53 protein-coding genes (1 of these 53 running past the window's edge) are annotated in these 57,671 nt (G+C 46.4%); 36 read left to right on the top strand and 17 right to left on the bottom strand.

Annotated features, from left to right (window positions below):
• Window positions 1-16 precede the first annotated feature (16 nt).
• Both ACXHJ1_RS03955 and ACXHJ1_RS03950 read left to right on the top strand, forming a co-directional pair.
• A complete protein-coding gene (locus tag ACXHJ1_RS03955; RefSeq protein WP_457905647.1) occupies window positions 17-1,309 on the top strand; it encodes a homocysteine synthase in 1,293 nt (430 codons plus the stop codon).
• A 194-nt stretch (window positions 1,310-1,503) separates the two neighbouring features.
• Entirely contained in the window at window positions 1,504-3,168 is a 1,665-nt protein-coding gene (locus ACXHJ1_RS03950) for a CoA-disulfide reductase (RefSeq protein ID WP_457905646.1), read from the top strand.
• On the opposite strand, the gene ACXHJ1_RS03945 is transcribed toward ACXHJ1_RS03950, so the two are convergent.
• The gene (locus tag ACXHJ1_RS03945; RefSeq protein WP_016819474.1) at window positions 3,153-3,521 is read right to left on the bottom strand and encodes a VOC family protein; all 369 of its coding nucleotides are present in this window, start codon (window positions 3,519-3,521) and stop codon (window positions 3,153-3,155) included. The genes ACXHJ1_RS03950 and ACXHJ1_RS03945 overlap by 16 nt on opposite strands.
• 141 nt (window positions 3,522-3,662) lie before the next feature.
• Between ACXHJ1_RS03945 and ACXHJ1_RS03940 the strand changes: the two genes are divergently transcribed.
• The 8 genes from ACXHJ1_RS03940 to ACXHJ1_RS03905 all read left to right on the top strand — a co-directional run bounded on the left by ACXHJ1_RS03940 (window position 3,663) and on the right by ACXHJ1_RS03905 (window position 11,067).
• On the top strand, window positions 3,663-3,995 hold the full coding sequence (locus ACXHJ1_RS03940) for a hypothetical protein (protein WP_016819475.1): 333 nt from the start codon (window positions 3,663-3,665) through the stop codon (window positions 3,993-3,995).
• A 339-nt stretch (window positions 3,996-4,334) separates the two neighbouring features.
• On the top strand, window positions 4,335-4,457 hold the full coding sequence (locus ACXHJ1_RS03935; protein ID WP_016819476.1) for a hypothetical protein: 123 nt from the start codon (window positions 4,335-4,337) through the stop codon (window positions 4,455-4,457).
• A 97-nt stretch (window positions 4,458-4,554) separates the two neighbouring features.
• Window positions 4,555-4,863: a hypothetical protein gene (locus ACXHJ1_RS03930; protein WP_457905645.1), complete on the top strand. Its 309-nt coding sequence runs from the start codon at window positions 4,555-4,557 to the stop codon at window positions 4,861-4,863.
• Between the two features lie 715 nt (window positions 4,864-5,578).
• On the top strand, window positions 5,579-6,034 hold the full coding sequence (locus ACXHJ1_RS03925) for a MarR family winged helix-turn-helix transcriptional regulator (RefSeq protein ID WP_019686012.1): 456 nt from the start codon (window positions 5,579-5,581) through the stop codon (window positions 6,032-6,034).
• 154 nt (window positions 6,035-6,188) lie between these two features.
• On the top strand, window positions 6,189-7,067 hold the full coding sequence (locus ACXHJ1_RS03920) for a (Fe-S)-binding protein (protein ID WP_107734784.1): 879 nt from the start codon (window positions 6,189-6,191) through the stop codon (window positions 7,065-7,067).
• 121 nt (window positions 7,068-7,188) lie between these two features.
• A complete protein-coding gene (locus ACXHJ1_RS03915; RefSeq protein ID WP_457905644.1) occupies window positions 7,189-8,691 on the top strand; it encodes an HD-GYP domain-containing protein in 1,503 nt (500 codons plus the stop codon).
• 173 nt (window positions 8,692-8,864) lie between these two features.
• Window positions 8,865-10,310, top strand: coding sequence for an ATP-binding protein (locus tag ACXHJ1_RS03910; protein WP_457905643.1), 1,446 nt, complete (start codon window positions 8,865-8,867; stop codon window positions 10,308-10,310).
• Window positions 10,311-10,347: 37 nt separating this feature from the next.
• Window positions 10,348-11,067: an NAD(P)H-binding protein gene (locus ACXHJ1_RS03905; RefSeq protein ID WP_277376303.1), complete on the top strand. Its 720-nt coding sequence runs from the start codon at window positions 10,348-10,350 to the stop codon at window positions 11,065-11,067.
• A 77-nt stretch (window positions 11,068-11,144) separates the two neighbouring features.
• Here the strand turns inward: ACXHJ1_RS03905 and ACXHJ1_RS03900 are convergent, their stop codons facing one another.
• Complete coding sequence (locus ACXHJ1_RS03900) at window positions 11,145-12,410, bottom strand: DUF4179 domain-containing protein (protein ID WP_457905642.1); 1,266 nt, start codon at window positions 12,408-12,410, stop codon at window positions 11,145-11,147.
• A complete protein-coding gene (locus ACXHJ1_RS03895; RefSeq protein WP_016819485.1) occupies window positions 12,407-12,934 on the bottom strand; it encodes a sigma-70 family RNA polymerase sigma factor in 528 nt (175 codons plus the stop codon). Before ACXHJ1_RS03895 ends, ACXHJ1_RS03900 begins: the two co-directional genes overlap by 4 nt.
• 268 nt (window positions 12,935-13,202) lie before the next feature.
• On the opposite strand from ACXHJ1_RS03895, the gene ACXHJ1_RS03890 reads away from it, so the two are divergent.
• Both ACXHJ1_RS03890 and ACXHJ1_RS03885 read left to right on the top strand, forming a co-directional pair.
• Entirely contained in the window at window positions 13,203-13,583 is a 381-nt protein-coding gene (locus ACXHJ1_RS03890) for a RidA family protein (protein ID WP_013308546.1), read from the top strand.
• Window positions 13,584-13,667: 84 nt separating this feature from the next.
• Complete coding sequence (locus ACXHJ1_RS03885) at window positions 13,668-14,654, top strand: undecaprenyldiphospho-muramoylpentapeptide beta-N-acetylglucosaminyltransferase (RefSeq protein WP_457906161.1); 987 nt, start codon at window positions 13,668-13,670, stop codon at window positions 14,652-14,654.
• Between the two features lie 96 nt (window positions 14,655-14,750).
• Here ACXHJ1_RS03885 and ACXHJ1_RS03880 read toward each other — a convergent pair whose 3' ends face one another.
• Window positions 14,751-15,506 carry a tryptophan-rich sensory protein gene (locus ACXHJ1_RS03880; protein ID WP_107734787.1) on the bottom strand — a complete coding sequence of 252 codons (756 nt, stop codon included), beginning with the start codon at window positions 15,504-15,506 and terminating at the stop codon, window positions 14,751-14,753.
• Between the two features lie 296 nt (window positions 15,507-15,802).
• Here ACXHJ1_RS03880 and ACXHJ1_RS03875 point away from each other — a divergent pair, with 296 nt between their 5' ends.
• From ACXHJ1_RS03875 to ACXHJ1_RS03865, 3 genes are all read left to right on the top strand, one after another.
• Window positions 15,803-16,753, top strand: a complete 951-nt coding sequence (locus tag ACXHJ1_RS03875) for a bile acid:sodium symporter family protein (protein WP_025363895.1) — start codon at window positions 15,803-15,805, stop codon at window positions 16,751-16,753.
• A gap of 250 nt (window positions 16,754-17,003) precedes the next feature.
• Entirely contained in the window at window positions 17,004-18,128 is a 1,125-nt protein-coding gene (locus ACXHJ1_RS03870) for an NADH-dependent flavin oxidoreductase (protein ID WP_019686018.1), read from the top strand.
• Between the two features lie 109 nt (window positions 18,129-18,237).
• On the top strand, window positions 18,238-18,825 hold the full coding sequence (locus ACXHJ1_RS03865) for a GNAT family N-acetyltransferase (RefSeq protein ID WP_457905641.1): 588 nt from the start codon (window positions 18,238-18,240) through the stop codon (window positions 18,823-18,825).
• Here ACXHJ1_RS03865 and ACXHJ1_RS03860 read toward each other — a convergent pair.
• On the bottom strand, window positions 18,755-20,407 hold the full coding sequence (locus ACXHJ1_RS03860) for a response regulator (protein ID WP_457905640.1): 1,653 nt from the start codon (window positions 20,405-20,407) through the stop codon (window positions 18,755-18,757). The two genes, ACXHJ1_RS03865 and ACXHJ1_RS03860, sit on opposite strands and share 71 nt — an antisense overlap.
• A 7-nt stretch (window positions 20,408-20,414) precedes the next feature.
• Entirely contained in the window at window positions 20,415-22,229 is a 1,815-nt protein-coding gene (locus tag ACXHJ1_RS03855; RefSeq protein WP_457905639.1) for a sensor histidine kinase, read from the bottom strand.
• Between the two features lie 207 nt (window positions 22,230-22,436).
• On the opposite strand from ACXHJ1_RS03855, the gene ACXHJ1_RS03850 reads away from it, so the two are divergent.
• Genes ACXHJ1_RS03850 through ACXHJ1_RS03840 form a run of 3 tightly spaced genes read left to right on the top strand, consistent with a single transcriptional unit; the run spans window position 22,437 to window position 25,498 of the window.
• Window positions 22,437-23,318, top strand: a complete 882-nt coding sequence (locus ACXHJ1_RS03850; RefSeq protein ID WP_457905638.1) for a carbohydrate ABC transporter permease — start codon at window positions 22,437-22,439, stop codon at window positions 23,316-23,318.
• Entirely contained in the window at window positions 23,319-24,155 is an 837-nt protein-coding gene (locus tag ACXHJ1_RS03845) for a carbohydrate ABC transporter permease (protein ID WP_016819492.1), read from the top strand.
• 47 nt (window positions 24,156-24,202) lie between these two features.
• Window positions 24,203-25,498, top strand: coding sequence for an ABC transporter substrate-binding protein (locus ACXHJ1_RS03840; protein WP_016819493.1), 1,296 nt, complete (start codon window positions 24,203-24,205; stop codon window positions 25,496-25,498).
• A 167-nt stretch (window positions 25,499-25,665) separates the two neighbouring features.
• Here ACXHJ1_RS03840 and ACXHJ1_RS03835 read toward each other — a convergent pair whose 3' ends face one another.
• The 4 genes from ACXHJ1_RS03835 to ACXHJ1_RS03820 form a co-directional block, all read right to left on the bottom strand.
• Window positions 25,666-26,985, bottom strand: coding sequence for an MFS transporter (locus tag ACXHJ1_RS03835; protein ID WP_457906160.1), 1,320 nt, complete (start codon window positions 26,983-26,985; stop codon window positions 25,666-25,668).
• 88 nt (window positions 26,986-27,073) lie between these two features.
• Window positions 27,074-28,039 carry an ornithine cyclodeaminase family protein gene (locus ACXHJ1_RS03830; RefSeq protein ID WP_457905637.1) on the bottom strand — a complete coding sequence of 322 codons (966 nt, stop codon included), beginning with the start codon at window positions 28,037-28,039 and terminating at the stop codon, window positions 27,074-27,076.
• A gap of 141 nt (window positions 28,040-28,180) precedes the next feature.
• A complete protein-coding gene (locus tag ACXHJ1_RS03825; protein ID WP_457905636.1) occupies window positions 28,181-29,242 on the bottom strand; it encodes a proline racemase family protein in 1,062 nt (353 codons plus the stop codon).
• Between the two features lie 34 nt (window positions 29,243-29,276).
• A complete protein-coding gene (locus ACXHJ1_RS03820; protein ID WP_457905635.1) occupies window positions 29,277-29,654 on the bottom strand; it encodes a RidA family protein in 378 nt (125 codons plus the stop codon).
• A 402-nt stretch (window positions 29,655-30,056) separates the two neighbouring features.
• On the opposite strand from ACXHJ1_RS03820, the gene ACXHJ1_RS03815 reads away from it, so the two are divergent.
• The gene (locus tag ACXHJ1_RS03815) at window positions 30,057-30,761 is read left to right on the top strand and encodes a TetR/AcrR family transcriptional regulator (protein ID WP_290403627.1); all 705 of its coding nucleotides are present in this window, start codon (window positions 30,057-30,059) and stop codon (window positions 30,759-30,761) included.
• Between the two features lie 347 nt (window positions 30,762-31,108).
• Here ACXHJ1_RS03815 and ACXHJ1_RS03810 read toward each other — a convergent pair whose 3' ends face one another.
• The gene (locus ACXHJ1_RS03810; protein ID WP_457905634.1) at window positions 31,109-31,648 is read right to left on the bottom strand and encodes a dihydrofolate reductase family protein; all 540 of its coding nucleotides are present in this window, start codon (window positions 31,646-31,648) and stop codon (window positions 31,109-31,111) included.
• Window positions 31,649-31,751: 103 nt separating this feature from the next.
• Between ACXHJ1_RS03810 and ACXHJ1_RS03805 the strand changes: the two genes are divergently transcribed.
• The 9 genes from ACXHJ1_RS03805 to ACXHJ1_RS03765 all read left to right on the top strand — a co-directional run bounded on the left by ACXHJ1_RS03805 (window position 31,752) and on the right by ACXHJ1_RS03765 (window position 41,946).
• On the top strand, window positions 31,752-32,696 hold the full coding sequence (locus ACXHJ1_RS03805) for a helix-turn-helix transcriptional regulator (RefSeq protein WP_126666781.1): 945 nt from the start codon (window positions 31,752-31,754) through the stop codon (window positions 32,694-32,696).
• A gap of 141 nt (window positions 32,697-32,837) precedes the next feature.
• Window positions 32,838-35,963 (top strand): DEAD/DEAH box helicase, encoded by a 3,126-nt coding sequence (locus ACXHJ1_RS03800; RefSeq protein WP_457905633.1) that lies wholly within the window; start codon window positions 32,838-32,840, stop codon window positions 35,961-35,963.
• Between the two features lie 20 nt (window positions 35,964-35,983).
• Window positions 35,984-36,709: a phosphoribosylglycinamide synthetase gene (locus tag ACXHJ1_RS03795; RefSeq protein ID WP_457905632.1), complete on the top strand. Its 726-nt coding sequence runs from the start codon at window positions 35,984-35,986 to the stop codon at window positions 36,707-36,709.
• A 151-nt stretch (window positions 36,710-36,860) separates the two neighbouring features.
• Window positions 36,861-37,766: a M15 family metallopeptidase gene (locus ACXHJ1_RS03790; protein ID WP_016819500.1), complete on the top strand. Its 906-nt coding sequence runs from the start codon at window positions 36,861-36,863 to the stop codon at window positions 37,764-37,766.
• A gap of 487 nt (window positions 37,767-38,253) precedes the next feature.
• Window positions 38,254-38,412, top strand: coding sequence for a hypothetical protein (locus ACXHJ1_RS03785; RefSeq protein WP_225164838.1), 159 nt, complete (start codon window positions 38,254-38,256; stop codon window positions 38,410-38,412).
• Entirely contained in the window at window positions 38,412-38,750 is a 339-nt protein-coding gene (locus tag ACXHJ1_RS03780; protein ID WP_039276693.1) for a hypothetical protein, read from the top strand. The genes ACXHJ1_RS03785 and ACXHJ1_RS03780 overlap by 1 nt, the downstream gene beginning before the upstream one ends.
• A 1-nt stretch (window position 38,751) precedes the next feature.
• Complete coding sequence (locus ACXHJ1_RS03775; protein WP_457905631.1) at window positions 38,752-40,185, top strand: glutathionylspermidine synthase family protein; 1,434 nt, start codon at window positions 38,752-38,754, stop codon at window positions 40,183-40,185.
• A gap of 71 nt (window positions 40,186-40,256) precedes the next feature.
• Complete coding sequence (locus tag ACXHJ1_RS03770) at window positions 40,257-40,670, top strand: DUF350 domain-containing protein (protein ID WP_016819503.1); 414 nt, start codon at window positions 40,257-40,259, stop codon at window positions 40,668-40,670.
• A gap of 199 nt (window positions 40,671-40,869) precedes the next feature.
• Window positions 40,870-41,946 carry a Gfo/Idh/MocA family protein gene (locus ACXHJ1_RS03765; protein ID WP_107734794.1) on the top strand — a complete coding sequence of 359 codons (1,077 nt, stop codon included), beginning with the start codon at window positions 40,870-40,872 and terminating at the stop codon, window positions 41,944-41,946.
• Between the two features lie 7 nt (window positions 41,947-41,953).
• Here the strand turns inward: ACXHJ1_RS03765 and ACXHJ1_RS03760 are convergent, their stop codons facing one another.
• On the bottom strand, window positions 41,954-43,423 hold the full coding sequence (locus ACXHJ1_RS03760; RefSeq protein WP_016819506.1) for an MFS transporter: 1,470 nt from the start codon (window positions 43,421-43,423) through the stop codon (window positions 41,954-41,956).
• A gap of 166 nt (window positions 43,424-43,589) precedes the next feature.
• Between ACXHJ1_RS03760 and ACXHJ1_RS03755 the strand changes: the two genes are divergently transcribed.
• Window positions 43,590-44,012, top strand: a complete 423-nt coding sequence (locus tag ACXHJ1_RS03755) for a MarR family winged helix-turn-helix transcriptional regulator (RefSeq protein WP_016819507.1) — start codon at window positions 43,590-43,592, stop codon at window positions 44,010-44,012.
• A 163-nt stretch (window positions 44,013-44,175) separates the two neighbouring features.
• On the opposite strand, the gene ACXHJ1_RS03750 is transcribed toward ACXHJ1_RS03755, so the two are convergent.
• On the bottom strand, window positions 44,176-44,754 hold the full coding sequence (locus ACXHJ1_RS03750) for a TetR/AcrR family transcriptional regulator (protein WP_457905630.1): 579 nt from the start codon (window positions 44,752-44,754) through the stop codon (window positions 44,176-44,178).
• A 190-nt stretch (window positions 44,755-44,944) separates the two neighbouring features.
• On the opposite strand from ACXHJ1_RS03750, the gene ACXHJ1_RS03745 reads away from it, so the two are divergent.
• Window positions 44,945-46,168, top strand: coding sequence for an MFS transporter (locus ACXHJ1_RS03745; protein ID WP_457905629.1), 1,224 nt, complete (start codon window positions 44,945-44,947; stop codon window positions 46,166-46,168).
• Window positions 46,169-46,182: 14 nt separating this feature from the next.
• Here ACXHJ1_RS03745 and ACXHJ1_RS03740 read toward each other — a convergent pair whose 3' ends face one another.
• Together ACXHJ1_RS03740 and ACXHJ1_RS03735 are read right to left on the bottom strand one after the other, a co-directional pair.
• Window positions 46,183-46,611 carry a DUF3995 domain-containing protein gene (locus tag ACXHJ1_RS03740; protein ID WP_457905628.1) on the bottom strand — a complete coding sequence of 143 codons (429 nt, stop codon included), beginning with the start codon at window positions 46,609-46,611 and terminating at the stop codon, window positions 46,183-46,185.
• 13 nt (window positions 46,612-46,624) lie between these two features.
• The gene (locus ACXHJ1_RS03735) at window positions 46,625-47,179 is read right to left on the bottom strand and encodes a TetR/AcrR family transcriptional regulator (protein WP_457905627.1); all 555 of its coding nucleotides are present in this window, start codon (window positions 47,177-47,179) and stop codon (window positions 46,625-46,627) included.
• Between the two features lie 548 nt (window positions 47,180-47,727).
• Here ACXHJ1_RS03735 and thrS point away from each other — a divergent pair.
• On the top strand, window positions 47,728-49,641 hold the full coding sequence (thrS, locus tag ACXHJ1_RS03730; protein WP_031462781.1) for a threonine--tRNA ligase: 1,914 nt from the start codon (window positions 47,728-47,730) through the stop codon (window positions 49,639-49,641).
• A gap of 155 nt (window positions 49,642-49,796) precedes the next feature.
• Here the strand turns inward: thrS and ACXHJ1_RS03725 are convergent, their stop codons facing one another.
• Entirely contained in the window at window positions 49,797-50,597 is an 801-nt protein-coding gene (locus tag ACXHJ1_RS03725; RefSeq protein ID WP_016819513.1) for a GTP pyrophosphokinase, read from the bottom strand.
• A 277-nt stretch (window positions 50,598-50,874) separates the two neighbouring features.
• On the opposite strand from ACXHJ1_RS03725, the gene ACXHJ1_RS03720 reads away from it, so the two are divergent.
• Genes ACXHJ1_RS03720 through ACXHJ1_RS03710 form a run of 3 tightly spaced genes read left to right on the top strand, consistent with a single transcriptional unit; the run spans window position 50,875 to window position 53,023 of the window.
• Window positions 50,875-51,336 (top strand): S-ribosylhomocysteine lyase, encoded by a 462-nt coding sequence (locus ACXHJ1_RS03720; protein WP_013369209.1) that lies wholly within the window; start codon window positions 50,875-50,877, stop codon window positions 51,334-51,336.
• A gap of 5 nt (window positions 51,337-51,341) precedes the next feature.
• The gene (locus tag ACXHJ1_RS03715) at window positions 51,342-52,112 is read left to right on the top strand and encodes an SDR family NAD(P)-dependent oxidoreductase (RefSeq protein WP_107734798.1); all 771 of its coding nucleotides are present in this window, start codon (window positions 51,342-51,344) and stop codon (window positions 52,110-52,112) included.
• 29 nt (window positions 52,113-52,141) lie between these two features.
• Complete coding sequence (locus ACXHJ1_RS03710) at window positions 52,142-53,023, top strand: MetQ/NlpA family ABC transporter substrate-binding protein (protein WP_016819515.1); 882 nt, start codon at window positions 52,142-52,144, stop codon at window positions 53,021-53,023.
• 67 nt (window positions 53,024-53,090) lie between these two features.
• Here ACXHJ1_RS03710 and ACXHJ1_RS03705 read toward each other — a convergent pair whose 3' ends face one another.
• The gene (locus ACXHJ1_RS03705; RefSeq protein WP_447249728.1) at window positions 53,091-53,930 is read right to left on the bottom strand and encodes an AraC family transcriptional regulator; all 840 of its coding nucleotides are present in this window, start codon (window positions 53,928-53,930) and stop codon (window positions 53,091-53,093) included.
• A 239-nt stretch (window positions 53,931-54,169) separates the two neighbouring features.
• On the opposite strand from ACXHJ1_RS03705, the gene ACXHJ1_RS03700 reads away from it, so the two are divergent.
• Complete coding sequence (locus ACXHJ1_RS03700) at window positions 54,170-56,353, top strand: alpha-galactosidase (protein WP_142613584.1); 2,184 nt, start codon at window positions 54,170-54,172, stop codon at window positions 56,351-56,353.
• Between the two features lie 130 nt (window positions 56,354-56,483).
• Window positions 56,484-57,671, top strand: the 5' portion of a protein-coding gene (locus ACXHJ1_RS03695; RefSeq protein ID WP_142613585.1) for a sensor histidine kinase. It continues 594 nt past the right edge of the window; 1,188 of the gene's 1,782 nt are visible here — the first part of the coding sequence; it begins with the start codon at window positions 56,484-56,486; its stop codon lies beyond the right edge, outside the window.

Here is a 57,671-nt window from a genome sequence, read left to right as displayed (position 1 = left end):
AAGGGAGGCAATAATCATGTCAGAAGAACGCAAGCTGTCATTCGAAACCCTCGCTGTCCATGCCGGACAAGAGATTGATCCTAATACCTTTGCCCGCGCCGTTCCGTTGTACCAGACCACTTCATATGGATTTCGGGATGCTGAGCATGCGGCTGATTTGTTCTCGCTGAAAGAATTCGGCAACATTTATACGCGTCTGATGAATCCGACTACGGATGTATTCGAGCAACGAATTGCCGCACTGGAAGGCGGAGCTGGCGCGTTGGCCACAGCTTCTGGAATGGCGGCGATCTCCTTTTCCATTCTAAATATTGCGGGAGCTGGAGATGAAATTGTATCGGCCTCCAGCCTGTATGGCGGTACATATAATCTGTTTTCTACTACACTACCGAAATTGGGTATTAAGGTGCATTTTGTCGATTCGGATGATCCGGAGAATTTCCGCCAAGCCATTACGGATAAAACGAAGGCCATATTTGCCGAAACGATTGGCAATCCACAGGGAAATGTGCTGGATGTAGAAGCTGTAGCAGCGATTGCACACGAATATGGTATTCCGCTGATTGTGGATAACACGTTCCCAAGCCCCTATTTATTACGCCCTATCGAACATGGAGCGGACATTGTGGTGCATTCGGCAACCAAGTTTATTGGCGGACACGGTACGTCTCTTGGCGGGGTAATCGTGGACAGTGGCAAGTTTGACTGGAAAGCGAGTGGTCGTTTCCCCGGACTGACTGAGCCGGACCCAAGCTACCATGGAGTTGTGTACACCGAGGCGGTGGGACCTATCGCGTACATTATCAAGGCACGGGTGCAATTGCTGCGTGATTTGGGAGCAGCCATTTCTCCGTTCAATTCATGGCTACTGCTTCAAGGCTTGGAAACATTGCATCTGCGGCTGGAAAGACATAGTCAGAATGCCCTGAAAGTAGCGCAATACCTCGAAAGTCACAAGGATGTGGAGTGGGTCAGCTACTCTGGATTGCCGAGCCATCCATCCTATGAGTTGGGCCAAAAATATTTGCCAAAAGGACAAGGGGCAATCTTGACCTTTGGTATCAAAGGCGGGAGTCAGGCGGGAAGCAAGCTGATTGCGAATGTAAAGCTGTTTTCTCATCTGGCGAATGTTGGCGATTCCAAGTCTTTGATTATTCATCCGGCAAGCACAACCCATCAGCAGCTGAGCGCAGAAGAACAGGTGGCTGCTGGAGTCAAACCGGAGCTGTTACGTTTATCTGTCGGGACCGAAGCGATAGACGATATTTTGTATGATCTGGAGCAGGCAATCGCGGCCAGTCAACAGTAATAAACAGTAGTTGGCGGCTAGTTAGCCCAGTGAGATAAGGCATTTTTGCAGCAGTCGCAAGTGATTTGTGATTCCAATCGGGTTTCGTTTAGGGTTTGAGCAGGCGGGGGGTAACCTCTGCCTTTTTTGTTTGTTGACATCATACCCCCATAGGTATATATTATACCCCATAGGGTATATGAGGAGGAGAAGAAATGGGTAAGAGGATAGTTATTATTGGCGGGGTAGCAGGTGGAGCTTCTGCTGCGGCGAGATTGCGTAGATGGAATGAGGAAGACGAGATTATTCTGTTTGAACGCGGTGAGCATGTTTCTTTTGCAAACTGTGGTCTTCCCTACTATATTGGGGGGACAATCCAGGCACGGGAGAAGCTGTTTCTCCAGACGCCTCAAGGCATTAGAGACCGATTTAATATAGATGTTCAGGTGCTGAAAGAAGTAATACAAATAGACCGCGAGCATAAGCTTGTCCGTTACCGCGATATGATCACAGGAGAGATGGATGAGCAGGCGTACGATATTGTGGTATTGTCGCCGGGAGCCAAACCGATGATACCAGACATTCCCGGACTACATGAAGCTACAAATGTATTTACGTTAAGAAACATTCATGACACCGACCTTATTAAGGCATATGTAGATGAAAGGCAACCCAAGCATGCCACGATAATTGGTGCTGGATTTGTTGGGCTGGAGATGGCTGAAAATTTGCGGGAGCGTGGACTTGCAGTAACCGTTATGGATAAAGGACAACAAGTGTTGAATCCGCTTGACCCTGAAATGGCCAAACTGGTGGAACAGCATATGCAGCTGAACGGGGTGGAGGTGCGTTTAGAGGAAGGAGTCGCAGCTTTTGAAGAACAGGGTACACGGCTACGTTTGACCTCTGAGGAGATGCTTCAGACGGATATGGTTATTTTGGCGATTGGCGTGGTGCCTGAAAATGAGTTGGCCAAGCAATGCGGATTGGAACTAGGTTTTCGCGGCGCTATTCAGGTGAATGCACAGCTGCAAACCAGTGATCCGTCCATTTATGCGGTAGGTGATGCCATCCAGGTCAAAGACCGCAATCATGGGTTTGTAACGATGGTATCGCTGGCCTGGGGAGCCAATCGGCAGGGGCGTTTGGCAGCGGATCATATTAATGGTCAGCCGATTTCCTATGATGGTGCGCTCGGAACATCCGTAATTAAGACCTTTGCATTGACCGCAGCTTCTACAGGTAACAATGAAAAAACATTGCAGCGGCTGGCTGTTCCTTATCAGGCTATTCATATTCATCCTGGTTCACATGCCGGTTATTATCCTGGCGCGTCACCCATTTCGATGAAGCTGCTCTTTCATCCGAAGACTGGGATGATCTACGGAGCACAAGCTGTTGGCGCTGATGGCGCGGACAAAAGGATTGATGTTATTGCAACGGCGATTCGCGGCCGTTTAACCGTCCGTGAGCTGGCAGATATCGAGCTTGCTTATGCACCTCCTTATTCTTCAGCTAAAGATCCTGTGAATATGGCGGGTTACGTAGCCTCGAATATCATGGATGGACTGGTCCAGACAATACAGTGGCATGAAGTTGATGATTTTCACCGCAATGGTGGCCTTGTTATTGATGTCCGGGATGCGGTGGAGCTACAAGGAGGAACCATTCCAGGTTCTATTCATATTCCTCTAGCCGAAATCAGAGAGCGGATGTCGGAAATTCCCCGTGATCTGGAGATCGCGGTATCCTGCCAAGTCGGGCTACGCGGCTATCTAGCGGCCAGAATTCTAACCCAATCCGGATATCGGGTGAGAAACGTTGATGGCGGCTACAAGACGTATTCAGTTATGGCTAAACGTAATCATCTTTTGAAATAGTTCATCACCCATCCAATTTGATTCAGATGATCCGTTACTTCGCCGTGCAGCGCACCAAAGAAGGTATCTTGTAGTTCTACAGTGATGGTGCCTTTTTCGGATAGTGCATGGTAAGCCTGTTTAAGCTCATCCTCACTCTCACAGTCGAGAATGATTTGGACATGCTGTGCTTTCAGTGGTTTACCATAGGAATCGGAAAAATGGATATGGCTGCTGCCCAGGTGCAGTTCGGCATGTAAGAGCCTGCCGTCCTGCTTGTTCAGTACTTTGATTTTCCCGCCTAAAACAGATTGGTAGTAGTCAACCGACTGCTGCACATCGTTCACAATGACAAAAGGACTTGCACTTCTCATAAGATCCATTCCTTTCATTTCTTCTATGTAGGTTTGTCTGCTACTATACATTATTTACATTGTCGGCAGGGTTTAGCCCTTTTCTAATCAAATTATGGCTTGGTTCACTGTGTGACGTCTGTTACAATAGAAGAGGTATATATGATGGATAGAAAAGAGGTCGAACAGGTGGGCACTTCAGCGATTTGGGAAGCAGTTATCTATTGGGTGATCTTGGTGATTTCTGCTCTGTGTGTAATTGCAGTATCTGGTAGTCGTAAGACCGCAAGCACAATTATTTTGGCACCCGTTGTTTTGTTCTGTACCATATTTATGATGCAGGGCTCGGTGTTTACTGCTATGAAGCACCCGACCATGGGGGCTAATGTCGGCTTGGGTATGGCGTTTCTGACCACATGGGTGGTCAGCGGAATATTGTTTGCTATAGCGCTTGTGATTGCTTTTATTAAATATAGCAAAAAGAACAAGGCGTAGTTCAGCCTTAACCTCAGATGAACAAAGGCTTTCGGTGATGTACCGAAAGCCCTTTTTGTATTCTCAGTTAACCATAGAGGATGTCTTCGTTCATCTGCGTCTTCTCATGAGCAAAACAACGATCAGCGCAATGATGATCACGATCAATAGAAACTTCATATTCGATAACCTCCTTGATCTGTCTCCTATTTGATATTAACCATTTTTGATAAGTGTGCACCGATGCATCCTAAGCAAGTATCTATTGTCAAATGTTTGGCGAAAATGTGATTGTGGGATCAAAAAGAGGTTTACAGGCTTAGCTGGAAAGTGTATACATAAAGTAAGGAGGCGATTGCCATGAGTGATCGTACATTTCATTTGTTTTATATTATTTTCTTGACGGTTTTGGCGCTTGGAAGCGTTGGAGGAATCTCTTGGTGGTTGCGCTCTATCGGTCGTCAGGAAAAGGAAAAAAACTAAATTCAGCATGGGCATACAAGCCCGTATGCATCTTCCAGTAGGAGGGTGCATTTTTATGTGTTATAATGGGAACATATGTTCTTTAGGAGGGGTAACGATGTTGCCGGATTTGGAACGGAAGCTACTACGTATTTTGTATAATTATTTTGCTCAGCATCGCCATATGCCTACAATGGCTGAATTGTCAGCAAAAACGGGTAAGCGAGACCCTGAAATTACAGCTGCATTGCGACATATGGAACAAGAGCGCTATATCACATGGGAAACTAACACAGGTACCCAGCATATTGTTTTACTGGAAGGATGGGAGCGTCCTTCCAGCTACAAGCCTGCCCAAGTGGAAGCTGGACGCCCTACTACCCAAAAGATACAGTCCGGTAGTATGGAATATTGGACGAATTATTAGTAGCCATATAAAGCTGGAAAATTAATGAGTTTTTAAGGTGCATATCATTTTGTTTTAAGAAAGCAAGACTATAATGACCCTATTAACCCCTTTTTGATCAAGCTATAGGCCCTGTCGATGTATCGGCAGGGTCACTTTTTTGTTCATAGATGCGTTTTCCGTATATGAAAAATCCCCCGGGGATCATCCGGAGGATCTGCGCAGCTTGCGTATACTGCACGGCCTGCTCAAACTTCATCGTTTGACGGCATAATATATATTTAACCCCTGCTACCTTGTATTATATGGTCAGCATGTTCATAAGGGGCAGTCTGATTCCTCTGTTCATTTTCCAAACGACAAAAGCCCTACCTCTCTTTCGTCCTTGCGGCTCCGATGACCGCGCCAGTGTGAATGTGAAAATCTTCGGCAAAAGCTCAAAATTCTACATTAGGGTTATACATAAAATTTGGAGAAGCTCCATGCGGTGATAGGAGTATAGCTTCTTGCGTGGAATCCTATGGGGTTAATACATACTAATACAGTATAACAATAATGATTCTAAAACACAAGGGATTTTTGGTTTTTTGATTGTAGACTGGAAATAATGCACTTTCTGCAATGGATTAGACTTATTTTCATTTGCAGAGAATAGAGGCTGTGATAAATTGCCCTGACAGAGCGTACGAATTTTGAAATAGTGTAGTTACACGAAAGATGGAAGGAAACAAGAACTATGACTGCCTCAAGGAAAGACAAAAAAACATCACAGAATAACTCGCCCTCAGTCTGCACATGCATTAATCTGCGTCGTGCCTCGATGGCTGTAACAGGGCTGTATGACCAGTATCTGGCTCCAAGTGGACTCCATATCAGCCAGTTTTCGCTGCTCAAGCACTTAACGGTACTGGGACCGGTAAGCGTAAGCGAATTAGCATCGGAGATGCGACTCGACCGAACCACGCTTGTGCGCAATTTGAAGGCACTGGAGCAAAGTGGGTATGTGGAGGATACATCCGCTGAGGGAAGCCGGAACCGCTGCCTTACCCTGACAGAGAGAGGAAAAGCGTTATATAACGATGCAGCAGAGCTCTGGGAGGAGGCGCAGTTATTTTTACAGAAGTCACTGGGAAGCGCCGATTTGCAGATATTGACCGCACTGTTATCCAAAATTGAAAAATTGAGACTGTGATTAGCCTTCGTCTAATAAGGAAGACCATGCTGACCTATTCGTGTATATACACGAATAGGGATTCAGATATGTAACGCAGCCATTCATCGGTAACCGGGTATCCGCCAGGAATTCGAGAGAATCACAATAACTTAAGAAGAGGGATGTGGATAGGATGGTAACGCCCGTACCAGACATGAAAGAACTTATCGCAGCCGAGATGAAGGCCTATGTGAGCGAAGACAAGGGCAATTTCTGCGAAGAATTACAGAGCCCTTACTACGAGGAACCGATTATTCAATTTGCAGAGGCCAATGATCCTTTGTTTGAGGATTATAAAAGAGTGGTGGGCCTCGACCATGCTACGCCGCAGGAAGCCTTCGAACGGACCTTCGGCACAGGAAGTTTTGGTGGAGGCACCGTTGTCAGTGTTGTGCTGCCGATCAGTGAGACGATTCGCAAGGCCAATCGTGCGCAAAAAGCAAGAGCCTCCAGAGAGTGGGCGCTGCTGCGGACCTTTGGCGATGAATATTTTGTGCGGTCGGCAAGGCACCATTTGGCGGGATATCTGACTGGACTTGGCTATCGAGCTGTGGCGCCGCTGGATACGGATTGGTACAACATCCACGGTGCCACAGGTGGTCCGGTCTCTAATTGGTCGGAACGGCATATCGCGTATGCAGCCGGTCTCGGCACCTTCAGTATCAACGATGGCTTCATCACCGAGAAAGGAATTGCCATCCGCCTGCTGTCTGTAGTAACGGATCTGCAGGTGCCGCCTGATGTCAGAGTATCCTCGAACCTGAGCCATACCGGTAACTGTCTGCTGTGCAGCAAAGGCATTTGCGGTGTGTGCATTACCCGCTGTCCTGTGCAGGCCATCAGCAAGGAAGGCGGTCATGACAAAATCGCCTGCATGAAATTTGTGTACGGCGAGGAATCTCGAAAGTGGGCAGTGTTAAACGGCGGTGAGGCTGAATCGGGTGCCGGTTGCGGACTTTGCCAGACCAAGGTGCCCTGCGAAAGCCGGAATCCGATGCGGACCGCTCACTAGTGTTATTTTCCTAGGATTCATGCAAATTGCTCATGGAAGAAGGTTAACTTTTGACGGCTGGACTCCGATATTGAATACAAAGATATTTTATGAGCGTACGGATGAAAAGAGGGGTAGCATTTTGCCGATCTATAAGCGCTTTATTCAGCATGTTATCCTGAACTATATTATAGGTTCATTTATTGCTGTACTACTGGTATGTATGATTTTTGTATTTTCCACGTTAAATGTAGCCCACTATGAGCTTCTGGGTCTTGTCAAAATTGTTGCATTTTCCAGCGTCATTATGATTGTCTGTGAAACCATAGTGTTTCGAATGCACTTAAGACCCGTTCATCGTTTTTTCCAAGGCAATCAGGAGACGCTCAAGGATGTAGAAGCGGTGTATATCCGGGTTCATCATCTGCCTAATTTGTCCGTTTTACGTATTGTTGGACCGCATTTGCTAGGCTTCTCTATCCCGGCAGCCGTCATTGCATTATGGATGATACATACTGGACAACTTACCTTTCCCTTTTATTATGTAGGAATCGCCTGTATAGGAGCTTGTTTGGTCGCTTCCATGCATGCACTGGTTGAATTTTTTCTGACCATGAGAGCAATCAAACCGTTGCTGGAGGAGATTCGGGATCGAACCTATCAGCAATATGGATTGAACCTGTCCCTGCGAGGACGAGTTTTGCTGTCACTTCGGCATAAATTTCAGTTAAGTGCAACGTTAATTGGTGCTTTTCCTCTGTTTCTGTTTTGTTTAGCTACGCAGATTCGGCTGGAACGTTTGGAGGCGACGGATTCCGGCTCCTATTGGGCATGGGCGGGTACGATTTTAATTTCTGGTGTAGCCTTTGCTTATTTGGGAGGCAGGCTGCTAACCCGTGAGATCGAACAGCCGATCCATCACTTGTTGGAAAAAATGAATGAAGTGAAGGAAGGCCGCCTGAACAGTAACGCCAGTGACTTGTATTCGGACGAATTTGCGGAGCTGGTCGAAGGATTTAACATGATGATCGAGGGCCTGAAGGAACGAGAGGAAAAAAACGGTCAGCTATTAGACAGTTACTTTGCCACTTTGGCTGCAGCGCTGGATGCGCGGGATGCCTATACCGCAGGACATTCGTTGCGCGTGGCCGAATACTCTGTACTCATTGGGCGAAAGGGCGGCTTGGGAGAGACGGATCTTGACTTTCTGCGTAAAACAGCCTTGCTGCATGATATCGGTAAAATCGGTGTGGCTGACGCTGTGTTGTTTAAGGATGGCAAGCTGACGGACGAGGAGTTTGATCAGATTAAAATGCACCCGGTTATGGGGGAGAGTATTCTTCGGCAAGTGGAGCCGGCTTATGCTATGGCCCCTTATCTGCCCGGCGTGCGCTCGCACCATGAGCGTTATGATGGCAAGGGATACCCTGACCAGCTCTCCGGGGAAGACATCCCACTATTTGGGCGCATCATAGCCGTAGCAGATGCCTATGATGCGATGACGTCGGATCGTCCCTATCGGAAAGGTATGAAGGAAGAGAAGGCGGTTATGATATTGGAAGAGGGTAAAGGAACCCAGTGGGATCCTTACTTTGCCGAATTATTTGTCAAGGAGTGGCGCCGGAACAAAGGCATTCCAAGCTGACTCTATAGATACTCCCACTAGGGCGAGCCGTTGCGGTTCGCTTTTTTTATACACACACGCAAGCCTCTTGGATATGTCGAAAGATGGGGCTTCATGTTATGATGTACGAGTAAGGCAAAATCGGCTAGCATAGGCCTGGCATCCAATTTCTCGCGCAATGGGAGTGTGAATCCATGCAATTTTCAACGATGTTTATAATGAATTTGGGGATGCTGATTGCCGTTGCCTATGTGGCGAACGTGATTTATAAATATGGCTTGAGTCGTACGTCTACGCGGTTCAAATATGTCAGCTCAGTGTTGCTGGTGGTATTTGGCGGATGGGTCAGTTCTTGCTTTGGCTTTAATTTCAATGAAACGGTTATTTTCGATCTGCGTTTTGTTCCGCTCATTATCGCAGCATTGGTGTATCCCCGTTCCTACACGCTGATTATTATTGGGGTAGCAATCGGTCTTACGAGATTTACTTTCGGCCTGAATATGGCGGCGTGGGTCGGTTTTCTGAATATGAGCATTTTGGGCGGATTATGCGCCGGTTTGAACTACTGGATGCGCCGCTCCACTTGGCGCTTGATTATTAAGGCATCTGTAACCATTTTAGCGGTTAATATTGTAAATACGTTAAATATTGCCTTCCTGGGCGTCATTCCCTGGCGCTATTATGTAGCAGAGGTCGTTCCTCTTACACTGCCTATCGGCGTTATCCTCAGCTTTTTATTTGCACTGATATTACGTGATTTTCAGATGGAGCAGCAGCGAAACTATCAGATTCAGCAGGCGAATGAGTTGTTGTCAGAGCAGCGTGATCAGCTGCAAAAGGCAAAGATTATTTTAGAGGAACGCGCCAAGCAGCTGATGATGGCTTCCCAGTATAAATCGGATTTTATGGCAACGATGTCGCATGAGTTACGTACACCTCTTAACAGCATCATTAACCTGGCACAGATTATCAATGAGCAGGGAAAAGAGCTGGATGAGGACGAGCTATACCAGTACAGTGATCTAATTTATGCCTCGGGCCATGATTTGCTCCAACTGATTAATGACATTCTGGACTTATCCAAGGTCGAGGCTGGGTACATGGAAATCGTAAGTGAGCCAGTCAGTGTGCGTGAAATTGCGCATGGGATGATGATGCATTTTGATGTCACAGCGAAGGATAAAAACCTGGAATTCAGCCTGAACGTGCATGAACATGTACCGGATGAAATCCGATCCGATTCCAAACGAGTACAGCAAATTTTACGCAATCTATTGTCCAATGCCTTTAAGTTTACTCATGAAGGGCGTGTATTGCTGGAAATCAGCACACAGCATCTGGATCGAAAGGGTCAGGAGGGAGACTGGGTTGTATTTGCTGTAATAGATACAGGCATCGGTATATCCAAGCTTCAGCAGCATGTTATTTTTGAGGCATTCCAGCAGGCGAACGGTTCGATTAATCGTAAATATGGTGGAACTGGGCTGGGGTTGTCCATCAGCCGTGATTTTTCCCGCTTGTTAGGCGGATTTATCCGTCTGGAGAGTGAAGAAGGCAAGGGAAGTACTTTTTCCCTGTACCTGCCTATGTGTCCGTCCGACAGCAAGGAGGCGGACGAACAGCCGTTTAAATTAACCTGATCGCAATCATGGGACAAGGAGCGTTAGGAGGTATATCATGGAACGTAAAGCGGTCGTTGTGGGTGGCACAGGGCTTGTCGGGGGTTATGTTGTACGGGAGCTACTGGTGCAAAAAGAATACACCCGCGTCATGGTTTTGGGCAGGCGTCCATTGGACATCAAGCATCCCAAGCTAGAGCAGGCGCTCATCGACTGGGAACAACCACAGAAGTCGGCCTTCGCCCTCGAAGGGGTGGATGATGTGTTTTGCTGCCTTGGGACAACGATGAAAAAGGCTGGCTCTAAGGAGCAGTTTCGACAGGTGGATCTGGACTATCCGGTTCTGACAGCCCAGTTGGGCAAAGAGGCTGGAGCAGTACAGATGCTTGCGATCTCTGCGATGGGCGCTGACCCGGATTCACGTGTGTTTTATAACCGTACTAAGGGTGAGGCTGAAGAGGCGCTTGCCGCGATCGGATTGCCTGCACTGCATTTGTTCCGTCCGTCGCTTATTTTGGGAGCGAGATCTGAACGACGATTTGGCGAAGCCGCTGCCACGATTGTCATGAAAGCGCTAGATGGCCTAATGACGGGCAGGTTCGCTTCCTATCGCGCCATTCCCGCTTCGTTCATCGCACGAGCTATGGTACGAATTGCTCTCGCGCAGGCGAGCGGTGTACATATTTATCCGAATGACATCATTCGAGTCATCGGTGCGGAACTAACCTCCGATGATGAGGAACCTGGTGCAGGAACGACTCCTGATGACAATGTCTAAAACCATGCTTAGGATTAGAAATGATAATAACGCCGCTGTTGCCCGATCATTCGGACAGCAGCGGCGTTATTCGTGTTTTATGGGTGGTTTGTATTTTGCGGCACATCGATCGTAATTTTTAATTCATCGATGTAATGGCGTGTCCAGTTACCTTTAGCATCGAGTAGGGCGCTACCTCCTGATTGGGTTGGCAAGATATATGGCTTGAAGATGATCTTCTGGGGAGTGTCCACAAAAGGAGTAAACAGTGTGATCATTTTGCTGTCACGTTCTTTGGTATGGGGAACTCCAGAACCGCTCAGCAATTGAAGTTCTCTTCCCTGCTCGTCGAATACAGCATAATCGAGTATATCCAATTCCTTTTTGGTGTACTGGTTCGTGTGTCCATTCTTCATGTTATTGTACTCTCGTTCCACGGTGTACTCATCCGGCATATGTGCAATATCAGTCAGCATTTTGAACGATGTTGTAATCTTGGTCGTGATAGGGGTCATTTCTAACTTTTCTACCGTAAATGCAAGATAAGGATTAGATTTGCTCATTTGCGGCTGAAGTATCTTGTTATTTATTTTAGTTTTGTGAACCGTGGTTTGTATGCGGAACGGCTCGAATACACCTTTTAACTTTGCATATACCTCTAGCTCAAACTGATCTGGTAAGGCGGCTTTACCACTGGCAGGGTCACGCATATACGCAATCAGCATAGAATTATTGTCTTTGCCCGGACGACCATACATGAGATTAAAGGCGCTACTGTTGCTGTCGACCGACGTCCCATTGATGAACAGGTCTATTTTCTCCACCATATCCTCTTCCTGCCCTTGCGTATTGGTAGTGGGATACAGGGGTTCATGTTGTGAATCCCCACCGCTTTTTTCCAACGCCACGACCAAGCGTGTCCCATCAAATATGATTTGAGGTACCTTCAATGTAATACCGTCATGGGTAACGCTGAGATTCGATGAAGTGGCCAACCCTTTCTGGTCAGCGGTTTGCAGCCCAAGATCCCCGGCTAGCTTGAACACGCTATCGACAAGGGGGACCTGTTTCAATGATTCCGCCATTGTAGGCGAAACATAGGCGCTGCCAATGATCATAACGCCAATGAGTGCTGCAGAAGCAGCGGTAATTGCAGTTCTCCGAAGAAACCTTTTAACGGGTCGATGAGAGGATGAATGGTTGGGTAGCAGGTCAGAATCTGATTCCATTTGTGCATAAAATGCGTCTAGGCGTTGCCTTACCAAATCAGGGATGTCTACCATATCTGCTTCCAAGTTTTCTTTTTCCAATTGTAATTTCTCATCCAGCTTTTGTTCCTGATTCTCATACTCTGAAGGATTCATTGAAAGGTCACCTTCCTTTCTCCGCGATTTTGTAGCAGATCCATTAATGTTCTGCGAGCACGGTGCAATCGTGTTTTGACGGCACCCTCTGATAGGTCCAGTAGCTCTGAGATTTCCCTGATCGGCATATCACGCAAATAGTGCAGGGAAATCACGGTTCGCATGGATTCCTCCAAGTGGTCGATGGCCTCGCGCAGCTCGATTTTTTCGTATCCGCCCGAGGTGGACGGTTCCTTTATAAATTCCGCGACGGGTACAACCCGTTTTTGCTTACGGATCATGAGATGGCATTCATTAATGAGAATACGAAGCAGCCATGTTTTAAAATAGCGAGGTTCACGCAGCTCACCCAGAGACTTGTATGCTTTGAGCATCGCTTCTTGTATTGCGTCCGCGCAATCCTCATTGCTGCGAAGAATGGAACGCGCCATGCCATACATATCGGATTCCATCTGTTTCATCAAGGCGACGAACGCCTTGCGATCCCCGTGCCTTGCTTGGTATACGTTTGTTTCGAGATTCAAAGGATGGTGCTCCTTTCCCGTCTATACTAGCTATGATCAATGTAATTGTACCTGTATTTGAATTTGTACAATCTATTGTGTAGCAGGTTACAAGAATTAGATGATACATGGGCTCTAAAGGTTACAGCGGAAATAAAAAAATATAGCACCATCGCAATAAGGTTTCTTTAGAGAAACCAACGTGTCAAACCGTCGCACGGAATAGTGGCTTTGGACTTCACATGCTATAATACGGTGAACCAGTATCAGGAAGGAGAATCCAACCCCTATGAAAAAAACAATTGCTACTGAAAAAGCCCCCGGCGCGATCGGGCCCTATAGCCAAGCGGTAGAGGCAGGCGGGTTTATTTACACCTCAGGACAGCTTGGGCTGAATCCAGCAACAGGTGAGTTCGGCAAGGATGTACAGGAGCAGGCTCGCCTGTCCTTGAGCAATGTACAAGCCATTCTGGAAGCGGCAGGCAGCAACATGAACCAGGTTGTGAAAGCGACTGTATTCCTGAAGGACATGAACGATTTTGTCAGTGTCAATGAGGTGTACAGTTCCTTCTTCGAGCAACCATACCCAGCACGGAGTGCGGTGGAGGTAGCTCGTCTGCCTAAGGACGCACTGGTGGAGATTGAAGTCATTGCATTGAAGGGCGAATAAGTTACCAGGGTTCGTTCATATAATAAATAGTTTGCATGGAACCGGGTGTCACTACTATAGTGGCATCCGGTTGTTTTGAATGTAATGCGTGTTGTTCGGAGTGTCCAATACATAGGCTCTGAACAAGGGATTGAAAGAAAACTGATCTCTGGATTAGAAGACGTGTGTTATTTTAGTGTCGCAACCGGGAAATTACGCAGATATTTTGACTGGAATAATGTTAAGGACCCTTTTAAAGTGCTAAAGGGCGTTTCTCAAGCATACCGAATTATAAAGAAAGAAAAACCAAATATTATTTTTTCAAAAGGCGGGTTTGTTTCCGTTCCTGTGGTATTGGCTGGGTGGTTGAACAGAGTCCCCGTCATCATCCACGAATCCGATCTTACCCCTGGATTAGCGAATAAAATTTCCAGCATGTTTGCTACCGAAATTTGTACTACTTTTCCTGAAACAGCTGAATATTTTCGCTCTAGGAATACCCGATATATTGGTGCTGTTGTGAGAGATGAGCTAAAAGAGGGGAAGGCGGCCAAAGGGTTAGCCTACTGCGGTTTTACTCGAAATAAGCCCATCATGCTCATCATGGGTGGGAGTTTAGGCTCCAAGAAGATCAATGAGCTGGTTTGGCTGAATTTAGAGGCTTTGCTCGCTCAATTTCAAATCGTGCATATTTGTGGTAAGAACCAAGTGAATGATTCTATTCATACGAATGGTTATCAGCAATTTGAATACATAAACGATGAACTGGCGGATGTAATGGCGATGGCAGATATGGTTGTTTCCAGGGCAGGTTCAAATTCCATTTTTGAATTCTTGACATTGCGCAAGCCTATGCTGTTGATACCTCTTTCAAAGGCAGTCAGCAGGGGGGATCAGATTCTAAATGCAAAATCATTTAAAGCACAAGGCTTGTGTGAGTTTTTAGAAGAAGAAGAGTTGGAATCTGAACGCTTTGTCGATATGATTCTTCGTTTGTATGAAAAAAGGTTGGATTACATTCACAATATGGAGAAAATTAATACGGATCAATCGACAAGCAAGCTTTTAGATTTGATTAAAGTCTATGCCTGATCATATTTTATAAAAAACAAAGCAAGCGAGCTTGGGCTAAATGATTCCGACCCATGCTCGCTTGTGCTTGTTGCTAGGAGATGATATTCGTTTCCTTTAATCCCGGTCTCGATTACGGGCAAAGAATAGCCACAGCGCGTACACCAGGATAATTGCCGACAAGATCCATGCAGCCAGCCGTACATTTTCATTGTTCGGATGCTCGACGGCGATAGCTACATAGGCCCATACAAATACAAGTGGATAGATGCTATCACGATAAGGAAAGCTGACCAAGATGGCCAATACGGTGCCAATAAACAGGATGATGATCGCCCATATCGTATCGCTGAGACCCCAGCCACTCCATTCATTCTTTTCCAAAGCTACAGTAATGTTGATGATGGTAGCCACAGATACCCAACCGAGATTCAGACTGAAAGGCAGCTTGACGAACCACATTTCTCCGCGAGTTGGCTGCGGTGTACGAGTACGTGTATATACGACGAATAGGGAGAGCAAGTATAAAATAATGACGATCACGCACAGTTCTACGTATACATACTGCCATAGGAAAATCCAGATGATGTTGAAGAGACAGCTCAAAATAAAGAAAATACCGATAGATTGAACGCTTGTCTTGGCTTGCCCTGTTGATGTAGCTTGGTACACGGCAAAACAGGCGAGTAGCACGTAGATGACCGACCAGATGGAAAAAGCGTAACCTGCTGGCGTAATTAAGGTAGGATACATGTTGGATACAGCAGCGGTGCTTCTTCCGCCAATAGGAAGTGTAGAAGCCAAAATATTAACGAGAACGACAGCGATGAATGCAATAATATTCCACCATTTATACGGATGGCTTCGTGACATAGGAATAACTCCTCCTCAACAAATGATGTTCAAAATGACCGACTGGTCACTATCTTCTACTATGAATATACCCACTTTGCTTTCAAATATGTCCGAACGGGGAAAAGTTTCTTGATCCCAATAAAATCATAAAAAGTTGTATGTATATGCATTCATATGTAGTACAATGGTAAAAATTTTAAGCACTATATAAGCTGAAGGAAGAGTTCACATGGCGTGCCAACTATGCAGCCAGAAGATGCTTCCGATGTGAATTTTCTTAAATCAGCTTATATAGAAGTAAGGGGATCAGTAGAATGAGAGGATTAGAGAAAGTAGGAAAATTTGTAGGTGGGACCTTTTCCATCTGGGTGCTTTTATTTGCATGTTTGGGATTTTTCTTTCCTACGGCGTTTACAGGGTTGAAAGGATACATACAGTTATTTCTGGGCATTGTCATGTTCGGGATGGGGCTGACTTTATCTGCGGCCGACTTTCGTGAAGTGTTCCGGCGTCCAGTGGATGTGGCTATAGGAGTGGTAGGGCACTATCTGATCATGCCGTTTCTCGCCTTTGTATTGGCATTAGTATTGCAGCTTCCACCGGATATTGCGGTGGGTGTCATTTTGGTCGGCTGTTGTCCAAGTGGAACTGCATCCAACGTAATGACGCTCTTATCCAAAGGTGACGTGGCGCTTGGCGTATCGATCGCTTCAGTGTCGACGCTGATTGCTCCACTAGCAACCCCAGCGATGATTAGTCTGCTTGCCGGACGCTGGATGAATATTGATGCGAAGTCGCTGATCATGGATATTCTCATCGTGGTTATTGTCCCTATTGTGCTGGGTGTAATCGTCAAATCGCTATTCCGCAGACAAGCGGAAGCCAGTGTCAAGGCGCTGCCGCTCATTTCAACCATGGCGATTGTACTTATCGTGGCTATTGTGGTTGCAGGCAGCAAAGGCAAAATTTTGGAGACAGGTCCGATTATTTTTGCTGTGGTTATTTTGCATAACGGTATCGGCTTTCTGCTCGGATATTGGTTTGCCAAGCTATTCGGCATGGATCTTTCCAAGCGTAAAGCCGTTACGCTGGAAACAGGAATGCAGAATTCCGGGCTGGGCGCTGCGCTGGCAGCGGCTCATTTTAATCCGATTGCTGCTGTACCGAGTGCGATTTTTAGCGTGTGGCATAATATTTCCGGCTCGTTGCTCGCGACCTGGTTTTCCCGCCGGGAGGAGAAAGATAGCATAGCCGGAAGCAGATAAGCGACTGTCAATAGCTGATGTAAAGTGGCTAAATTTCGGACTTTTCGGACAGTTTAAGGGAGGTCAAAAAGGTTGGATTTGACTTTATAGGGGCGGATCATTATACTGTGGTTATTATAACCACTGTATTTAAGTAAGCAACAGCAAAGAGGCTTCGTCATGGAAGGAAAATGACATTAAATTCGTATTCGTTTCATGCTCAATAGCCCTATATGATCTGATTTGACTTAAACTGAAGGAGAGAGAACGAATGAACCCGAAATATAATCCTTTATTTGAAGCTTATACCCTGCCATCCGGTGTTACATTGAAGAACCGCATTACGATGGCCCCTATGACTAACTTTGCTTCCCACGAAAATGGCGAAGTCAGTGACCAGGAACTGGCATACTACCGTGAACGCTCCGGTGGTGTGGGCGCGGTTATTACCGCTTGTGTGTATGTAACTCCAGATGGCAAAGGATTTGTTAATGAGTTTGGTGCGGACAAGGATGAAATGATTCCTAGCCTGCGTCGTCTGGCGGATACGATTCATCAGGAGGGCGCGAAAGCGATTCTGCAAATTTATCATGGTGGCCGCCTGTGCCCACCGGATCAGATTCCAGACGGACAACCGATCAGTGCAAGCGCAGTAGCTGAGGAAAAAGAAGGCGCACCTGTGCCGCGTGAAATGACATCTGACGATATCCACCGCGTCATCCGCGCCTATGGCGAAGCAACTCGCCGCGCGATTGAAGCAGGCTATGATGGTGTAGAGCTTCACGGAGCGAACGGTTACCTCGTGCAGCAATTCTTCTCTCCGCATTCCAACATTCGTACCGATGAATGGGGAGGAAGTCTTGAGAAACGCTTGACCTTTCCGCTGGCAATTGTTCACGAAGTGAAGAAAGTAATCGCAGAGCATGCGAAGCGTCCATTTATCTTCGGATACCGCTTGTCTCCTGAGGAAGGACACACGCCAGGCATCACGTTGGATGATACGATGGTGCTTGTAGACCGTCTGGCGGATGAAGGGCTGGATTACCTGCACATTTCCGTAAATCATTTCTTCGGCGGTTCGTTCCGCGACCGTAGTGACGAACGGTCACGTACGGTTCTGATTCATGAGAAGGTTGGGAACCGTGTACCAGTCATGGGAGTGGGTTCCCTGAATACACCAGACGAGGCGCTTGCAGCACTGGAGACAGGTGTACCGCTTGTTTCACTGGGACGTCCGTTGCTGATGGAGCCGCAATGGGTTCAGAAAGTGCAGAACGGCACAGAGGATACCATTCGCACGACATTGTCCAAGCAAGCCCAGCAGGAGCTGGTCATTCCTGACTACTTGTGGGGTGCGCTGACGACTATTCCTGGCTGGATGCCTGTTACGGACTAAATTTTGAATAATAATACCCTAGGCTGCTTTTATGCGCCTGGGGTATTTTCTTGTCTCGTGACTGTGAATTACAATTACGTAGGAATAACACAGAGAGAAGGTAATGATAATGTTCCATGAAACGAATGGTGTGATTTCGATGAAGTCCACCCATCCAGGTCTACAGATTCGGCTTTTACAAGTAAAGGATGCAGAACGTTTATTAGAAATTAGACGCCAACATTTTGAGTTTTTCAAACCATTCGAGCCAGAACGACCTGAACATTACTTTACCCTGGAAGAACAGGTGCGTCTGATTTCCAACGGCTTGGAAGCTGCACAAGCTGGACAGGGATATACGTTTGGACTTTTTTTACCGAAAAATGATAAGCTGATCGGCAGAATGGAGCTGTCTGGTGTCGCTAGAGGTCCCTTCCAAAATGCCAATCTGGGCTACTTCGTAGATCCTGCATATCATGGACAAGGCTATGCTACCTCTGCAGTGAAGGATATTGTCCGCTACGCCCTGAATGAGTTGGAATTACACCGTATTCAAGCTGGAGTCATGCCAAGAAATTCGCCTTCCCATCGAGTGATGGAAAAGGCGGGATTTCGCCGCGAGGGGCTGGCTCTCAACTATTTGAAGATTAATGGTGTGTGGGAAGATCATGTGTTATATGCGATAACGGCTGAGGATTTGCAGAATGGCGCCTTCTGAATTCGCCAGGCGTAACTCCCTCAAGTTTTTTGAACACCTTGCCAAAGTATTTCTCATCCTGATATCCGACCATACCGGCAATATGATGAAGGCGCAGCTTGTCATTCAGCAGTAGTAGCTTTGCCTTGCTCATCCGGATCTGGCACAAATAATCGGACAGATTAACCCCGTACTCCTGCTTGAATTTACGAGAAATGTATTCCCGGCTGAGGTAAAAGCGGCTCGCTATATCCTGTAGGGAAATATCCTCGTCATAGTGAGCATCCAGATAGCGGGCAATATCACGGATCGTCGGGTTGTTTGGGCTATGGCTTGGCGTAAGTGCCTGACCGGCTGCGAGCAATCGATTTTCGATCTGTTTTGTCCATAAGGGTAGGGAAAGCACCCCACGGTTGTCGACCGGCAAGGCAGGAATGGTGCTCGACTCATCTGTCAGTTCCTCGCCTTCGGCATCTCCAGGTCTGTCATTCAGCCAGCGAGCCAGCATCCAATCCAGCTCTTGATTCCAGCCAGCGAGCTGCTCTGCTGTAACCGAAGGCAGCACGGCTACGGCTGCCACCCAGTCGCCTACCGCTGTGGATACACGATTGGCATTACAACTGAGTGCGCTAAGCCGAAGTTCCTCTTCCATTTCAGACAACTGGGGAAGACGAACGGTCTGCCGGACCGGAGAACTCTCATGTATCCAGTCGGTGGCCTGCAACATATCCCGTTTCCAGAGCGCTTGCCGTGCTTCTTGGTAGGCTGTGGCTGCCCCCATCGGAAAGGTTCCGAAAGAACCAACCCCGATGTGCATATAGCAGCGCAGCGCCGTTCTAATCCCTGCGTGAATCTCCTGCAAGAGCACTGGCCAACGAGCCGGCTCGGCCCAATACAGCAGAATAATTTCGTCCGTACGCTCCAGATGACGGAATGCAATTCCGGTTTGAGAAGTACCCAGAAATTCGTTGCAAATGTTAATGAGGGAAAAGCCTAGAAGCGCGCGGCGCGTTTTATATTTGTCCAGTATATCGGCATCCAGTTGAGTGGTACTCATCACTGCTGCATTACAGATCTGAATAGCTGTGGGAAGACGCAGCTCCTCACGTAAGGGAGTGATGGATAGCGCCGTACCGGAAATGAGTTCGGTCAGGAGTTTATCAGCATAGTGCGGCCTCATCCGGTTGACCTCCATAGCCTGCATGGTCTGTCTGTTCCGGTCTTGCTCCGCTGTCCGCCAAGCTTGAGTGGCTTTACTGAGCGCCTCATTGATCTCTACCGGATCTACGGGCTTAAGGATATAGTCCATGCCTCCCCGGCGAATGGCCTGCCGAACCAATTCGAAATCATCATAGCCGCTGACCACCACGACTCTGGTAGCTGGAGAATTGGCTTGAATCCACTCCATCAAGGCTACTCCATCTCTACCAGGCATTCGCATATCTGTGAGTACCACAGGCGGGGAAAGTGCGGTAATGACCTCAATCGCCTGATCGCCCGATTCAGCCTCAATCACCTCGGTCACACCGTAAGCTTCCCAATGTACAAGCATCCGAATGGCGTGACGTACATGCCTTTCATCATCCACAATCAGGACCTTCATTGACAGATCACTCTCCCTTAATATGAATTTCTGTATGGGGCTCGGTGCGAATTTCAAGTGTGAAACGAACGCCATGAGGCAGAATATTGTCTACACACAGGGTATTAGAACCATCATCCGAGTGAAGCTGGATACGTAATAGAACATTACGAAGACCAATAGAGTTTTGCTCGTCAGTGTCTGATTCTTCATGGGCTTTCAGCGGACGTTGCAGCATATACTGGAGCTGCTCCAATTCGTTCTCTGGAATTGATGCGCCGTTATTTTCCACTTCAATCCTCACAATGCCTTCCCGGATTCGGCAGGCTGTAATACGAATCTTACCGGGTCCCAGCCGGGGATCGGCCCCGTGTTTAAAGTAGTTTTCCACCAACGGCTGGAGAATCATTTTAGGCACCCGATCATTCAGAACTTGATCATCCCAATGATAGGTGACTTCTAATTGCTCACCGAAGCGTTCCTTTTGCAAATCAAGATATTGTTTTACATGCTCAGCCTCTTCCTTGAGTGTAACAATCGTATGGTCCCGCATGTTATAGCGGAGCATTTTGGCAAGGGAAGAGAGCAGCGAATAGATTCGCGGCACCTCATGCTGTAGAGCCAGTGTTCCAATAGACTGTAGAGTATTATATAAAAAATGAGGATTAATCTGTGCCTGAAGCGCTTTCAATTGGTGTGTCTTGTTTGCCAGTTCCAGCTTGTATTCCCGCAAAATGAGGTTGTTGATGGTATCCATCATCTGTCTGAAACGACGCGACAGCACTCCAATCTCATCGTTGCTCATGGCCCGGATGTCTACATCCAGCTGACCGGACTGAATCTGGTTTATGTAGCGAGTCAGCCGCTTAATCGGTTCCGTAATTTTTATTGAAATCCATAACGTGGCGACAATAACGAGCAGCAATGCTGCGCCTGTAATGACCGCATTGATCTGGGTCAGTTGGGTAGCTCGCATATAAAGCGTCCGATGAGGGATTTTCTTGACGAGTGTCCAGCCTGACAGGTTGGCATCCAGTTTGCCATATACGTGCAGTGCTGTATCATCTTCAATTACACCGTGCTCGTCTTCTTTAGAAATTCGCTTGAGTAGGCCAGATTCCTTCCAGTGTGTTCCAATGGATGATTCTTTTCCACTATAGATGATCGTTCCGTTCCGATCAATTAAAAACAGCTCCTCTGTATCTGCATCATACAATTGACGGCAAATACTGCGCAGTGCCTCCAGATCAACGTCTATAGCCAGTACCCCAAGCGTTTCTGAAGACGGAATGTTCCGAATCGCCCGGTGGAGTGTAAATACCTGCCGCTCTGTGCTGTGCTCCGCATAGGAAACCGCCGAAAAGCCGTACAAATGCTTTATATGCGAGGGTTGTATGAACAGTCCGGAAGGGCCGTAATGGATAGAACCGGTAAAGGGCTCCAGCCGGAACTCCCGTAAAGGAACCGTGCTGGTAATCAGCGTAGATTGCCCAGCCTCAAACGAATGCAAGTACACCTGGTCAATGCCTGAGGAAGCATTCATCATCGTTTGCAGCGTGGTGTAAATCTCGGCAACGGCCCGGTAATCATCTGGAATTTTAGCCAGGTTGCGCAGAAAATGAGGGTCATTATAGACTCCGATCGATGCGCGATTTAATCCCTGTAAATAGTTATCCAGATTCGTAATTCCCTGAAAAATAAGCCGCTCATTTTCTTGGGTGGCCTGCTCCCGTAAGGATTGCTTGGTGAGGATGAAGGTCATGGTCATTGAAAGCAGCAACGGAATGGTGACCGCAATGAGTAGAAACCAGATTAGGCGAGAACGAATGCTATGAAATTTCATGCAGGTAGCTCCTTTCACAATTCAAGGCAGGCCTGAGGTCAATATTTTCCCCCTTAATGGTTCACGATCTTGCGTGTTCTCCAGAGCTCTAATTCGACATAATGAACATGTGAATCGCATATCCATACGGATTCAACGTCCACACTGCTTGCAAGGATGCCGTAGAGGAGCGTTCCAGACACCAAAGAGAACAAAGGGGGGATCGGTTTGAATCGCGCCAAGTCGTCGCAATGGCTCCAGCAATGGATTTTTGTAGGGCCATCGACGTTATTTTTCGTTATCATTATTGTAATCCCTTTCATGCTAGGAATGTACTATTCTTTTACAGAGTGGAATGGGGTAGCCAATCAGGCAAAGTGGGTCGGGCTGGATAATTTCAGTCACATTTTATTAAATGACGACAAATTCGGGACAGCGTTCTGGTTTACCGTCCGTTTTACGGTGATTGGAGTGGTGGCAGCCAATACCTTTGGTTTTCTGCTGGCGTATTTTCTAACCAAGCCGCTAAAAACAAAAAATGTGCTTCGAACTATTTTTTTCATGCCTAATGTGATCGGAGGTCTGTTGCTCGGTTTTATCTGGCAGTTTATTTTCGTCAAGGGATTTGCAGCGATCGGCGAGAGTACGGGGTTATCCTTTTTCAACCTGTCCTGGCTGGGAGATGAGATTACGGCCTTCTGGGGCATTGTAATCGTGTTTATCTGGCAAACAGCCGGATATTTAATGGTGATTTATATCTCTTCCCTGACCAACGTGCCCCGGGATATGCTGGAGGCAGCCGAGATTGACGGAGCGAGCCGGATGCAAATCTTGCGGTCGATTATACTGCCTTTGATCATGCCCGCCATTACGGTATGTCTCTTCCTGGCGATATCATGGTCGTTTAAAATGTTCGATCTCAACCTGTCATTGACGAAGGGTGGTCCTTTTGGTTCAACGGAGTCAGTGGCGCTCAATATATACAATGAAGCGTTTGTCAATAATCGTTATGGGTTGGGAACGGCTAAAGCACTTATTTTCTTTATCATTGTTGCTCTCGTTACGAGCCTTCAGGTACGCCTGACGAAAAGTCGGGAGGTGGAATCGTAGATGGAAACAAACAATCGCTACCGCGTTGGAACCTGGGCGACTGAGTTGGTGATGATCCTCGTCGCATTGGTATTCCTCGTCCCGTTTTACTTTTTGTTCGTGAATTCGGTCAAAAGCTTTGGTGACCTGCTCACGGATTCTGCGGCCTGGCCACAAACATTTGTATGGAGCAACTATGCTAGAGCTTGGAGCATTACGCGTTTTCCTGAAGCGTTATGGAACTCATTCGTGGTTACGGTGGTCAGCAATCTGCTGCTCGTACTGATCAGCTCAATGGCTGCTTATCGAATGGTTAGGCATCCAACACGTTACAATCGGGTGCTGTTCAGCCTGTTCGTGGCCGCGATGGTCATTCCTTTTCAATCGGTGATGATCCCTTTGGTCAAGGTTGTAAGTACGCTGGATTTAATGAACAGTATTAGTGGTCTGGTAATCTGTTATCTGGGATTTGGGGCTCCTATGTCCATCTTTCTCTTTCACGGATTCGTCAAAGGTGTGCCAGTCGAGGTGGAAGAAGCAGCTACAGTAGACGGTTGCACGCCTTACGGGGTGTTTTTCCGGATTGTATATCCGTTGATGCTGCCCATGATGGTAACAGTTATTATTTTGAATACACTCTGGATTTGGAATGACTATCTACTGCCTTCTCTCGTGCTGCAAAAGGCTGAATTGCGCACCATTCCGATTGCAACCTATGCCTTTTTCGGACAATATACGAAGCAGTGGGATTTGGCATTACCTGCTCTGGTGCTGGGTATCTTGCCGGTCATCGCGTTCTTTCTGGCCATGCAAAAATATATTATACAAGGGATTATGGCAGGTTCGGTTAAAGGTTGAGTGTTGATTATGGTGCTATGAAACCTAGAATAGAAAGGAACATAAATATGAAAACGCATACTTTTAAAAAGAAAGCCCAAGCACTGATTTTGCTTTTTGCAGCTTTTGCTCTGGTTTTGGCGGGGTGTAACAGCAGTGGGGGGCAAAATGCAAGCAATGAGGAAGTTAAGGAGAAAACCATTCACATTTTTCAGTTTAAAGTAGAGATTGCAGAAGCACTAAATCGCATGAAGGGGGAGTATGAAGCGACTCACCCCGGGATTAAGCTCGACATTCAGACCGTAGGTGGGGGTAGTGACTATGGGGCGGCGTTGAAGGCCAAGTTTGCTTCTGGTGAACAGCCGGATATTTTTAATGTCGGCGGATATCGTGAGCTGGATACGTGGATGGAATATTTGGAGGACCTATCCGACCAACCTTGGGTTGGTGATGTGGTCGATGTCGCCAAAGAACCGATGACCAAGGATGGCAAGCTGTACGGTCAGCCAATGAACCTGGAAGGATACGGCTTTATTTATAACAAGGATTTGTTCAAAAAGGCTGGAATCACCGAGCCTCCTAAAACGCTGTCTGAGCTGGAGGCTGCTGCGCAAAAGCTGCAAGCCGCAGGGATTACACCTTTCTCCAATGGATACCAGGAGTTTTGGGTGCTGGGCAATCATTTGCTGAACGTGGCATTTGCTAATCAGCCAGACCCGTCGGGCTTCGTCAAGGGACTGAATGATGGCACAGCCAAAATTCCGGGCAATGCTGTATTCGCCGAGTGGATCAAGCTGCTCGATCTGACGCTCAAGTATGGCAATTCGAAGCCGCTCACGACTGATTACAATACGCAGGTAACGAACTTTGCCACTGGCAAGGCTGCCATGATGCAGCAAGGGAACTGGACTCAGGTCCAAATTGACGGAATTAATCCGAAGCTGAATCTGGGTATTCTGCCTATGCCGATTGGTGAAGATGCAACAGCCGGAGATAAGCTGTTTGTAGGCGTCGCCAATAACTGGGTGGTTAATAAAAATTCGTCTGTCAAAGCTGAGGCCAAAGAGTTCTTAAATTGGATGGTGACATCCGAGCAAGGGAAAAAGTATATCACCAAGGAATTTAAGTTCATTCCAGCGTTCAAGAGCATCAAAGGAGAAGAGGCCGATATGGGCCAACTGGGTGCCGAAGTGGTGAAATACAGTCAGGAAAATAAACTGCTGGGCTGGTTCTTTAGCCGTTATCCTGAAGGAGCGCAGCAAGAATTCGGAAGTCAGATGCAAGCTTATGTGGCAGGTAAATCGGATGCAGGGAAGCTGTTCGAGGATTTCCAGAGAACATGGGATAATTTGAAGACCAAATAATTAAATAAAATACGCAGAAGAGCCTTCGTATGTCAGGGAGATTGCATGATCCTGAACATCCGAAGGCTTTTCTGTAAGCATATTATATTTCTACGGCTAAGTGTGACAAGTGCAATTAAAAGATCGAACATAATAGTAAGTATAAACCAGATTCTTTTGTAAGATTGCTATACAGTCCCCTTTGTAACTACTTTTTTAATAAAAGCAGGGGAAGTTTCTGGTGCCCAAATCTGACATACGACTCCACCAAACAATAGGGAGATACAACAAACTCCGAGAGTAACGAAAACCCCAAATTGTGCCGTAATCACGGGTAATAGAAATGTTCCAGAGGCAGCACCAATTCTACTAATCGCAATTACAGCACCAACCCCTGAAGCTCTTAAACGGGTGTCAAACAGTTCTGGAGGATACGGGTTTTCTAAAACGAGTGAAGCAGACAATACAACAGAAAAAATGGAGAATATAATCAATGTTACAATGACGGGAGCATCTTTCCATACTACCATAATGGCTAGAGCAGCAGCAGAAGCATAAAACGTTGATATCAAGAATACCCTACGTGGGATGCGATTAAAGATTAAAACTCCTAAAATAACGCCAATGATCATAAAAACGTTATACAATATACCCGATGTATACGGATTACCCATATTCATGCTCTCCATAAGAAGGGGGAGGAAAATGCCAATGCCAAAGAACGGAAAAACCTGACATCCGTAAAAAATGCCACCTACTAAGGTGTTTCGACGCATTTTGGAACTAAACAAATCTTTCCAAGAAGCAGCTTTTTCATTTTTTGTTCTTGTTTCGACTTTGGGTAAAGAGTAATCAGTACCCAAATGCTGATGAATTAACTTTAAAGCAGCTTGAGATTTACCTTTGTTCGCCAACCAACTTGGCGATTCTGGAATTTTAGCCCCCCAACGCCATAGTAAAGTGATTAAGCCGGGCACGGCAGATGAGCTAATAACCCAACGCCAGTTGTCATCTCCAAAACCCTTTAAAAATATCCCTACCAAATACGCAGCTACAAAGCCGATTATCCAAAAAATCAAAAGTGTACTCTGATACTTTGCACTCTTTTTTGTAGGAAACCATTCGGTTAATAATGAACTTCCCACAGTGTAATCAATAGCAATGGCTATTCCAATACCAATGCGGAGTAATAGTAACAACACCGGATCTGATACAAAAAACTGACAAATCGACAAAACTGTAAATAGAATCATATCGGTACGAATAAGGAAGCGCCTGCCAATTTTATCAGCAAGATTCCCAACCAAAACACTTCCAAATAACCCTAATAGAGTACCAGCACCAATAAGCCCCACCCAAAAACTATTTAAGTTTAAAGGTTCAATTGCATCTGTAATGGCAGTGCCAGCAATTCCAAGAGCATAACTGCAAGCTATTTGACCAAGGGCAATACTGATAAATATCTTTTTATGAATTCCAGATATTGATGCATGTTCGTAACTTTTCATCTCTGCCACATCGAATCGCTCCTTCTTAGATAATGCCAACATACTAAAATAGCTATGTTCTATTTCTGTGGATGTTAATAAGATTCGATTAAGAGTTTTTTGATAATTTACGATAAACTGCAATTGAAAGTGCGATATCTAAAACACCTGATCCAACACTCTCATAAAGAGTAATTTCTTGTTCTGTTTCTCTTTTTGAAATTTTTCCAACAAGAACATCTCCCACAGCACCTGTTACTTTATCTTTAGTAATTAATCCTTGTTCGAATGGGATCAAAATGTCACCTGCGGCTTCCCACAAGCCTTCTACATGTTCAGTAATTACTTTGTCTGATTTAAGTACAGTATCAGTATCAATTTCCTGCATAAAGGAAGTGAATGATCCAATCGCATTAATATGTGTCCCTGGTTGTACAGAGCTTCCTTTAAATACAGGAGTTAATGATGTGGTACAAGTACAAATAATATCGGAAGATGACACGCACTCATCAGCCGTTTTAGCGGCAATGATTTTGTATGGATTATTTCTGATTTTCTCGATTCTCTCAATAAAACTGTTCACTCGTTCGGCATCAATATCGTACACATAAAGTTCTTCAATAGGCCGAACTTCCTGAATCGCCAGGACTTGAGAAAACGCTTGTAGCCCAGAGCCGATGATCCCTAGCTTAGTTGCATCTTTTCTTGCCATAAGATCTGTAGCAATTGCTGCGCTACCGCCTGTTTTAATCGCAGTCAAATAATTAGCATCAATCAGTGCTTGAAGTTCACCTGTTTCAGCTGAATATAAACTGATTTTAGAGATAACACTGGGTAATCCTTTTTCTAGATTTCCAGGGAAAACAGATGAAAATTTTGAGCCAAAGAAGGGCTCCTCTGTACAATTAGCAACTAGCCATTGACCTACATTTTCTTCACCACGAATTGGCATGAATATGCGATTCCCAGCATATATTTTTTGCTTCACACAATCTTCGTAAGCCTTTTTAATTACAGGGAGAACTAACTTCATGTCAAGTGTATCTTGTACGCTTTTTTCCGAAATTTGTAACATATTATCCTCCATAGATATAATCAAAGTTTTACATTCTGTATAATTCTTAAAGTTATAAAAAACCAAAACCCAATCAAAACCAGTGTTAGAATGGGCTTTGGTTTTATTTTTAAAAAATGAGCTATTAAGCTATTATTTTTGTTAAGCCCATATATCGCCCACAGTGAATCCTTCAGTAAATGGATCTGTTGGGTCTAGAACATAGTTGCTGAATCCATAGATCCATACTTGTCCACCTAGTGTTGGAACAACAGCTTTATAATCTCCGATCGTAGTTTCTTCAATTAAAGTCCCGGTGAAGATATTTCCTAGAACCCCTTCATGACGGAAGGCTTCATTCAGTTTTAATTCTCCTTTAGCGTACATAGCAGCCATCTTGGCACACGTACCTGTTCCACAAGGACAACGGTCAATCGCACCAGTCCAAGTAGCAGGATTATCAAAATCAATAGGACCACTAGCAACCATGACAGCGTTCCTTCTGCTTGCATTCGGGTTATTCGTTTTACCTGAAAGCTGAGAAATTGTAATTCCAACTCCAGGATAGTGAGGATGCGCTACAGGAAGCTGATCTTGTGCTGCTTTCAAGATGAGAGCAGATACGCGAGCAACTTCGGCTCCTTGATCTGCTTCAAGGTCGATCCAGTCAAATTGATCAACATCTGCAATGACGTAGAACATGCCACCCCAAGCAACGTCAACTCTAACCTTTTCTACACCATGACCAATATGTGGAACATCAATGACAGCGTCTATATGAACAGCAAAAGCGGGTACATTTTTAAAAGTTACTTGGGTCACTTTCCCATTATGGCATTCAGCTTTAATCCCAATTAATCCAGCGGGAGCTTCTAGTTGAAATTCAGTAATGGGTTCTTGCATAGGGATCATACCTGTTTCTAATAGAACTGTTGCAACTGCGATAGTATTACCACCGCTCATCATAGGGTATTCCACTTGTTCCATAATAATGTAGCCAGCAGCTGCATCTGGATGTTTCGGTGGAACGATCAAATTACAGCATAATGGAGGATATCCTCTTGGTTCGCGAAGCATTAATTTACGGACTTGGTCGTCATTTTTCTCCAACCATTTCATTTGCTCATACACCGTATTACCTGGAATGTTAGGGACACCACCGGTGATTACACGCATTGGTTCGCCAGCGTGGGTTTCAACCGCATGGATCATTCTTTTAAACATACATATGACTCCTCTCGAATGACAGATAAGTTGTTTATTCTATCGATAACGCAACCATAGCCATTTCCATTGTGGCATTTGCTGGTAAGTCAGAAACTTGGGTAATTACTCGTGCAGGTTTGTGTTCGCCAAAAAAAGCAGCATATTCTTCGTTTAGAGCAGCATACTCTTCCAAACTTTTTACAAAAATATCTACTTTGGCAATCGTCTCGAGTTTTCCACCACCAGCTTCTACTATGGATAATAGGTTTTTCAATACCAACCTGGTGGCTTGTCGAGTTTCGGTCACCAATGTGTCCGTAACAGAATCTAAAGGAATCTGTCCAGAAGTAAAAATGAGGTTTCCTATTTTTGTTCCATGGCAATAAGGCCCAATTGCATTTGGAGCTATTTCAGAATTAATACGTTCCATTGATGTTGTTCCCCCTTTCTGCATATTGTAGGCTTCGCCCAGTAGTGATAATAACTTTAGACTTTCATAGGCAGCTTAGTTGAGAGTTTTAAAACATTCCCAACTAAAAAGCTAATGTTCGTTTGTACTTTTATTCACAAACAAGGGTGAAAAAACAAATCCTCTCTAAAAGTCAAACCTTAAAAACATAGAATGACTCTAGAGTTTAGATGCTTGTGCACCACGAGTAGAAGTTTGTGTAATAATTCACATTTAATCGAACAGTTATATTATAATCATTTGATTATATTTTGCAAATTCTTTTTTTTGATTTTGAAAATCAAATTTATTAGGAATGTAGTGTGCAAACCCAAAGAAGTACTTTTATAATAAAAAGATAAGAATTGAATGAGAGGGTTTATTATGAGAAGTAAAAATAAAGAAATTCAGCGGAAACGAATTATAGAATATTTCATTGAGGCGACTCAAAGCATTATTGAAAAGGATGGTGTAGAAAACGTAACAATTAGGGGAGTATCATCTCTTGCTGGGTATAATAGTGCGACACTCTATAACTACTTTGATAATCTAAATCAGTTGATTTCCTTCTCACTGATCAATAGTGTCTTAGAATACTTTGTTTCTTTAAGCAACATCATTACATCTGATAACAAGTCTTATATCACATTTTTATTGACTTGGAGAGAGTACGCGATTTTTTCTTTTCAAAAACCGGAGATGTATACCCATATCTTTTATTCGAAGTATTCCGATGATGTATTGAGTCAAGTCGCATGTTATTTAGAGCTATTTCCTAATCCCAACTTCTCAAAGGAATCTGAGATTCAAAAGCGAATTTTAGGAGCAAGTATCGAAGAACGTGATAACCTAATTGCTGATCCCTGTATCAAAGATGGATATATCGATAATAAAGATAAAAAATATATATTTGATTTCTGTTATGCTTTGCATTTGGGAATGTGTGCCAAAATAAAAAGCGGGGATTATAAAGATCCATATGAGGTTACAGAATTGTACTTGGATTATCTTATTGACTTTTTATTGAACCATTCAAAAATACCATGTAAAAAGAGTGAACTTCTTGAATATATACTTAACTATAAATAAGGTTCTGCTCTTAACGCTGCATTCGTCCATCGACAATGATGGAAGCTGATGACTCTGTTCGCCAGTAATTGCCCTTCTTGGGGGCTGTCCCTCCGTAAGAAAAGCTACTTTTGGGGCAGCCTGTTTATTTACATTAATCATTGATTTTATTTCTGGATTTTTGGAAATTGTTGGGTGTCATATGAATGGTTCTCTTAAAACCGGATGTTAAGCTGCCTGATGGAACACCGATTGGATGATAGTATTGAAATTGCAATAGAGTCCTCGTATTTCAGGGTGAGATATGGTTCTGAAATACGAGGGCTTTTCTATTAACAGAACTATAAAACTATAAAACCTGTACTTGCTTATACAAGATAATGCAGCATAACCAGATCCCCGCGACGCTCTACTTCTTCGAGCTTGAACGTACTTGGCAGTGTTCCTTCTGGAAATAACGGTATTCCTTGTCCAAGCACTTTAGGAATGATCGCAATGATCGCCTTTTCCAGCAGTCCAGCCTGCATGAAGGCCTGAACTAACTGACCTCCACCTACTAGCCATACCAAACCTTCCGATTGTTTTTGCAGACGCGGAACTAGCTCAGACAGAGCCTCGTCCGTAAATGTAACATGCGGTGCTTGCTCATGCTTCGCTAAAGACCGGGTGAGTATATAACAAGGCTTGCCAGCATAGGGGAAATCATCGGAAAGCTTCAATACCTCTTCATACGTCAGCCTGCCCATCAGTAGCGTGCCTACAGTGTCGTAAAAGTCGGCATATCCATTGTCGCCACCATCCCCTTTGACATCAAACAGCCAGTCCACCGAGCCATCCGGCAGTGCAATATACCCGTCAAGACTCACGGCAATATACAATACGACTTTGTTGGATTTTATAGCATCCATGGTTCATCACTCCTTTCTATCACCTATGTTACAATCTATTTATGACATACTTTGTCGTAGTAAAATAATCGTTTAAACTTTATTTTTATTAGAGGAGTACCTTATGAACGAACGCAGAATCGCACTTATGAGGATACTGGATTCCCGAAAAAAATATACGGCACGTGAGTTGGCCGAGCGGTTTGGTGTCTCCGTCAGGACGATTCAAAGAGATCTCGACTATTTGCAGCAGACCGGGTTACCCCTGTATACCGAAACCGGACCTCATGGCGGCTATCGGGCACTTCCCAATCGACTTCTTCCTCCCCTTCATCTTGCTCGCGATGAGGCTTTTGGTCTTTTTCTCATGCTGCAGCTGCTAGAAAATATCCCGGACATCCCCTTCGGGTCGGTGCGGGAGCATTTATCCGAGCACTATTATGCCGAGCTTCCTCAGGATGTGCGGGATAGCATTGATCAATTCAAGGACTATATCGCTTTTCGGATGATGCCGACTCACGCAGAGTCACCCTACACCTCGCTCATTTTGGAGGCTGCGTTGAATAAACGCCGGGTGAACATGCTTTACCGCTCCGCTTCTGGGGACAAGTGGACGAAAGTATATCCGACGGGGCTCTATTTTGATCACGGATATTGGTACATGCCTGCGCAAAGCAGAGATCGGATCATTTTGTACCGCTCAGACAGAGTGATGACAATGACCATACTGGAAGACACCTTATCCGGCCTTCCCACCCTTAAGGAATGGTTGACTGCGGAGGATTCGCGTACGGGAATTCCGTCAAAAATAGAATTTACACCATTAGGTGCTCGGCTGGCGGAATCAGACCCCCTCTTCCAAAATGTTTCTCATGAGAAATCGCGGGGTCAGGAATGGTACGGACATATCCCGGTCGAAGAGTTTAAATATGTATCCAGACTTCTGTTAAAATACGGGCCGGAGGCCGAGGTTATATATCCGAAAGAGCTGCGCATGCAAGTCAAACGGCTGCTGCAAGACAGCCTGAATCCTTATCTGAAGGATGATGAGGCCGATCAGGAAGGATAAGTCTCTTAATTGTTAATTACATGAATATTTAAGGTTATTAACGTATGACTTTCCAATTATTTTTGTGATAAAGTTTTGAAAAGAGCCCGTTTTCGTATATGATGAAGAGTAATAATTCAAAAGGCTGGACGGGAGACAGATATGAATCAACCGCTTTATGGAATATGGCTCGGAGATGTGTTTTTTTGCTTTTCTGGTGAGACGTCGGAACCACGTATTGATGCGTGGAGCAGTGTGATCCGCAGGCTGACGCTGAAGGGAGACCTTCGGCCGTTTCGGCAGGCTGCGTTGCGTCTTGCCGAGGTGCGGATACCTAACAATGCTCGCGTGGAAACCGCGGGCAGAGGTGGCAAAAGACGTTCCATGCTGGGGCGTACGCTGGAGGGTCTGGCACTGGAACCTCGCGAGACGATGGCTCTGCTGACTCGCTTGGACGAGAAGGGCTGTGCGGCTTCGGGCATTACGCTTGGCGAGGAAATGCAGTATTGGCAAAAGGCTGCTTATTTTGCACTGGAGCTGATGCAGCGGGGCGAAATCGTGCCATCACTTACAGAGGCGCGTCCCTCTGGACCGCGACGACGCGGTCCGGATGCGGCGGTAGGGGTGTGGATTCCTCGGCTTCGCGAAGAGGAGGACATCCGCCGCTTTCATGAGCTGGCAGCTGCGATGCCGGCTGTTTGTATGGCTGCTCCGGCCGTTTTTGCGGGCAAGGAGCCAGAAACACGTGAGGATGCAGCTGGAATGGTGCTGTATTCCTTCTTGTGTGCGGTCGTTCATGCAGAAACGACCGCGGTGCTGGCTGCGTCAGATCGTGAGCTGGGACGATATCGGGCAGATTATCGGCGCGGAGGATCACCGCTGGCGGAGCTGTGGTGGAACAGTCTGTTGACGGGTTCGCGTCAGGTTGCGATTCAGGGAACGCCTGCTGAGATGGAGGAGCTGGTTCTTCAGGCGTCCTCTCTTGAGGGAAGCACGATGCCTGTCACCGAACGGGAAGCCAAGGAACCCATTGAAGGGCAATTGCGTCTGTGCCTTCGTTTGGAGCCTTCTTTGGAAGAGAGTATCCAGGAATGGCGCATTACCTTTTGGGCAGAAAGCGATGCAGAGCCCGGATTACGACTGCCTGCTCTGGCATTGTGGGCATATCCTGAACGTGATCTGGTTCGCGGTGAAATTGTGTACCGTCAAGTGCAGGCGCAACTGCTGACGAGGCTCGGACAGGCGGCTGAAGCGGCACCTATATTGCAGGAAGCATTAAACCGCCCTTATCCCGAGGGGGTGACCCTGGAGCCGGAGATGTTCTTCCGCTTCCTGACGGAAGCCGTACCTTCTTTACAAAAGAACGGTATTACTGTGCAAATGCCTTCACGCTGGAGCCGGGAGGGGCGAAGACGTGCAGGCTTGCGGCTTAAAATGCGCTCGACAGAGCAGGGGACCAAGCCAGATGGTGTGATCGCCGATACATCGTCTGTTGGCATTAACCGCATGATTTCGTTTGATGCCGAGGCTGTGCTGGGGGATACGGCCTTGACGATGGAGGAACTGGAAAGCATCGTCGCGGCCAATTTGCCATATGTACGTCTCGGAGGGGAATGGATCGAGGTAGACCCCAAGGAAATTCGTCAGGTGCTGCGCTTTATCAAGCGTGGAGAAAACGGTGAAATGAGCTTGTCCGAATGGATGCATTTGGCTGCGGAAAATGAAAGTGCAGGCGAGGCCTCATGGAAGGGCTTGTCTATCTTTGGCGCGGAATCCGCCGGATTGCTTGCGTCGTTGGCTGAGGGAGGGGTACTCCGTTCCGTAGAGCCGCGTCCTGTGCCGGAGACGCTGCATGGTGCACTACGGCCGTATCAAGAGCGGGGTTTTCAATGGCTGGCTGCGATGCGCGGATTGGGCTTTGGTGTCTGCCTGGCGGACGATATGGGGCTGGGTAAAACGATTCAGGTTATTACCTGTCTGCTCGATGGTGGCATCGGAGCAGAGGATCAGCGTCCGGCGTTAATCATCTGTCCGACGTCCTTGCTTGGCAACTGGCAGCGGGAATTGAAGCGCTTTTCACCGGATTTGTCGCTTTATATTCACCATGGCAACCAGCGACTCCACGGGGAGCAGTTTCAGGAAAATGTACGCGAGTATGATATCGTCCTCACTACCTATCATTTGGCGGGCCGGGACGGCAGCGATTTATCTGCGGTCTACTGGTCTTCCATCGTGTTGGATGAGGCGCAATATATAAAAAATGCACGCACTAAGCAGGCACAAAGCGTCATGAAGTTGTCCGCACCACATCGGATTGCCATGACAGGTACTCCGGTAGAGAATCGCTTGAGCGAACTGTGGTCTATTTTCCAATTCCTGAATCCAGGGTATCTTGGTACAGCGTCTTCATTCCGCCAGCGGTACAGTCTGGCAGGAGAGGAACGGGGGTCCGCGTTGCGTGAGCTTCATCGTCTCGTCTCCCCGTTCATGCTGCGTCGGCTCAAAAGCGATCCGGATATCCGCAAGGATTTGCCAGAGAAGCTGGAGTTGAAGTCCTATTGCGTACTGACACCAGAGCAGGCCGGATTATACCGCGGTGTGGTGGATCAATTGTTGGGAACACTGGATGGACAGGTCGGTATGGCCCGCAAAGGGCTTGTCCTGTCGTCGCTGACCAAGTTGAAGCAAATCTGTGATCATCCGGGTTTAATTATTCCAGGCCGTGCTGACAGCAGTAAAGCCGAAAACTCGGGCAAAATGGAGCGACTGCTGGAATTGGTAGAAACCATTCGCGAGAACGATGAATCGGCGCTGATTTTCACCCAATATGTGTCGATGGGAGAACTACTGGTTTCCCGTTTGGCCAAAATTTTGGGAGAAGAGCCATATTTCCTGCATGGGGGACTGGCGAAAACCAGACGGGACGAAATGGTTCACAACTTCCAGCAGGGAAAAGGACCGAATATATTCGTACTTTCCTTGCGTGCAGGTGGCGTGGGTCTGAACCTGACGCGTGCCAGCCATGTCATTCACTATGATCGCTGGTGGAATCCTGCGGTGGAAAATCAGGCGACAGACCGGGTATTCCGTATTGGTCAAAGTCGCAATGTACAAGTGCACAAGTTGATTTGTCAGGGGACACTGGAGGAAAGAATCGATGAGCTGATCGAGAGCAAAAAGGCACTGTCCGAACAGGTTGTCGGCTCGGGTGAACATTGGCTCACCGAAATGTCTGATGATGAACTGCGTGGTCTGATTGCGTTGCAAAATGATGTATGGATCGAGTGATCAGAGAAAGGATGAAGGCGATGACGAGACCGCGAGTGAAGCTGGACGTAACTGACGGTCGATGGATCGTGGGATTTGACGGAAATGGGCCGGAAGGTGAATCGACGGGTGTACCTTCCGCACAACCCGTCCAATGCACTGGCCCAGTGCCTGTACTGAACCAGGAAGAGCGAGGGGCATGGCTGGAGCAGCTAAAAGCGGAGCCTTTGGACATCTACCGTCTCCTGAAAGGAGAAGCCTGCCTGTCGCTGGATGAAATTATTCAACTCGCAGCTGAGACCGCCGTTTCCAGCAGAGAGAATGGAGTGGGTGCAGTCGAAGACGTGAAGGAAGCTCTTCAGGCTGGGCTGAAAAACGAGCCCCAACACTGTCCGGCGTTGATCGGAATGACGCAGGAAGAACTGCTGGAGTACGTGTTTAGTGCTTGGGCTGGAGAGTTATCCCATGTGCAGAGAACCTCCCCCGCGCTTGAGCCTACCTCACGCGCGGAGGGCGGACGCAGCGGATCGGCAGCAATTAGCGAATGGATTGCAGAATCCGCAGCTGAAGGAGCATTGCATCGTCCCGGAGCAGGCTTTCATGCCATTGAAATCCATCTGCCACAGAAACTTGCTTTCAAGAAGGAAACTGATATTACGTCTTTGCTGCCGAGGTTACCCCGTGCTGAAGAAGCACTGAAACTCATACGTGAACGGGTAGCCGAGCGAGCTCGGGCTGCAATCCCGCAAAAACGTCATAATCCGTAACAATTCGGGGATATGCTTCCTTTTTCGAGACTGTTCACCTTCATTGGATAGGATAACAGCTTCGAAGTGTGTCCAAAGTTCAGTTACAATGGGGAAACGGAAAAGTCACTGCAAGTCATGTATCAATTGCAATATTGGAGGAGATACCAGCATGAAACGACATATACAACAGACGCGCACATCTCAGCGATGGACTAAAGCGCTTATTCCGGGGCTGATCCTGCCGGGCCTATTGCTAGCAGCGTGCCAGCAAGGAGGATCAGGTGGACAGGAAAGTGAGCCATTAAAATCGTCTACAGCGGTACAGGAGAATGTACAGCCTTCCACCCAGCCGGATGCGGGGAATGGCAGCGCTAGCGCTGGACAAGCCACCGCGGGTACTGGAAGCGGACAAGCCGACCCTGTAATGGCGTTGCGGAGCCAGAGTGCGCTGCAAGCTACGGTTAAGGAAGAGGATGGAACAGCGGTTGTCACCAATGCGACTTCAGATACAGTCGTTGTGAACAAAAAGCGCAGCTTGCCCGTGGGCTATGTCCCGGATGATCTGGTGGAGCCGCAGGTGCCTTTTTCCTTCGAGGGACCGCATGAGAAGCGGCATTTGCGTAAGGAAGCGGCAGAGGCACTGGAGAAGCTGTTCGACGGTGCGAAAAAGGACGGCATTGAGCTGCGTGCGGTATCGGGATACCGTTCCTATAAGCGTCAGGTGTCTATTTTCAACAACAATGTAAAGACAAAGGGGCAGGAATATGCCTCTAAAGTCAGCGCCGTACCAGGTACGAGTGAGCATCAGACGGGATTGTCCATTGACGTATCCAGCCCCAGCGTAGGCAATGAGCTGGAGCAATCCTTCGGTGCTTCTAAGGAAGGTGAATGGCTGGAACAACATGCACCGGAATACGGATTTATTATTCGTTATATGAAGGGTAAAGAAGATGTGACCGGCTATGTGTACGAGCCTTGGCATATCCGTTATGTGGGAGTAGACATTGCAGAGGATGTAGCCAAGCAGGGGCTGACACTTGAGGAGTATTTCGACGAAAGCAATATCAAACTATAACCGCTACAACCAAGCCGTAATCCTGGGGATTGCGGCTTTTTGTCGTATTTTTCTTCCAAATTGAACCTTTTCAAGGTAGAATCTCGTATAGTGAACGACGACAGATGCTTGGATTTATAGTAAACCTCATGACAGAAGCGTACAGGAAGGGAAGGGAATCATCATCTATTATTCATTAACGTATCGCGAATGGTCAGAAGACACTCAAAAGGAACTGCGCAGCCTGACACGGGAGTCCGTATCGGGAGATGAGCTGTTCCTGCGCAAGCTTGTAGACGCTACGCGTCTCCATGACAAACTGTGGGCGCATATCTCGAATGAAAGTGAGGAGCATACGGATCATTCCGTCTATGTAACCGAATTTACGGGGGAACGTGCGAAGCCTTACGGCGCGTCGATCACAGACCTCGTCCTGGCTAGTGAGGGAGGCTACAGCTCCACATTCAGCGCCTTATACTGGGTATGGCATGAGCCTGCGTTCCGCAGTATGGATCAGCGGGAAGGCTCGGTATTTACCTTGGAGCTGGCCCAACGGCTACTGGATCACTATACGGTTTTGGGTGGCAAAACATACGAATTTATATATTCAGTATTGGACCCTCAGCTGAAAAAGGTGCATTTGTTTGTGAAGGAGGTCGATCTGTGATGGAGCATTCTTGGGAAACCATGAAATCCAAGCCCGGCTCTCGTGCACGGATGGCGGCCTTTGCCCTGATGTTGGCTGTCCCAGCCGCTCTGACGGGTTGCGGTGACGATGAGTATTATGACTGCGACGAGCTCCCCGTATCGGAGCAAACGGCCTGTCGGGATTCAGGCAGCAGCGGGTATTATTATGGTGGATCGACCTATTATAGCGGAGGCTCCTCGTACCATAACAGTCGTTCATCTTCCAGTTCTTATCGCAGAAGCTCGTCTTCATCATCCAACTCACACAGTGGTTTTGGCAGCAGCGGCTCACACAGCGGCTTTTTTTCTGGGGGTTAAGATGAGCATACGTACGATTCGGCAATTGCCTTATGAACATGACGAGCTTTTTCAGGGTGAAATCAGCCGTATGATTCCGTATCATCGCATGTACGGCAAGTCCTATTGCGTGCCGGCCTTAACGGTGTATCGGGAAAGCGAGCTGGCAGAGCTTCAGGCTGCTTCTGAGGCGGTACATCGTATTTATCGCAAAGTTCAGCAATTCATCCAGCGCTATATGCCGGATGAATACCTGGTGGAGCGGTTGGGAATTCATCCAGGCTTGCTGCGTGCTGCACGTATGGAGGTCGCGCCGGATGGGATCACCCGACAGGACTGGATTGTGGGGGAAGCGGGGATCAAGTGCATTGAGAATAACACCGATACCCCAACCGGGATTCCCGAGGTGGCTTATCTCGAAGGAAAGCTGCTTGAGGTGCTGCATAGTGAGGGAATGTCAAGGGATGATATTGCTCTACATGGACCCTCATCTGGAATGGATGAGGCGATTCAGTCTGCCTTGACGGAGCTCATTCATTTTTATAGCCGCAAGGGTTTAGGGACAAAGGTGCACTTCACTTGCTATGATTGGCATATCGAGGATCAGACGAATACCAAATATATTATGCGTTTATGTGAACAAGCCGGGTTTGAAGTGGTTTATGCGCCATTGGAAGAACTGGAAATTATCCCGAATGAAGGATTGTATCACCGGGGAGAGCAGATTCACATCCTCTATCGCCTGTATCCGCTGGAATACCTGATTGATGATCGGGAAGAGGACACGGGTCTTGAGGTGGGGCAGGCGTTAATGGATATGGTGGCAGACGGGAAAATAGGACTAATTAATCCGCCGCAGCATATCATTACCCAGAGCAAGGGGTTCACCGCAACCGTATGGTCGCTGTACGAGCGCAATGAGCAGACACCAGCGTTCTGCGGTTTTCGTTTATTTAACGACCGGGAGCTGGAGGTCATACGAACCTACCTGCTACCTACATATTTTGAGCCATCCGTGTTTCTACAAAATCAAGAGCCTTATGTCGCCAAAGGTATATGGGGACGAGAGGGTAAAGGGACGCATTTGATTGAGCAGCCTGAACCCGAGGAGAGACTGGAAGGCGTCTTGGGAGTGGTTGAAAATGTGAAGGCTGACCAGCCTGATCTGCTTCATCAAGTTGATGCTCCACTAACGCCTGAACAGGAGGAAGCCGCACATATTGCCGCTTATTACGAGGGACAGCCTAAGATTTATCAGCAGCTGTGGCCCATGCAGAGCGCAGAGGTGCAGACGGAGGAAGGGCTATTTCACGGCTACGTGCTGACAGGCATATTCGTGATCGGGGGGCGTTTTGCGGGGGTCCTGCCGCGAATCGGTGAAAAGGTAACAGGGGATATGGCCTATTATTGCGCTGCCGCCGTTGCCAACGAACCTTCTAATCCACCCGCTGTATAAGCTGAATTGCACAATGTACACTATTCGAACAGATCTGTTCCTATTCATAAGTATCATAAGGAGGAAAAAAATTGGACTCTCATATCAGTTTGGGCAACGCATTGGGTAATGTAGGTATCGGCCTGCTTATCTTGTTTGCCATCTTAATCGTAGGTTATTTTGTGTTCAGCTTACTGACACGTTATAACGATAATCAGGAAATCGCACGCGGCAATGAAGCGGCAGGTATCTACATGGGGGCAAAGCTGCTAGGCCTGTGTATTATCGTGGGAATGGTGTCGTATAGCAGCCATTCATGGCTCGATATGCTGACCTGGTCGGCCGTAGGCATTGTAGTGCTGTGCCTGGTCTATGTGATTTTTGATCTGGTAACGCCGCGTACCAAGGTGTGCGAGGAAATTGCTAAAGGCAATGTGGCTCTGGCACAACTGCTACGCTCAATCATCATTGGGGTATCTTTTGTCGTAGGTACATTTTTGATGTAGTCGAAATGATGTAGTTAATATAGAGAAGAGGTACAAAGAATCTGCAAAACCGAACAACGGAGCTGCAGATTCTTTTTTTTACGGGGAATTGTATTCACTTGGTGGGGACTATTCTACAAAGGTAAGGGTGATACTGCATAGCAAAAAGAAATGTGCTCCAGATATCAAACCAAATTGCAAAGAAGGGAATTCTGAACATATGAGTACCTTTACCTCCTCAATCCTACCCATTCGGGTGGGGATCATCGGCTTGGGCTTGATCGCTGAATATCATATCAGATCATTACACAGCATGTCGGGGGTATCGATTGTGGCCGTTAGTGATGTAAATGCGAACCGCCTTCAAGTCATCGGAGAGCAATTGCAACTGCCTGCTTCCAAGCGGTACTCCCATTATGAAGCATTGATCCGTGACCCAAAGGTAGATGCGATTCTGTCGCTGACACCCAATGATGTGCATTTTGACATTATTAGGATTGCGCTGGAAGAACACAAAGCTGTACTGGCAGAAAAACCATTGACGCTCACGTGGTCTGAGGCAGGTGAATTGAAAAAGCTGTATACTGTGAATCCAGTGCCTTTGCTGGTTCACTACAAGCATCGCTACGGAGCGGCCTTCCAATATGTCAAGCAACTGCTGGAAGAGCATAAGCTGGGTAAAATCTACAATATTCAATTCCGCTATCTAATGGATTCATTTTCACCGTATCGTCAGCATCCTTATACATGGCGACACAATTTAGCCAAGGCCGGCTCTGGAGTCGTGGGGGATACTGCCTCACATATTATTGATCTGGCCCGTTTTCTGATTGGTGAATTTAAAAGCGTCGCGGCGCTGCTACATATCATTACACCTGAGCGGCCCGATCCGGTCACGGGTCTGCCTGTAAAAGTGGATGTGGAAGATCTCGCCGCCTTTCATGGCATCATTGGCGATAATACCGTGGGTACCTTCATCACTCACAAAAATGCCATCGGCAAACGTCACGATATCGAAGTGGATATCTACGGCGAGCTCGGTACGCTGCACGCTAGTCTCAATAATCCGGAAAGTATTCGCATCGTGCTGCGTGACCTGGAACACCCGGATGCCGAATACGAGAATTGGGCTGTTCCACCAATCTATAATCATACAGCCGATGGCGATTTTGTTAAGCTGGCAAGGGGGGAGTTCGTGGACCGAGCCCCGCTGTTCGATGACGGATACAAGAATCAGTGGGTACTTGAGAAAATACTGCAATCCTGGAGAGAGAATGGGCGTTTAGTAGAAGTGTAAGGAGGTCCTAACTCTTTTCTTGTTGCGTTCTTGCCCGTTTAGCCCCGATCAGCCTCCAGCCTGTTAACAATGCCGACACAAGACAGATGGAGGCAGACGTCATAAAGACTACATGCATGCCTGCCAGAAAAATTTCAGGGTGACCCGGAACCAATCCGGTGACCCGATAACCAGCCTCTTTACTCATAATATAAAAGAGAATGGATGTGGCCAGCGTAATCCCTACAACCATACCGACGTTGCGCACCAGCGAATTAACACTTCCGGCTGAGCCGAGCTGTGTGCGGGGTACCTTGGACATAATCAGCGAGTTGTTCGGCGATTGGAATAAACCACTGCCAATACCCAGCATGGCAATCCACAGACCGACGAGCGGGATGGAGCTGCCTGCATGCAGCTGGGCTAATCCAATTTGGGCAACGACCATAACGACCAGCCCGGCGAAAGTGAGCAGTTCAGACCCGATTTTATCGGAAAGCGCACCGCTGAGCGGGGCTACAATAACCATAGAGATGGGGAACAACATCAGCAGAAATCCGGCATAAAAAGGCGACAAGTTCAGCATATTCTGCGCATAGAAAGGCGAAATGATATTAAAGCAGAAGTTAGCGACAAACACCAGAAAAGCACACAGGATACTGAGTGAGAACAATGGATTTTTGAATAATGCGAGCTGTAACAGCGGCTGCGGACGACGCAATTCCAACCGAATGAATACGGCAAAAGCAACTACAGCCACTACCAGTGAAGCAATAATACGTGCGTCTCCATACCCGACCTGCTGTCCCAGCAACAATCCGACGAACAAGGTCAGAATAAAAATGGCAAACACCAGGCTGCCGGGAATGTCAACCTTATCCTTCACCTTGATCAGATCCTTCGGTAGGAGCTTCCAGCCAAGAAAGACAGCGACCAGGCCTATCGGTACATTGACCCAGAAAATGTATTGCCAGCCCAGCGAGGAGACAATAATACCGCCCAAGCTCGGCCCGGCGATACTGCCCAGAGAAACGAAGGTTCCGATGAGGCCAAGCGCTTTGCCCCGTTCAGTGGACGGGAAGATATCTGTTACGATCCCTTGGCTGTTCGCCATGGTCATGGATGCTCCAATGGCCTGAATGATGCGCGAAATCAGCAATAGGGAGAGTGAAGAGCTAAGACCGCACAATAGGGAGCCGAGAATGAATATGATTGTGCCGATTTTGAATATTTTGATTTTACCGACCATATCCCCCAGCTTGCCAAAAAATAAAATAGCGGTACATATCGCCATTAAATAGGCGGTTGTCACCCATTCAATTTGTGCCACAGGTAAGTGTAACGTGCGGGACAACACAGGAAGAGCAATATTAACAATGCTTCCATCCAAAGTGGACATAAACGTAAACAGATTTAAAACAATCAAAATCATCCAACGTTTCTTCTGAACTTCGATATTCTCTTGATAGGTTGCAACAGTTGTAGCAGTTGAACTCATTATGAACACCTCTTTATCGTTGAAAGCCCTTTTTATTAGTTGCATGCGCAACTAAATGAACGGTTCTAGTGTACAGCAAATTAGTTGCGTGCGCAACAATAGTATTGTAAACTTTGTTTTGGTCCCAGCTGGGGATTGCCATTTTCAAGCCAATGAGGTGTATTTGATGAGAAAAAAACCGATTGGAAAGCTAATTTCCCACCTGTACCGTCGAAATCAAAAAATACTGTCCAAAAAACTGGCTCCTTATGGAATCGGCAGTGGGGGACAACACAGTTTCCTAAAGCTGATTTTGCAGCGGCCGGGCATTACACAGGAGCAGCTGACGAATGAACTTAAATTTGACAAGGCAACCACGACACGCTCTGTAAAACAATTAGAGGAATCAGGCTACATTGAACGTAAAACGGACCCCAATGATCGTCGTTCCCAACTTGTGTCTCCTACGGCCAAGGCGTTAGAATTCGCTCCTGTCTTACAAGGGATATTGGACGAGCTCAATGCTGGTCTTGCCCGCAATTTATCCGAAGAGCAAGAGGACCTTCTAATCGACTTACTGCAAAAGATTAGTACAGATCCTGACGAATAAATAAATCAGGAGTTAGCATAGAGGATCGGCGGGTAAAAGAAAAAGGAAAAAAAGAAAAAAGAAAAAAAGCAGCTATCACAGAGAATACCCAGTGGTGGCTGCTTGGTGCAATCTAAAGGTTTATTGCACGGTAGAAATGATCCCGCTATATGGCATTCGCAATTCAGTCCAAGCTAATCCCTTCGAACGCATTCATGACTAATTGTCGGACATAGGTATCGTCTAATGGATAACCAGTTACCAGCAATCGATAAAAAATCGGCCCATAAATGAGATCGATACATAATTCAACATCGAGATGCTCCTTCAATTCCCCGCGCTCAATTCCCCGCTCAATTAGATGCCTGGCTTCAAGTCTTCGAGGATGAAAATATCGTGTTCGGTATGCCTCTGCTAATCCTGGATCAAGTTGCCCTTCACCAATTAACTCCGTAATGATTTTACCTTCTCGACTGATTAGGAACCGTACTAAATTCGTAGCATGAATAAGAATATCGTCCAATACACGACCTGTGTCGGGTACGGGCAATCTTGCCATGGTAGCTGATAGGAAACCATCCATTACTACGGCAGCTTTGTTAGGCCACCATTTATATATGGTGGCTTTGCTCACTTTTGCTCGCTCAGCAATTTTTTCTACCGTAACAGCCCCAAATCCTTGCTCCAACAGTAGTTCATAAGAAGCGGTAAGGATAGATTTTTGCGACTCAACATTACGCGGACGTCCTCTTTTACTCTGCACTGGAATGCTCACCTTCTTACATAGATATAAGAAAACATAGAAAAGTAAACTATACGTTCAGTATATCAAATATCAGGTAAGAATAAAAATTTGAATTTGCCTATTTACAAAACGAAACGTTCAGTATATTATTTGATTATCAAATTAATGAACTATACGTTCAGTATTTAAATTATTGAGGAGGATTATCATGCAAAGAGAACAACAAGCCGTAGAAGGTAACCGTATTTCAAATTGGATGATGTTTCTGTTGGCAGCAGCATGTGGCCTTATTGTTGCCAACCTTTACTATGCTCAAACTCTGGTAGGGCCTATTCATGTGGCGCTGGGTCTTTCTTCCACAACAGCGGGCTTCATTGTTACCTTAACTCAAATCGGTTATGTTGTCGGATTGCTGTTTATCGTACCGATTAGTGACATTATTGAAAATCGACGTCTAATGATCGTATCGCTCATCATTACAGTCTGTGCATTGCTCGTTGCTGCCTTCGCCCCCAATGCCACGTTGTTCCTTACTGCATCCTTGTTCATTGGAGTTGGATCTGTAGTTGCCCAAATACTGGTGCCGTATGCTACCTATTTAGCATCCGAAGAGCAGCGCGGCCGGGTTGTAGGGAATGTTATGAGCGGACTCCTGCTAGGGATTATGTTCGCACGTCCATTGGCAAGCTTCATAACCAGCATCTGGGGATGGCAAGCCGTATTTATTATGTCAGCCATTGTTTTGACGTTGTTGACGATTCTCCTGTCGAAAGCACTTCCGGAGCGCAAGCCTGTGCCTACGGTATCTTACAGTAAACTGATTTTCTCACTAGGTACTCTGTTCAAACAAACGCCTGCACTGCGCCGGCGTGCCCTGTATCAAGCCTGCTTATTTGGCGCCTTCAGCCTGTTTTGGACGGTTGTTCCTCTACGCTTGGCGGATGATTTCGGCATGTCTCAGCAAGGGATTGCACTGTTTGCTTTAGTAGGTGTAGGCGGCGCAATAGCTGCTCCGATTGCCGGGAGATTGGCTGACAAAGGCTGGAGCAAAGTATTAACCGGGCTAGCTATGGTCATTGCCGCCTTGTCCTTTTTGGTCATCTATATTTTTCAAAGTCATTCGACGGTTGCGCTCTTCCTGCTCTTTATTTCAGCCATTACACTGGATATGGCTGTATCGGGAAATCTTGTGCTTGGACAGCGTGTTATTTACTCCTTGGGAAGTGAAGCGAGAGGGCGTCTGAACGGATTATTCATGTCTATCTTTTTCATAGGTGGAGCGATTGGATCATCATTAGGTGGTTGGTCTTACGCATTAGGTGGTTGGAATTTAAGTGCTCTGATTGGAGTCATCTTGCCTGTGCTGGCTTTACTGTACTTTTTCACTGAGAAAGAAACGAGTGGAGACGTACGAAAGAAACAAAACGGGTAAAGATCATCTTTAGGCTATGCCGTACGCAAAAGCATGATCATTAAAATGGCTGTTCCCAAGAGAAAACAAAGGGGCGAGTAGAGCACGGTGTCCCATTTTGCAAAAACAGTTCCTTTTTTTCTCTTGAAGAACCCAACCCATTTGAAATCTCCTATTGAACGTAAAATAAATAAGCTCGACAACAAGTCTGCACCGTAGGAATAGAAGGAATGAAAAAACCGAAATGGTGCAACTCCCCCTAGCTGCAGGACGAACCAAGCGGCTAAAGCTAGTAAAAAGGCAACAATTGATGTCCCTATTTTGGAGGGTTTAAAGAGCAAATCCGTTCCCGTGCTTGGGATCGCTGCCTTAGCGCCTGTTTGTCCGCCGAATACCCAATATACATGCATGCCGCTCAGTATAAATAAAATTCCGCCAACTGCCCATGTAAGTAACTCCAACATCTGACTTCCCTCCTTAATTTGAAATCCACTCTGTCCAAATCATATGAATATGTTGCTGAATGGCTTCTTCACTTAACGTCTCTTGCTTGTGACGCTCATACCAACCCAAGTAGTAATGGTACAATATCCATGATCTCTGAAAGGCTTTTTCTGGCTGCATTCCCTTCTGGATTAAAAGCTCTTTCATAAACTCCATTCTCATCTGTTCAACTTCATCGAGTAAAGCACGGTAACTATCATCCTTCAATGACAGCCTGCGTAGATAAAACAGAAAATCTCCCCGTTTCGTCTTGCCGAACATCTGGGTTAGCACTTCTCGAATCCGCTCATCTGCGGCAGCATAGGTGATGGACGCGGCCATAACCTGTTGCGTCGTCTGTGCCTTCCATGTCTCTACAATCTGTCGAATATAGCTGCTGCGATTGTTAAAATACCAATAAAAACTGCTCTTACTGCACCCTAAAGCAGCGGACATTTTTTCAACAACAAGTTGATCGATTCCACCCTGCTCAAAACGTTCCATTCCTTTTTGAATCCATTGTTCTTCTGTGACAATAATCTTAGGCATCTCTCGCGCTCTCTTTCTGTACGGTATCGTCTAGATAAAATGATTTTACAATAGTTTTAGTGGTGTGTAAATATAAGCCGATTCGTCTCCACAGCCAGATGATCAATAACGGGCATAAAATTACATAAACGCCCACTTGAAATACCTGTGAATTTGAACTATAATGCTGTAGCATATAGTAATATTCAAGGCATTGACCAAAGACATGATTTCCTTGAAGGGCCGTTCAGAGAGAAAAGCCAAGGCTGAGAGCTTTTCCGGCAACCGCATGTGAAGTTACCCCTTTGTAGCCGTGACGTTGAACGTGTAACTGTTTAAGCTGGCAGTAACATCAGTAAGCGCCCACCGATTTATCCCCGTTAACGGATACCAATGGAGGGCCACGCAGGTCGTGCATGAGCATGTTCCGATGAACATGAATGTACGTACAGTAGCGAGCCGAACTAGGGTGGAACCACGAGCTGAACGCACTCGTCCCTTGAGGGAGAGAGGCGTTTTTTTGCGTTCAATTTTGATATAGCACACAATTTGAAATGGAGGCTTTAATCGTGAGTATTCAAGTGAAATTGCCGGATGGAGCCGTACGCGAGTACGAGCAGGGTGTATCCATCGCCGACGTGGCGGGTTCGATCAGCTCCGGTCTGAAAAAGAATGCAGTAGCAGGTAAAGTGAACGGGAAGGCTGTAGATCTGAACACCGTTTTGGATCAGAACGTTGACCTTGAAATTATTACGCTGGACAGTGCGGACGGCCTGGAAATTTATCGTCACAGTACAGCGCATTTGCTGGCACAGGCGCTCAAACGCATTTACGGTGAGAAAAACGTTAAGCTGGGTATTGGTCCGGTCATCGACAGCGGCTTCTACTATGACATTGATATCGAAAACCCATTGTCCGTTGACGATCTGGCGAAGATCGAAAAGGAAATGACGAAGATCGCGCAGGAAAATCTGCCGATTACACGTCGTGTGGTCAGCCGTGAGGAAGCCACTCGCATTTTTGGTGAACTGGAAGATCCATTGAAGCTGGAACTGATCCGTGATTTGCCGGAAGAAGCGGAAATTACGATTTATGATCAAGGCGAATTTTTTGACCTGTGTCGTGGTCCACATCTGCCATCAACTGGCCGCATCAAGGCTTTCAAACTGTTAAGTGTAGCGGGTGCATACTGGAGAGGCGATTCCAACAACAAGATGCTGCAACGGATCTACGGAACAGCATTCCCGAAGAAAGCGCAACTGGATGAGCATCTGCACTTGCTGGAGGAAGCGAAAAAACGCGACCATCGCAAGCTGGGTAAAGAACTGGAACTGTTCATGTTCTCCGAAGAAGCACCGGGCATGCCGTTCTACCTGCCTAAAGGTATGGTTGTCCGTACTGCGCTGGAAGATTACTCCCGTGACATTCAACGTTTGCATGGCTATGAGGAAGTACGTACACCGCTGATGATGAACAACCGTCTGTGGGAACAATCAGGACACTATGACCATTACAAAGAAAACATGTACTTCTCCGAAGTAGACGAAACTACATTTGCTCTGAAACCGATGAACTGCCCGGGGCATATGCTTGTGTTTAAAAATGAACTTCATTCTTATCGCGATCTGCCGATTCGTATATCCGAATTTGGACAAGTGCATCGTCATGAGCTGTCCGGTGCGTTGAACGGTATGATGCGTGTTCGTACATTCTGTCAGGATGATGCGCATATTTTCGTGACACCAGAACAGATTGAAAAAGAGATTACAGACGTAATCAAGCTGATTAACGAAATGTACAGTGTGTTTGGCTTTGAATTCACAGTGGAATTGTCCACACGTCCAGATGACTTTATGGGTGAGCCAGCGCTGTGGGATCAAGCGGAACAAGCCTTGCAAAACGTGCTGGATCATCTGGGCATGAACTACCGTATTAATGCGGGAGATGGAGCATTTTATGGTCCAAAAATTGACTTCCACATTCTCGATGCGCTCAAACGCAGCTGGCAGTGCGGAACAATCCAATTGGACTTCCAAATGCCTGAGAAGTTCGACCTCACTTATGTGGGCGAGGACAACCAGAAGCACCGTCCAGTCGTTATTCACCGTGCCATCTACGGTTCGATTGACCGCTTCATGGGCATTCTGACTGAGCATTTTACAGGTGCATTCCCATTGTGGTTGGCTCCTGTTCATGCGAAGCTGTTGCCTGTATCCGAGAACTATATCGAGACTGCCAATGAGGTGCAGGAAGCGTTGCTGAAAGCGGGTCTGCGCGTCGAAGTGGATACTCGGAATGAGAAGCTTGGTTATAAAATCCGTGAAGCGCAATTGGAGAAGGTTCCATACATGTTCGTTATCGGGGAAAATGAAAAAACAACCGGTACTGTAGCTGTGCGTAAACGGGGCGAAGGCGATCTGGGATCATTCAGCATTGCGGACATCGTAGAGAAAATCAGCACAGAGATTCACGAGAAGCAGTAATATTGGATTAAAAAATATATAAAAGAGCCGTCAAAACCATGATCATAGTGGTTTTGACGGCTCTTTATTTATACATCATACATAAGTTCCTAAGCTCCAGCACGAGAGAGGGAACAGCCTCGATTGAATGCTTTAGTTATCCTGTGCCTGTATGCCTAGCACGTCTGCGACCGAGAAGTGGCGTGATCTGCGGGGAGGGAAAGTGCCTTCAAAGCTGACTCCTCGGCTCGTTTGACCGAGGCCTCTTCCACATCCTGTTCCTCGCTAAGCGATAAAATTTCGCCACGCAATTTGAGCATTTTCTGATCCAGTTCGTAGGTTGCACGTGCAGCTTCGGTCAACCCGTTAACCACGTGTTCGGGCACTTTCTTATCAAACTTATAGTACAAAATATGCTCCATACTGGCCCAAAAATCCATAGCCAATGTACGTAATTGAATTTCGACCTTAATCCAGCGTGTGCCCTCAAACAGAATCAATGGAATCTCCACAATGACATGTAGGCTCTGATAGCCGTTGGGCTTAGGATGGGCAATATAGTCCTTGACCTCTAGAATCCGAATGTCTTCCCGTGTGCGGAGGTGATCCATCAGACGATAGATATCTTTGACAAAAGCACATACCACGCGCATGCCTGCGATATCATGAATTTCACGCAATATATTGTCCAGGGTGACCTCATGCCCTTTGCGCCGAACCTTTTCCACAATGCTGTGGGGTTCTTTGATCCGGGTTTTAATGTGCTCAATCGGGCTAAAACCATCTATCAGTTTCCATTCCGTCTGGATCAGCTTAATTTTATTCTTTAACTCCTCCAGAGCGAGTTGATAAAGGACGGGAATCTTTCTCCATTCCTCTAGTTGCTTGGCGTCAACACTGTTCTGGTCCAGCTGTAGCTGAAATTCCTGCAAGGGCAAAGGGACAGCATTCAAGTGCTTCCAATCCGGTTCATTCACAGAGCATTCTCCTAAATGAGGCTTACGATGTCCTCGATCTATTTCGTAAAAATGGATTACCGTATATATTGTACACTATGTCAAAACGTACAGGCAAAGGAGAGACGGACAAAGAAATAAGAAATAAAATAATAATTATAGTGGTAAAACCGAGTAATCCGATGTATAATTGCAAAAATGCTGATTTAAAGCATTAAATTTTTTCGAAAATAGCACAAATGTTGAGTAGTCGTTATTAGATCAAAAATATAAATTACAGAAAATGAGGATGAGCAAAATGGCAAAAGTAGAAAGCTTTCAATTAGACCACACGATTGTAAAGGCTCCTTATGTAAGAGCAGCGGGAGTAGAGCATGATGAAAAAGGAAGCACGGTACAAAAGTATGACTTGAGATTTCTGCAACCGAATGAAGACGCACTGCCAACAGCTGCTGTACATACGCTGGAGCATTTATTGGCGACGTATCTGAGAGACGAAATCAAGGGAATTATTGATATTTCACCTATGGGCTGCAGAACGGGATTCTACTTGATTTTATGGAATGAACACGAGCCTGAGGAAATTGCACTTGCTTTGGAAAAAACGTTGAAGAGAATTCTGGAAACGACAGAAGTCCCGGCTGTTACTGCTTTGGAATGCGGGAACTATAAGGACCATTCTCTTTTCTCCGCGCAGGAATATGTGAAGATTGTGTTGGAGGCTGGCATTAGCCGCGATCCTTTCAAAAGAGTATTTTAAAATCTATGATTTCAATAGACCTATCTCATCAGACAGCAGTAGTGACAGGCGGTAAGTCGGGTATAGGCAAGGGGATTGTAGAGCTTTTCATTCAAAGTGGAGCTAAGGTGATTTCTGCTGATATTTCTTATGAAGAGCCGTATAGAGTGATCAATTCACAGTTGGTTGAAACTCAATTGGACATATCTAAGCCGGATGATATCGAAAGATGGTGCGATCTGCTCATTAGCAAATCAGGAGTTCCTGACATATTGGTGAACTGCGCAGGTACTTCTACGATGGATTATGTCATTGATAGTGAGTTGGCTGATTGGGAGAAAGTATTTTCGATCAATTCAACCGGGCTGTATGTAGCGTCCAAACGGTTTGCCAAGGAAATGGTGGATGCGCGTAAACCGGGGCGAATTATCCAAATTGCTTCACAGGCTGGAAAAAATGGATATCGGGCTATGGGCGGATATTGTGCATCCAAACATGCGGTTCTCGGCTTGACCAAGGTGATGGCCATTGAGCTTGCTCCGCATCAAATTTTGGTGAATGCGGTTTGTCCAGGTATCGTAGAAACGCCGATGAAGCATCGTGAGCGGATTGAAGGGGGCGTCATTCGCGGAATGACCGCCCAGGAGATATATGAAGAAGATTGTTCGCAGGTACCATTGGGGAGAACCGCCGAGGTAGAGGATGTCGCCAATGTGGTGCTGTTTTTGGCAAGTCCGCTCTCCGCATATATGACAGGACAAGCGATTAATGTTACAGGTGGAATGACGATGCACTAGCATACTAGCATGATCTGGGGGAAAACAACATGAAGAAATCGTTCGTTTTACTATTAGGGATTAGTTTATTACTCGTAGCCGCAGGGTGCGGTAATAAAAGTACAGACAGTAATGGCTCCAGCTCCGCTTCCGGTGCGGAAACGCAAAAGGTAGTCATTGGCTCCATGGGGTCTGACGCGCAGATTTGGAAGCATATTGCTCAATCCCAGGCCGCCAAGGATGCCAAGCTGGATATTGAAGTAAAGGAAATTAACGGTGGAATCGAAACGAACAATGCGACTAAACAAGGCGATGTGGACGTAAATGCATTCCAATCGTGGGCGTATCTAGTGAGCTATAACAAAGAGAGCAAAGCCGATTTGAAGGCGATAGCCACTACTTATCTGGAGCCGATGGGGATTTATTCGCAAAAGTTCAAAAGTATTGATGAAGTGACCGACGGAGCGTTGGTGGCTCTGGCGGACAATCCGGCGAATACAGCAAGAGGTTTGAAGCTGTTGGAAGCATCCGGTTTGATTAAACTTAAAGCTGACTTTAATGATGCTTTAGGTACAGTCAATGATATTACGAGTAACCCTAAAAACTTGAAATTTGAACTCATCGACGACAAAACTGGTCCACGCGTGATTCAAGATGTAGGCTTGGTGTTGATCGGGAACACGATTGCTTTAGAAGGCGGTCTGAATGTACTGAAGGATTCCTTGTTCCACGAAGAGATCAGTCAGGCAACAAAGAACAATATTAACGTTCTGGTAACTTCATCAGATAAGGCAAACGATAAGGGACTACAAAAATTAGCGGATCTCTATCATAACGAGGATACTCAAAAGTACATTAAGGATGAATTTGGCGGTACCAAAGTAGAGGTTAAAGAACCTGTTTCTTATTTGGAAGGACAAACTGCAAAATAAACATAAAAGAGGTCAGCCAGTTTTCTGGTTGACCTCTTTTATTCGTTAGAGGCTTCTACTGGTAATTTCAGTAGTCGTTTTGCATTTGAGCATGGGTTTCGGCTCGATAATGTTTGGGAGAGAATCCCTTTACCTTTTTAAAAATTTTTGAGAAGAGTAAAGGGTCATTATAGCCGACTGAACGGGAAATATCGCCTATCGAAAGTTCAGCGTTACCCATCATTTCACAAGCTTTGTTGATCCTGTAGCGAATCAGATAGTCCTGAATGCTTGTGTTTACTCGTTGTTTAAATAACGAACATAAATAACTCCGATTGAGTCCGATAAAATTTGCAATATGCTCGATGGTAATTTTCTGAGCATAATTCATTTCGATAAAATCCTTCACTTTTTCAACGTAAATTTCCGCCCGACCTTCCTTTTGTCCAGAGAACGTTGCCGGACTGAACTCAATTAGCTCCGATAACATTGAGTAAAGCAGCCCGGCCAATCTGGTTTCCCGAGCTTTATGATACCCACTTGATTCGTTCATTTGCTGCAAATACTGATAAATCAAATGCTCTCCTTCAAAGTAGAGGATTGGGGACATCATCGTCAGGCCTGCCTGCTTGAGGAGTGTTTCTGCCAGTGCCCCGTTAAAACCAAACCAGCAATAAGACCAAGGATTCACTACATCGGCTTGATAATAAGTGATGACTTGCGGGCAGATTAGGAACCATTGTCCTTTCCGTAAGCGATAACTGAACCCACCGACCTCGAAGGTACCCTCCCCGTCCAAAATATAATGGAGCAGATAGTGATCTCTTATAGCAGGTCCAAAAAAGTGACCGGGTATGCATTCCTCTATGCCAAACTGAGTTAGATACAATTCAGAGTGCTGTTTACTACGTGGCAAATACTCAATCACGGTATATCTCCTTATGTAAATTATCAAGCATTATAACATAAACAGTGAGTACCATGCCATGTACTTCATATCTAAAATTAATATATGATTTCTATAGAACCTATTGCTATATCATTGAATCTTATCAAGCTTTACACCATATGGACTTAGTTGATGGCTGTTACAAAAGGGTTGTTCTAAGTGCCATTTTAGGTGTGGATCTCCGATGATTATTATCTAAGAGAGGGGTTATTTTCCCAATGGGTATCATTGTTCAAGAGCAACCGGGGCTGTTTCATTTGCAGTCGTCGGGCATGAGTTATATTATTCAGATTGTCGATGGATTTCCTGTGCATGTATACTGGGGAGACAGGTTGAAGCACCGTGAGCCCATGGCTGATCTATTGCTTCACACTCCCGCGACGGCTGGATTAGATCGGCTGCCGCAAGAATACCCGCAGTATGGGAGTGGAGACTTCCGTACACCGGCGTATCAAGTAGAGCTTGAGGATGGAACACGCATCACGGAGTTAAAGTACGATGGTTACCGGATCATTAAGGGAAAGCCATCTTTACCCGGGCTTCCGGCCGTTTATACCGAGAATGAAGCCGAAGCGGATACGTTGGAACTGGAATTAAAAGATGCCTTTTCAGGTCTTAAAGTTGTTCTTCTTTACACCGTCTTCGCGGATCGAAATGTAATCGCTCGTTCGGCTCGTTTGAGTAATGCGGGGGGACAAAATCTTCGGCTCCTCCGTGCACTAAGCGCCAGTGTCGATTTCGCGGGGAAAAGCGATTTAGAGTTCATGTATCTTTCGGGAGCATGGGCACGGGAAGGGAATATTACCCGCAAACCGATTTTGCAAGGTGAAACCCGAATTGATAGTAAAAGAGGCATGAGCAGCCATCAGCTCAATCCTTTTACTGCATTAGTCACGCAGGAGACCACGGAAAGCCAGGGTGAGGCATTCGGCTTTAGTCTTGTGTACAGCGGAGGCTTTGAGGCGGGAGCAGAATTAGATTCATTTGGCTCTACACGGTTTAGCATTGGCGTAAACTCGTTTGACTTTTCATGGTTACTGAATCCAGGGGAGAGCTTCCAAACGCCAGAAGCCGTTATGGTATACTCCGGTCAAGGGCTGGGAGAAATGTCGCGTACATATCATCGCTTGTATCGGACTCGGCTTTGCCGAGGTAAATATCGGGATGAAGAACGCCCTATTCTGGTCAATAACTGGGAAGCTACCTATTTTGACTTCAATGCGGATAAGTTGGTATCGATAGCGAAAGAGGGGGCTGAGCTAGGCATCGAACTCTTTGTCCTGGATGATGGTTGGTTCGGCAAACGGGATTCTGACAATTCGTCTCTCGGTGATTGGTACGAAGATCGCCGGAAGCTGCCAGACGGACTGGCCGATGTCGCGAAACGCATCAATCAATTGGGGCTTAAATTCGGGCTCTGGTTCGAGCCGGAAATGATCTCTCCAGACAGCGAATTGTACCGCAAGCATCCAGACTGGTGTCTTCACGTTCCAGGACGGCGGCGTAGCGAAGCCAGATGGCAGTTGGTACTGGACTATACTCGCAAGGAAGTGCGCGATTACATCTACGATTCGCTGGCTGCCATTTTCTCCAGTGCTCCAGTCTCTTACGTGAAGTGGGATATGAATCGGTGCCTGACGGAAATTGGTTCCGCTGATCTGCCGCCGGAACGCCAATCCGAGACTGCCCATCGCTATGTTCTTGGATTGTATGAGCTGTTAGAGCGCGTCACCACCGAATTTCCGCATATTCTTTTTGAGAGTTGCTCAAGTGGTGGAGGACGTTTTGATCCAGGCATGCTTTACTACATGCCTCAAGTCTGGACTAGTGATAATACCGATGCGGTGGAACGCCTGAAGATTCAATATGGAACTAGCCTTGTCTATCCCGTAAGCGCCATCGGAGCCCATGTGTCGGCCGTTCCGAACCATCAAGTTGGACGCATAACGCCCCTTGATTTCCGAGGTGATGTCGCCATGTCTGGAAATTTTGGATATGAGCTTGATCTCACGAAATTTACTGATGAGGAAAAAGAGACGGTTAAACGTCAAGTCACAGCATACAAGCAGATTCGTGGCTTAGTACAGAAGGGTGACTTGTATCGCTTAAAGAGTCCGTTTGAACATAACGAGTCGGCTTGGATGTTTGTTTCCGAAGACCAAGAGGATGCCATCGTCTACTATTTCCAAGTGATGGCTGTTCCGAATGCACCTTGGCGAGCCCTGCGCCTTGACGGACTGAATCCAGAACTCGAATATGAAGTTCAGTCTGGAAATAGCGGGGAAAAGTCTATCCATGGGGGGGATAGGCTTATGAAGTTGGGCCTCCCTCTTGTCTACAGACAGAAAGACTATGAAAGTGGATGGTTCAGGCTTCGGGCCATAAAGTCCAGCAAGGCTTAGGGCTTAAAGGATCAGTACAACAGTACATTGGCGAAAGATAGAAAACAATTGATTGAGTTATGCATGCCCCTTTTTATATGAAAAGGGGCATTTTGCGCGCAGCAGCCGTACTGATCGGGGAGGGCAAGCCATGTTTTTTATACGAATGATGAATGATATGAAACTAAGGAAGAAGATGACGCTTACATTCATTTCGGTAGCTGTTCTTCCCTTGCTGTTATGTGGCCTGTTTCTGACGGGAAAACTCCGAGAGGCCGTCATTAAGGACGCTTTTATGCAAGTATCCAACAATGTCGATCGGGTCCAAAATCGTACAGAAGAACTGATTAAAGTACCACTGGACATCTCGTATCGGCTAACCAATGATAACCGGATGAAAATGGTGGCTAGCCAGAAGTATGACAGCTACATTGAAGTCATTCAGGCTTACCGGGAGTATACAGGTATTCGTGACTACCTCCAATTGTACAAAGAGATATCCGGCATCCGAGTCTATGTTTCTAATCCTGGAGCATTGAACAACTGGGAATTTATTCAGCCGGACGAAAGAATCACAACCGCAGATTGGTACAAGGAGGCTATAGAGCAGAAAGGATTGGCTGGCTGGAACTTAATCAAGGATGAGAGGGACGATGCCGATTATCTCAGCCTGATTCGTTCATTCGCAGTGAATTCACTAGGGCAAAAAGGAGTATTGGTCATCAATGTTAGTAAGCGCCAATTAAATTCAATCCTGAATCAGGAATCGTTCCCTACCTTGATCGTGGATAACCGGAATCAGATCGTCGCGTCCAATGAAGCAGAGTTGTTCGGGAAGAATCTATCTGAAATTCATGTCGACGAGAATATACTTTACCAACAGGAAGGAAGTTACAACACACTCATTAATGGAAAAGCGTCAAAAGTGGTGATCGCAAATCTAACTCCACAGAACAGCTGGAATGGACTTCGCATTATTTCCGTTTTTTCCGTTTCCGAGATTACCCGAGATGCCAATCAAGTGATATGGCTCGGCGGAGTCGTGATCACGGCCAGCCTGATATTTGCAGCCTTACTTATCTATGCTTCTGCTTCGCTACTATCCAGAAGGCTTCTTCGCTTGAGCAAGCATATGACCCAGGTAGGGGCGGGCTCATGGGAAACCTATCTCCATATCGACGGAAAAGATGAAGTTGGTCTACTATCGAAGGAATTTAACGCGCTCGTCAGTAACGTAAACCATCTGGTCCAGGAGGTTCAAGAAACGAATCGTCAGAAAAGTCTGGTGGAGCAAAGACAAAACGAGATCAAGTTCAAAATGCTGGCAAGCCAGATTAAT

This window comes from Paenibacillus sp. ALE2 (assembly GCF_054113385.1).
This window is presented reverse-complemented; position numbering and strand designations above follow the sequence as displayed.

What these genes read in the sequence shown, in the direction of transcription:
- ACXHJ1_RS03955 (WP_457905647.1), top strand. Translation starts at nt 17, where the DNA reads ATGTCAGAAGAACGCAAGCTGTCATTCGAAACCCTCGCTGTCCATGCC.
- ACXHJ1_RS03950 (WP_457905646.1), top strand. Translation starts at nt 1,504, where the DNA reads ATGGGTAAGAGGATAGTTATTATTGGCGGGGTAGCAGGTGGAGCTTCT.
- ACXHJ1_RS03945 (WP_016819474.1), bottom strand. Translation starts at nt 3,521, where the DNA reads ATGAGAAGTGCAAGTCCTTTTGTCATTGTGAACGATGTGCAGCAGTCG.
- ACXHJ1_RS03940 (WP_016819475.1), top strand. Translation starts at nt 3,663, where the DNA reads ATGATGGATAGAAAAGAGGTCGAACAGGTGGGCACTTCAGCGATTTGG.
- ACXHJ1_RS03935 (WP_016819476.1), top strand. Translation starts at nt 4,335, where the DNA reads ATGAGTGATCGTACATTTCATTTGTTTTATATTATTTTCTTGACGGTT.
- ACXHJ1_RS03930 (WP_457905645.1), top strand. Translation starts at nt 4,555, where the DNA reads ATGTTGCCGGATTTGGAACGGAAGCTACTACGTATTTTGTATAATTAT.
- ACXHJ1_RS03925 (WP_019686012.1), top strand. Translation starts at nt 5,579, where the DNA reads ATGACTGCCTCAAGGAAAGACAAAAAAACATCACAGAATAACTCGCCC.
- ACXHJ1_RS03920 (WP_107734784.1), top strand. Translation starts at nt 6,189, where the DNA reads ATGGTAACGCCCGTACCAGACATGAAAGAACTTATCGCAGCCGAGATG.
- ACXHJ1_RS03910 (WP_457905643.1), top strand. Translation starts at nt 8,865, where the DNA reads ATGCAATTTTCAACGATGTTTATAATGAATTTGGGGATGCTGATTGCC.
- ACXHJ1_RS03905 (WP_277376303.1), top strand. Translation starts at nt 10,348, where the DNA reads ATGGAACGTAAAGCGGTCGTTGTGGGTGGCACAGGGCTTGTCGGGGGT.
- ACXHJ1_RS03900 (WP_457905642.1), bottom strand. Translation starts at nt 12,410, where the DNA reads ATGAATCCTTCAGAGTATGAGAATCAGGAACAAAAGCTGGATGAGAAA.
- ACXHJ1_RS03890 (WP_013308546.1), top strand. Translation starts at nt 13,203, where the DNA reads ATGAAAAAAACAATTGCTACTGAAAAAGCCCCCGGCGCGATCGGGCCC.
- ACXHJ1_RS03885 (WP_457906161.1), top strand. Translation starts at nt 13,668, where the DNA reads ATGCGTGTTGTTCGGAGTGTCCAATACATAGGCTCTGAACAAGGGATT.
- ACXHJ1_RS03880 (WP_107734787.1), bottom strand. Translation starts at nt 15,506, where the DNA reads ATGTCACGAAGCCATCCGTATAAATGGTGGAATATTATTGCATTCATC.
- ACXHJ1_RS03875 (WP_025363895.1), top strand. Translation starts at nt 15,803, where the DNA reads ATGAGAGGATTAGAGAAAGTAGGAAAATTTGTAGGTGGGACCTTTTCC.
- ACXHJ1_RS03870 (WP_019686018.1), top strand. Translation starts at nt 17,004, where the DNA reads ATGAACCCGAAATATAATCCTTTATTTGAAGCTTATACCCTGCCATCC.
- ACXHJ1_RS03865 (WP_457905641.1), top strand. Translation starts at nt 18,238, where the DNA reads ATGTTCCATGAAACGAATGGTGTGATTTCGATGAAGTCCACCCATCCA.
- ACXHJ1_RS03860 (WP_457905640.1), bottom strand. Translation starts at nt 20,407, where the DNA reads ATGAAGGTCCTGATTGTGGATGATGAAAGGCATGTACGTCACGCCATT.
- ACXHJ1_RS03855 (WP_457905639.1), bottom strand. Translation starts at nt 22,229, where the DNA reads ATGAAATTTCATAGCATTCGTTCTCGCCTAATCTGGTTTCTACTCATT.
- ACXHJ1_RS03845 (WP_016819492.1), top strand. Translation starts at nt 23,319, where the DNA reads ATGGAAACAAACAATCGCTACCGCGTTGGAACCTGGGCGACTGAGTTG.
- ACXHJ1_RS03840 (WP_016819493.1), top strand. Translation starts at nt 24,203, where the DNA reads ATGAAAACGCATACTTTTAAAAAGAAAGCCCAAGCACTGATTTTGCTT.
- ACXHJ1_RS03835 (WP_457906160.1), bottom strand. Translation starts at nt 26,985, where the DNA reads ATGAAAAGTTACGAACATGCATCAATATCTGGAATTCATAAAAAGATA.
- ACXHJ1_RS03830 (WP_457905637.1), bottom strand. Translation starts at nt 28,039, where the DNA reads ATGTTACAAATTTCGGAAAAAAGCGTACAAGATACACTTGACATGAAG.
- ACXHJ1_RS03825 (WP_457905636.1), bottom strand. Translation starts at nt 29,242, where the DNA reads ATGTTTAAAAGAATGATCCATGCGGTTGAAACCCACGCTGGCGAACCA.
- ACXHJ1_RS03820 (WP_457905635.1), bottom strand. Translation starts at nt 29,654, where the DNA reads ATGGAACGTATTAATTCTGAAATAGCTCCAAATGCAATTGGGCCTTAT.
- ACXHJ1_RS03815 (WP_290403627.1), top strand. Translation starts at nt 30,057, where the DNA reads ATGAGAAGTAAAAATAAAGAAATTCAGCGGAAACGAATTATAGAATAT.
- ACXHJ1_RS03810 (WP_457905634.1), bottom strand. Translation starts at nt 31,648, where the DNA reads ATGGATGCTATAAAATCCAACAAAGTCGTATTGTATATTGCCGTGAGT.
- ACXHJ1_RS03805 (WP_126666781.1), top strand. Translation starts at nt 31,752, where the DNA reads ATGAACGAACGCAGAATCGCACTTATGAGGATACTGGATTCCCGAAAA.
- ACXHJ1_RS03800 (WP_457905633.1), top strand. Translation starts at nt 32,838, where the DNA reads ATGAATCAACCGCTTTATGGAATATGGCTCGGAGATGTGTTTTTTTGC.
- ACXHJ1_RS03795 (WP_457905632.1), top strand. Translation starts at nt 35,984, where the DNA reads ATGACGAGACCGCGAGTGAAGCTGGACGTAACTGACGGTCGATGGATC.
- ACXHJ1_RS03790 (WP_016819500.1), top strand. Translation starts at nt 36,861, where the DNA reads ATGAAACGACATATACAACAGACGCGCACATCTCAGCGATGGACTAAA.
- ACXHJ1_RS03785 (WP_225164838.1), top strand. Translation starts at nt 38,254, where the DNA reads ATGGATCAGCGGGAAGGCTCGGTATTTACCTTGGAGCTGGCCCAACGG.
- ACXHJ1_RS03780 (WP_039276693.1), top strand. Translation starts at nt 38,412, where the DNA reads ATGGAGCATTCTTGGGAAACCATGAAATCCAAGCCCGGCTCTCGTGCA.
- ACXHJ1_RS03775 (WP_457905631.1), top strand. Translation starts at nt 38,752, where the DNA reads ATGAGCATACGTACGATTCGGCAATTGCCTTATGAACATGACGAGCTT.
- ACXHJ1_RS03765 (WP_107734794.1), top strand. Translation starts at nt 40,870, where the DNA reads ATGAGTACCTTTACCTCCTCAATCCTACCCATTCGGGTGGGGATCATC.
- ACXHJ1_RS03760 (WP_016819506.1), bottom strand. Translation starts at nt 43,423, where the DNA reads ATGAGTTCAACTGCTACAACTGTTGCAACCTATCAAGAGAATATCGAA.
- ACXHJ1_RS03755 (WP_016819507.1), top strand. Translation starts at nt 43,590, where the DNA reads ATGAGAAAAAAACCGATTGGAAAGCTAATTTCCCACCTGTACCGTCGA.
- ACXHJ1_RS03745 (WP_457905629.1), top strand. Translation starts at nt 44,945, where the DNA reads ATGCAAAGAGAACAACAAGCCGTAGAAGGTAACCGTATTTCAAATTGG.
- ACXHJ1_RS03740 (WP_457905628.1), bottom strand. Translation starts at nt 46,611, where the DNA reads ATGTTGGAGTTACTTACATGGGCAGTTGGCGGAATTTTATTTATACTG.
- ACXHJ1_RS03735 (WP_457905627.1), bottom strand. Translation starts at nt 47,179, where the DNA reads ATGCCTAAGATTATTGTCACAGAAGAACAATGGATTCAAAAAGGAATG.
- ACXHJ1_RS03720 (WP_013369209.1), top strand. Translation starts at nt 50,875, where the DNA reads ATGGCAAAAGTAGAAAGCTTTCAATTAGACCACACGATTGTAAAGGCT.
- ACXHJ1_RS03715 (WP_107734798.1), top strand. Translation starts at nt 51,342, where the DNA reads ATGATTTCAATAGACCTATCTCATCAGACAGCAGTAGTGACAGGCGGT.
- ACXHJ1_RS03710 (WP_016819515.1), top strand. Translation starts at nt 52,142, where the DNA reads ATGAAGAAATCGTTCGTTTTACTATTAGGGATTAGTTTATTACTCGTA.
- ACXHJ1_RS03700 (WP_142613584.1), top strand. Translation starts at nt 54,170, where the DNA reads ATGGGTATCATTGTTCAAGAGCAACCGGGGCTGTTTCATTTGCAGTCG.